The sequence below is a fragment of the Phaeobacter sp. JH20_29 genome (assembly GCF_048056175.1).
GTDB lineage: Bacteria > Pseudomonadota > Alphaproteobacteria > Rhodobacterales > Rhodobacteraceae > Phaeobacter > Phaeobacter bryozoorum.
Map to the genome: position 1 here is coordinate 111,896 of NZ_JAYMWO010000012.1, position 56,396 is coordinate 168,291.

The 56,396-nt window shown below is 60.9% G+C and carries 55 protein-coding genes, 2 tRNA genes, 1 other RNA gene and 1 riboswitch (2 of these 59 running past the window's edge); of the genes, 23 read left to right on the top strand and 35 right to left on the bottom strand.

Features of this window, described 5'->3' with window-relative positions; genetic code table 11:
- Positions 1-78 carry the 3' end of a 3-isopropylmalate dehydratase small subunit gene (leuD, locus tag VWZ85_RS09340; RefSeq protein WP_340546747.1) on the top strand. 528 nt of this gene lie to the left of the window's left edge, so the window shows 78 of its 606 coding nt (coding positions 529-606); its start codon lies beyond the left edge, outside the window; its stop codon occupies positions 76-78.
- A 98-nt stretch (positions 79-176) separates the two neighbouring features.
- On the opposite strand, the gene VWZ85_RS09345 is transcribed toward leuD, so the two are convergent.
- A complete protein-coding gene (locus VWZ85_RS09345) occupies positions 177-1,151 on the bottom strand; it encodes a DUF2332 domain-containing protein (protein ID WP_416588007.1) in 975 nt (324 codons plus the stop codon).
- 381 nt (positions 1,152-1,532) lie between these two features.
- Here VWZ85_RS09345 and VWZ85_RS09350 point away from each other — a divergent pair, with 381 nt between their 5' ends.
- The 5 genes from VWZ85_RS09350 (at position 1,533) to VWZ85_RS09370 (ending at position 5,961) form a co-directional block, all read left to right on the top strand.
- A complete protein-coding gene (locus tag VWZ85_RS09350; RefSeq protein ID WP_340546745.1) occupies positions 1,533-2,366 on the top strand; it encodes a hypothetical protein in 834 nt (277 codons plus the stop codon).
- Positions 2,363-3,430, top strand: coding sequence for an endonuclease/exonuclease/phosphatase family protein (locus VWZ85_RS09355; protein WP_416588009.1), 1,068 nt, complete (start codon positions 2,363-2,365; stop codon positions 3,428-3,430). The genes VWZ85_RS09350 and VWZ85_RS09355 overlap by 4 nt, the downstream gene beginning before the upstream one ends.
- Positions 3,431-3,568: 138 nt before the next feature.
- Positions 3,569-4,672, top strand: a complete 1,104-nt coding sequence (gene leuB, locus VWZ85_RS09360; RefSeq protein WP_340546743.1) for a 3-isopropylmalate dehydrogenase — start codon at positions 3,569-3,571, stop codon at positions 4,670-4,672.
- Between the two features lie 212 nt (positions 4,673-4,884).
- Positions 4,885-5,841 carry a DMT family transporter gene (locus tag VWZ85_RS09365; RefSeq protein ID WP_416538229.1) on the top strand — a complete coding sequence of 319 codons (957 nt, stop codon included), beginning with the start codon at positions 4,885-4,887 and terminating at the stop codon, positions 5,839-5,841.
- A gap of 43 nt (positions 5,842-5,884) precedes the next feature.
- Positions 5,885-5,961 (top strand) — tRNA-Pro (locus tag VWZ85_RS09370).
- Positions 5,962-6,016: 55 nt separating this feature from the next.
- Here VWZ85_RS09370 and VWZ85_RS09375 read toward each other — a convergent pair.
- From VWZ85_RS09375 to hisS, 4 genes are all read right to left on the bottom strand, one after another.
- The gene (locus VWZ85_RS09375; protein ID WP_416534599.1) at positions 6,017-6,679 is read right to left on the bottom strand and encodes a hypothetical protein; all 663 of its coding nucleotides are present in this window, start codon (positions 6,677-6,679) and stop codon (positions 6,017-6,019) included.
- A 334-nt stretch (positions 6,680-7,013) separates the two neighbouring features.
- The gene (gene hisG, locus VWZ85_RS09380) at positions 7,014-7,706 is read right to left on the bottom strand and encodes an ATP phosphoribosyltransferase (protein WP_340546740.1); all 693 of its coding nucleotides are present in this window, start codon (positions 7,704-7,706) and stop codon (positions 7,014-7,016) included.
- Positions 7,703-8,791 carry an ATP phosphoribosyltransferase regulatory subunit gene (locus VWZ85_RS09385; protein ID WP_340546739.1) on the bottom strand — a complete coding sequence of 363 codons (1,089 nt, stop codon included), beginning with the start codon at positions 8,789-8,791 and terminating at the stop codon, positions 7,703-7,705. Before VWZ85_RS09385 ends, hisG begins: the two co-directional genes overlap by 4 nt.
- 3 nt (positions 8,792-8,794) lie before the next feature.
- On the bottom strand, positions 8,795-10,282 hold the full coding sequence (hisS, locus tag VWZ85_RS09390; protein ID WP_416588012.1) for a histidine--tRNA ligase: 1,488 nt from the start codon (positions 10,280-10,282) through the stop codon (positions 8,795-8,797).
- A gap of 215 nt (positions 10,283-10,497) precedes the next feature.
- Between hisS and VWZ85_RS09395 the strand changes: the two genes are divergently transcribed.
- On the top strand, positions 10,498-10,692 hold the full coding sequence (locus VWZ85_RS09395; RefSeq protein WP_340546737.1) for a SlyX family protein: 195 nt from the start codon (positions 10,498-10,500) through the stop codon (positions 10,690-10,692).
- Positions 10,693-10,730: 38 nt separating this feature from the next.
- Here VWZ85_RS09395 and VWZ85_RS09400 read toward each other — a convergent pair whose 3' ends face one another.
- Positions 10,731-12,911, bottom strand: a complete 2,181-nt coding sequence (locus VWZ85_RS09400) for a heavy metal translocating P-type ATPase (RefSeq protein WP_416588014.1) — start codon at positions 12,909-12,911, stop codon at positions 10,731-10,733.
- Positions 12,912-13,124: 213 nt separating this feature from the next.
- Between VWZ85_RS09400 and VWZ85_RS09405 the strand changes: the two genes are divergently transcribed.
- Positions 13,125-14,225, top strand: a complete 1,101-nt coding sequence (locus VWZ85_RS09405) for a CaiB/BaiF CoA transferase family protein (RefSeq protein ID WP_416588016.1) — start codon at positions 13,125-13,127, stop codon at positions 14,223-14,225.
- A 2-nt stretch (positions 14,226-14,227) separates the two neighbouring features.
- Here VWZ85_RS09405 and VWZ85_RS09410 read toward each other — a convergent pair whose 3' ends face one another.
- Together VWZ85_RS09410 and hemE are read right to left on the bottom strand one after the other, a co-directional pair.
- Positions 14,228-14,365: a hypothetical protein gene (locus VWZ85_RS09410; RefSeq protein ID WP_340546850.1), complete on the bottom strand. Its 138-nt coding sequence runs from the start codon at positions 14,363-14,365 to the stop codon at positions 14,228-14,230.
- A 129-nt stretch (positions 14,366-14,494) separates the two neighbouring features.
- Positions 14,495-15,529, bottom strand: coding sequence for a uroporphyrinogen decarboxylase (gene hemE, locus VWZ85_RS09415; RefSeq protein ID WP_416588070.1), 1,035 nt, complete (start codon positions 15,527-15,529; stop codon positions 14,495-14,497).
- A 110-nt stretch (positions 15,530-15,639) separates the two neighbouring features.
- Here hemE and hemC point away from each other — a divergent pair, with 110 nt between their 5' ends.
- Complete coding sequence (hemC, locus tag VWZ85_RS09420; protein ID WP_340546733.1) at positions 15,640-16,614, top strand: hydroxymethylbilane synthase; 975 nt, start codon at positions 15,640-15,642, stop codon at positions 16,612-16,614.
- Between the two features lie 64 nt (positions 16,615-16,678).
- Here the strand turns inward: hemC and VWZ85_RS09425 are convergent, their stop codons facing one another.
- From VWZ85_RS09425 to clpS, 5 genes are all read right to left on the bottom strand, one after another.
- Complete coding sequence (locus tag VWZ85_RS09425; protein WP_416588018.1) at positions 16,679-17,518, bottom strand: GH25 family lysozyme; 840 nt, start codon at positions 17,516-17,518, stop codon at positions 16,679-16,681.
- Between the two features lie 116 nt (positions 17,519-17,634).
- Positions 17,635-18,528, bottom strand: a complete 894-nt coding sequence (gene hemF / locus VWZ85_RS09430; RefSeq protein ID WP_340546731.1) for an oxygen-dependent coproporphyrinogen oxidase — start codon at positions 18,526-18,528, stop codon at positions 17,635-17,637.
- A 33-nt stretch (positions 18,529-18,561) separates the two neighbouring features.
- The gene (locus VWZ85_RS09435) at positions 18,562-19,365 is read right to left on the bottom strand and encodes an SDR family NAD(P)-dependent oxidoreductase (protein ID WP_340546730.1); all 804 of its coding nucleotides are present in this window, start codon (positions 19,363-19,365) and stop codon (positions 18,562-18,564) included.
- Between the two features lie 106 nt (positions 19,366-19,471).
- A complete protein-coding gene (locus VWZ85_RS09440; protein ID WP_416588020.1) occupies positions 19,472-20,464 on the bottom strand; it encodes a class I SAM-dependent methyltransferase in 993 nt (330 codons plus the stop codon).
- A gap of 14 nt (positions 20,465-20,478) precedes the next feature.
- The gene (clpS, locus tag VWZ85_RS09445) at positions 20,479-20,820 is read right to left on the bottom strand and encodes an ATP-dependent Clp protease adapter ClpS (RefSeq protein ID WP_340546728.1); all 342 of its coding nucleotides are present in this window, start codon (positions 20,818-20,820) and stop codon (positions 20,479-20,481) included.
- Between the two features lie 88 nt (positions 20,821-20,908).
- Between clpS and VWZ85_RS09450 the strand changes: the two genes are divergently transcribed.
- The 3 genes from VWZ85_RS09450 (at position 20,909) to VWZ85_RS09460 (ending at position 23,902) form a co-directional block, all read left to right on the top strand.
- The gene (locus tag VWZ85_RS09450; protein WP_416534605.1) at positions 20,909-21,622 is read left to right on the top strand and encodes an HAD family hydrolase; all 714 of its coding nucleotides are present in this window, start codon (positions 20,909-20,911) and stop codon (positions 21,620-21,622) included.
- A 50-nt stretch (positions 21,623-21,672) separates the two neighbouring features.
- Complete coding sequence (locus tag VWZ85_RS09455) at positions 21,673-21,999, top strand: hypothetical protein (RefSeq protein ID WP_416538221.1); 327 nt, start codon at positions 21,673-21,675, stop codon at positions 21,997-21,999.
- A gap of 322 nt (positions 22,000-22,321) precedes the next feature.
- A complete protein-coding gene (locus VWZ85_RS09460) occupies positions 22,322-23,902 on the top strand; it encodes a D-alanyl-D-alanine carboxypeptidase family protein (RefSeq protein ID WP_416588022.1) in 1,581 nt (526 codons plus the stop codon).
- A gap of 81 nt (positions 23,903-23,983) precedes the next feature.
- Here the strand turns inward: VWZ85_RS09460 and ccoS are convergent, their stop codons facing one another.
- The 9 genes from ccoS to ccoN form a co-directional block, all read right to left on the bottom strand.
- The gene (gene ccoS / locus VWZ85_RS09465; protein ID WP_024095921.1) at positions 23,984-24,142 is read right to left on the bottom strand and encodes a cbb3-type cytochrome oxidase assembly protein CcoS; all 159 of its coding nucleotides are present in this window, start codon (positions 24,140-24,142) and stop codon (positions 23,984-23,986) included.
- Positions 24,143-24,185: 43 nt separating this feature from the next.
- On the bottom strand, positions 24,186-26,366 hold the full coding sequence (locus tag VWZ85_RS09470; RefSeq protein ID WP_416588025.1) for a heavy metal translocating P-type ATPase: 2,181 nt from the start codon (positions 26,364-26,366) through the stop codon (positions 24,186-24,188).
- A 6-nt stretch (positions 26,367-26,372) separates the two neighbouring features.
- Positions 26,373-26,843: a FixH family protein gene (locus VWZ85_RS09475; RefSeq protein WP_340546723.1), complete on the bottom strand. Its 471-nt coding sequence runs from the start codon at positions 26,841-26,843 to the stop codon at positions 26,373-26,375.
- Positions 26,840-28,279, bottom strand: a complete 1,440-nt coding sequence (ccoG, locus tag VWZ85_RS09480; RefSeq protein ID WP_416588027.1) for a cytochrome c oxidase accessory protein CcoG — start codon at positions 28,277-28,279, stop codon at positions 26,840-26,842. Before ccoG ends, VWZ85_RS09475 begins: the two co-directional genes overlap by 4 nt.
- A 555-nt stretch (positions 28,280-28,834) precedes the next feature.
- Complete coding sequence (locus VWZ85_RS09485; RefSeq protein WP_416588029.1) at positions 28,835-29,635, bottom strand: transglutaminase-like domain-containing protein; 801 nt, start codon at positions 29,633-29,635, stop codon at positions 28,835-28,837.
- A 153-nt stretch (positions 29,636-29,788) separates the two neighbouring features.
- The gene (gene ccoP / locus VWZ85_RS09490; RefSeq protein ID WP_340546720.1) at positions 29,789-30,658 is read right to left on the bottom strand and encodes a cytochrome-c oxidase, cbb3-type subunit III; all 870 of its coding nucleotides are present in this window, start codon (positions 30,656-30,658) and stop codon (positions 29,789-29,791) included.
- Positions 30,655-30,852, bottom strand: a complete 198-nt coding sequence (locus VWZ85_RS09495) for a cbb3-type cytochrome c oxidase subunit 3 (protein ID WP_340546719.1) — start codon at positions 30,850-30,852, stop codon at positions 30,655-30,657. Before VWZ85_RS09495 ends, ccoP begins: the two co-directional genes overlap by 4 nt.
- A 12-nt stretch (positions 30,853-30,864) precedes the next feature.
- A complete protein-coding gene (gene ccoO, locus VWZ85_RS09500) occupies positions 30,865-31,593 on the bottom strand; it encodes a cytochrome-c oxidase, cbb3-type subunit II (protein WP_340546718.1) in 729 nt (242 codons plus the stop codon).
- 13 nt (positions 31,594-31,606) lie between these two features.
- Entirely contained in the window at positions 31,607-33,217 is a 1,611-nt protein-coding gene (gene ccoN, locus VWZ85_RS09505) for a cytochrome-c oxidase, cbb3-type subunit I (protein WP_340546717.1), read from the bottom strand.
- A 207-nt stretch (positions 33,218-33,424) separates the two neighbouring features.
- Here ccoN and VWZ85_RS09510 point away from each other — a divergent pair, with 207 nt between their 5' ends.
- Positions 33,425-34,264 carry a universal stress protein gene (locus tag VWZ85_RS09510; protein WP_416588032.1) on the top strand — a complete coding sequence of 280 codons (840 nt, stop codon included), beginning with the start codon at positions 33,425-33,427 and terminating at the stop codon, positions 34,262-34,264.
- A gap of 63 nt (positions 34,265-34,327) precedes the next feature.
- On the opposite strand, the gene fnrL is transcribed toward VWZ85_RS09510, so the two are convergent.
- The 6 genes from fnrL to VWZ85_RS09540 all read right to left on the bottom strand — a co-directional run bounded on the left by fnrL (position 34,328) and on the right by VWZ85_RS09540 (position 41,924).
- Positions 34,328-35,068 carry a transcriptional regulator FnrL gene (fnrL, locus tag VWZ85_RS09515; protein ID WP_340546715.1) on the bottom strand — a complete coding sequence of 247 codons (741 nt, stop codon included), beginning with the start codon at positions 35,066-35,068 and terminating at the stop codon, positions 34,328-34,330.
- A 293-nt stretch (positions 35,069-35,361) separates the two neighbouring features.
- Entirely contained in the window at positions 35,362-36,972 is a 1,611-nt protein-coding gene (locus VWZ85_RS09520; protein ID WP_416588071.1) for an ABC transporter ATP-binding protein, read from the bottom strand.
- An 88-nt stretch (positions 36,973-37,060) separates the two neighbouring features.
- Positions 37,061-38,167, bottom strand: coding sequence for an ABC transporter permease (locus VWZ85_RS09525; RefSeq protein WP_340546714.1), 1,107 nt, complete (start codon positions 38,165-38,167; stop codon positions 37,061-37,063).
- A 3-nt stretch (positions 38,168-38,170) separates the two neighbouring features.
- Complete coding sequence (locus tag VWZ85_RS09530) at positions 38,171-39,256, bottom strand: microcin C ABC transporter permease YejB (RefSeq protein ID WP_340546713.1); 1,086 nt, start codon at positions 39,254-39,256, stop codon at positions 38,171-38,173.
- Positions 39,257-39,265: 9 nt separating this feature from the next.
- Positions 39,266-41,188 (bottom strand): extracellular solute-binding protein, encoded by a 1,923-nt coding sequence (locus VWZ85_RS09535; RefSeq protein ID WP_416588035.1) that lies wholly within the window; start codon positions 41,186-41,188, stop codon positions 39,266-39,268.
- 232 nt (positions 41,189-41,420) lie between these two features.
- Positions 41,421-41,924: a c-type cytochrome gene (locus VWZ85_RS09540; protein WP_340546711.1), complete on the bottom strand. Its 504-nt coding sequence runs from the start codon at positions 41,922-41,924 to the stop codon at positions 41,421-41,423.
- A 118-nt stretch (positions 41,925-42,042) separates the two neighbouring features.
- On the opposite strand from VWZ85_RS09540, the gene VWZ85_RS09545 reads away from it, so the two are divergent.
- Complete coding sequence (locus VWZ85_RS09545) at positions 42,043-42,876, top strand: prephenate dehydratase (RefSeq protein WP_340546710.1); 834 nt, start codon at positions 42,043-42,045, stop codon at positions 42,874-42,876.
- Positions 42,877-42,978: 102 nt separating this feature from the next.
- Here the strand turns inward: VWZ85_RS09545 and VWZ85_RS09550 are convergent, their stop codons facing one another.
- A complete protein-coding gene (locus VWZ85_RS09550) occupies positions 42,979-43,446 on the bottom strand; it encodes an SRPBCC family protein (protein ID WP_340546709.1) in 468 nt (155 codons plus the stop codon).
- A gap of 69 nt (positions 43,447-43,515) precedes the next feature.
- Entirely contained in the window at positions 43,516-44,511 is a 996-nt protein-coding gene (gene nudC / locus VWZ85_RS09555) for an NAD(+) diphosphatase (protein WP_416588037.1), read from the bottom strand.
- 314 nt (positions 44,512-44,825) lie between these two features.
- Here nudC and VWZ85_RS09560 point away from each other — a divergent pair, with 314 nt between their 5' ends.
- The 3 genes from VWZ85_RS09560 to VWZ85_RS09570 all read left to right on the top strand — a co-directional run bounded on the left by VWZ85_RS09560 (position 44,826) and on the right by VWZ85_RS09570 (position 47,833).
- Positions 44,826-46,694 (top strand): 5'-nucleotidase C-terminal domain-containing protein, encoded by a 1,869-nt coding sequence (locus VWZ85_RS09560; protein ID WP_416588039.1) that lies wholly within the window; start codon positions 44,826-44,828, stop codon positions 46,692-46,694.
- Positions 46,695-46,780: 86 nt separating this feature from the next.
- Positions 46,781-46,879, top strand: an RNA gene (gene ffs / locus VWZ85_RS09565) — signal recognition particle sRNA small type.
- 207 nt (positions 46,880-47,086) lie between these two features.
- A riboswitch (cobalamin riboswitch) is annotated at positions 47,087-47,328 on the top strand.
- 91 nt (positions 47,329-47,419) lie between these two features.
- The gene (locus VWZ85_RS09570; RefSeq protein ID WP_416543228.1) at positions 47,420-47,833 is read left to right on the top strand and encodes a hypothetical protein; all 414 of its coding nucleotides are present in this window, start codon (positions 47,420-47,422) and stop codon (positions 47,831-47,833) included.
- A 125-nt stretch (positions 47,834-47,958) separates the two neighbouring features.
- On the opposite strand, the gene VWZ85_RS09575 is transcribed toward VWZ85_RS09570, so the two are convergent.
- Positions 47,959-48,510 (bottom strand): protein-tyrosine phosphatase family protein, encoded by a 552-nt coding sequence (locus VWZ85_RS09575; protein WP_340546844.1) that lies wholly within the window; start codon positions 48,508-48,510, stop codon positions 47,959-47,961.
- A gap of 230 nt (positions 48,511-48,740) precedes the next feature.
- Here VWZ85_RS09575 and VWZ85_RS09580 point away from each other — a divergent pair, with 230 nt between their 5' ends.
- The 4 genes from VWZ85_RS09580 (at position 48,741) to recR (ending at position 52,104) form a co-directional block, all read left to right on the top strand.
- Positions 48,741-50,603 carry a DNA polymerase III subunit gamma/tau gene (locus tag VWZ85_RS09580; protein ID WP_416588041.1) on the top strand — a complete coding sequence of 621 codons (1,863 nt, stop codon included), beginning with the start codon at positions 48,741-48,743 and terminating at the stop codon, positions 50,601-50,603.
- Positions 50,604-50,620: 17 nt separating this feature from the next.
- Positions 50,621-50,992: a hypothetical protein gene (locus tag VWZ85_RS09585; RefSeq protein WP_260082097.1), complete on the top strand. Its 372-nt coding sequence runs from the start codon at positions 50,621-50,623 to the stop codon at positions 50,990-50,992.
- Positions 50,993-51,002: 10 nt separating this feature from the next.
- Complete coding sequence (locus tag VWZ85_RS09590) at positions 51,003-51,347, top strand: YbaB/EbfC family nucleoid-associated protein (protein WP_019298230.1); 345 nt, start codon at positions 51,003-51,005, stop codon at positions 51,345-51,347.
- Between the two features lie 157 nt (positions 51,348-51,504).
- Positions 51,505-52,104 (top strand): recombination mediator RecR, encoded by a 600-nt coding sequence (gene recR, locus VWZ85_RS09595; protein ID WP_416534616.1) that lies wholly within the window; start codon positions 51,505-51,507, stop codon positions 52,102-52,104.
- 152 nt (positions 52,105-52,256) lie between these two features.
- Here recR and VWZ85_RS09600 read toward each other — a convergent pair.
- Both VWZ85_RS09600 and VWZ85_RS09605 read right to left on the bottom strand, forming a co-directional pair.
- Positions 52,257-52,333, bottom strand: a tRNA-Met gene (locus VWZ85_RS09600).
- Positions 52,334-52,588: 255 nt separating this feature from the next.
- Positions 52,589-53,359, bottom strand: a complete 771-nt coding sequence (locus VWZ85_RS09605; RefSeq protein ID WP_340546702.1) for a DUF1013 domain-containing protein — start codon at positions 53,357-53,359, stop codon at positions 52,589-52,591.
- 142 nt (positions 53,360-53,501) lie between these two features.
- On the opposite strand from VWZ85_RS09605, the gene VWZ85_RS09610 reads away from it, so the two are divergent.
- Complete coding sequence (locus tag VWZ85_RS09610; RefSeq protein ID WP_416588043.1) at positions 53,502-54,185, top strand: ribonuclease T2 family protein; 684 nt, start codon at positions 53,502-53,504, stop codon at positions 54,183-54,185.
- Between the two features lie 214 nt (positions 54,186-54,399).
- Positions 54,400-55,257: a DUF2189 domain-containing protein gene (locus VWZ85_RS09615; RefSeq protein ID WP_416588045.1), complete on the top strand. Its 858-nt coding sequence runs from the start codon at positions 54,400-54,402 to the stop codon at positions 55,255-55,257.
- Between the two features lie 49 nt (positions 55,258-55,306).
- Here VWZ85_RS09615 and VWZ85_RS09620 read toward each other — a convergent pair whose 3' ends face one another.
- Positions 55,307-56,299 (bottom strand): NAD(P)H-quinone oxidoreductase, encoded by a 993-nt coding sequence (locus VWZ85_RS09620; protein WP_416588048.1) that lies wholly within the window; start codon positions 56,297-56,299, stop codon positions 55,307-55,309.
- Between the two features lie 91 nt (positions 56,300-56,390).
- A protein-coding gene (locus VWZ85_RS09625; protein ID WP_416588051.1) for a COQ9 family protein crosses the window boundary here: on the bottom strand, positions 56,391-56,396 show its 3' portion. The gene runs 717 nt beyond the window's last position; 6 of the gene's 723 nt are visible here — the last part of the coding sequence; its start codon lies off the right edge, out of view — the gene reads right to left on this strand; it ends in the stop codon at positions 56,391-56,393.

A 56,396-nucleotide genomic window follows, 5' to 3' on the forward strand; every position in this document is an offset into this window, starting at 1 on the left:
ATCGGCCTGACCTTGGAAAAATCCGCCTCCATCGCCAGCTTTGAAGACAAGGCCGCGCAGGAGCGCCCCTGGGTCTGACCCGACGGTTCAAACCGACTATGCACAGAAAAGCCGCCCCGTATGGGCGGCTTTTTCCATGAGGCGGATCGCGGCCTAAAATCGGCAAACTCGAGGTTTCAACGATTTTCTGGCAGCCACTCGATCACCTGGCCATGCGGGCCGGTCCAGGCCAGCGGATGGCCATTCTGCGTCAGCAGAAACATATTGTCCCGCACCGGTCCCGCACGGTCCGCAAACTGCGGGAAGACGCGCGTACCCTCGTTGCTGATCCAGATCGCCCCGCTGTTCAACATCATTTCCGCGAAGGCGTCGCGCTGGCCCTGATCGGCAACATAAGTCACCACCGCTGTATGAAAGACGACAACCGTCGCCTCGGAAGGCGCCTTGGCAATTAGAGCAGGCAGATCCTGGGTCAGATCCCCGGCGACAATCGCCGGAGGAGCCTTCCTGGCGACGGCGATAGCGGCGCGCAGCCTGTCGAGGCGCGACTGATGTTCGGGCCATATCAGGTGTTCGAGCCAGCGGACATCCGCCTCGCAATTGACATCAAGCGGGTTCAGATCCAGCCCCGCGCGCCAGATGATTTCGGGATGCGCCCGCGGCAAAGGTGTACCGGGTGACGCATTGCAGATCATCACAGGGGCACGAACCCCGATTTGCTGCGACGGCGGCAGCTGATAACGTTCCCAATCATAGCCATAGTAGTCCGGCAACAGACAAAGCCCTGCGGATGCTCCGACCTCAATCAGGGCAATCGGTCCCGTGATCTGGGCCAATACGGGCAACAGGACCGCACCGCGTCCCGGCTCGTTCGTCTGGGTTGTCCGGCACAGCATCACGGCTGCGATATCATCCCCCTGCTCGTGGATTGCCCTATCCAGCCGGTCATCGCATGGGATATCGCCTGTAACCGAACGCAGTGCCGCGAACAGCAGATTCGGTTGCTGGCGATCCGCAGGGAGCGCTGACAGGAACGCCAGACAGCGCGGAGAGCGGGCCACCTGCAATGCAAGCCGTTCGTAAATCAGCGACCGACCTGCCGCCTCCACCTGCGCGAATCTGGTGTAACGTGCGGCAATCTCGCTGGTCATGGCTCCCCCGGTCAGATCGGTGCGGCGGTTGTCAGTGCGCTGACTGGACTGAGCTGCGTCCCCTCGTCCCGTGAAACGATTCTGCTAGCCCTTTACGGCTGACATTCCACAATATCTTGTGAAGAAGTCGATAAGCCATTGTTTTCATTGCAACTCAAGATATGCAACTGATGCAAACCGGCACCAGTCTGCGACCCAAAGTACACGGAAGGATCCCAAATCACGTCATCAAACTTGAGCAAATTCCCGCTGACAGGCAGAAATAAGGCAGAAATGAGGCAGCGCTCGGCAACAACGTTTCACCAAGAAACGACTCCGAGCATCAAGTTGGAACAACGGCACGGCAATGCACCGGCCAGTCCAGTTTGAAGGGATCGAAGCGTGATTGCACGGATTACAGGCGCGGCCATCCGCGGCATCTTTGTTGCATTGCTGATCGCAATGCCATCGCTGTTGTTGCCGGATACGGCAACCAGATCACCGGAGGTGATTGCCCTTCTTGCGATCCTCGCAGCGGCGCTGACTTTTGCCGAATATTTCTCAAGCTACCCCAGTTTCGTCGAGTTTCGCGAAGCCCCGCCGCTGAACCGAATGCGGTTTATCGCCTTGGCGCTGATTGTCATTCTGGTCAGTCTGCTGGCGCGCCACCCGATCGAGGCAACAGCCCTGACGTCGCTGGTGCATGGGCTGGCGTCCTGGTTAGGAACTACGCTGGATTTTGCCTTTTCCCCCGTCCAGCTTATCGGGTTGATGATGCCAGCGCATGTGGAGCCTGAACTGGTGACCCGGGTGATGGCAGCGGCAGCGCTGACCTATATCGTTGCACTGCTTGCGATCACTGGTTTTGCTTTGGCGATCCGGCTTTATGACTGGCCGCTCGGTAATGGGCCCTTCAACGTCTGGACAAATCTGCCGCTCTTCGACCCGACAACCGGCGGCGATGTGGTCGAACGACTGCAACGGGATGCGCGCATCAATATTGTTGGCGGGGTGCTTTTTCCCTTTGCGCTTCCGGCCGTTGTGAAACTGGCCTCGGGCCTGGTCGATCCCGGTCTTTTGTCCGCCCCGCAGACGCTGGTCTGGGTCGTCGCCGCCTGGGCGTTTGTGCCTGCCTCCATGGTGATGCGCGGTCTTGCCATGCTGCGCGTCTCCGACCTGATCGCACAGAAGCGCCGCGCCGCTTACGCCAGTTCCGAGGCGTTGCAGACCGCATGAGAGCGCTGGCCACCCTGCTGTTGGCCGCCCTCTTTCCGCTGATTTGTCATGCCCAGCCCCAGGTCAAGCCACTGATCCGTATCGCCAGTTTCAACACCGAGCTGTCGCGCAAGGGGCCGGGTTTATTGCTGCGCGATCTACGCCGCGGCGAAGATCCACAAATCACCGCCATTCTGGACAGCCTAAGTGCGGCAGAGGCTGATATCCTGCTGTTGCAGGGCATTGATTGGGATCACGATGGTCACGCCATCGCCGAGCTGCGCGATCAGCTGGACAAACGCCTGCCCCGCTATGATCACATCTATGCCCCACGTCCCAATAGCGGGGTGCACACCGGGCTGGACATGGACGGAGACGGGGAGCCTTCGACCGCCCGGGATGCGCAGGGCTATGGCCGGTTCACCGGACAGGGCGGGCTTGCGTTGCTGTCGCGGTTTCCGATCCTGCATGCCAAGGCGCGCGATCTCTCCGATCTGCTGTGGTGGGATCTTCCCGGAGCCATCCTTCCTGCCCACCCCGATGGTCGTCCGTTTCCCAGCCCACAGGCGCTAGCGATCCAGCGCCTGCCAAGCACCGGCCATTGGATCGTCCCGATCCTGTTGCCCGATGGTTCTGAACTGTCTGTCCTGACCTTTCAGGCGACACCGCCGCTGTTTGACGGCCCTGAGGGTCGTAACGCGTTGCGCAACCGGGATGAGATCCGGCTCTGGCAGGTGTTGCTGGATGGCCGGCTTGGCCCCGTTCCCGCCGAACCCTGGGTTATCGCGGGCGGTGCGAACCTTGATCCCGACCGGGGGGCTGGCTATCGGCAGGCCATTGCAGATCTGCTCCGCGACCCAAGGCTACAGGACCCGCGCCCGGTGGATCAGACCGGAGGCGCGGAAACCGTAAACTGGGGCAGATCCGGCCGTATGCGCGTAGACTACATCCTCCCGTCACAGTCTGCGCAGGTCGTCGCCTCGGGACTGATATGGACCGAAGACATCGCGGATCGGTATAGCGGTTCTGAGCGCCCTGCCAGCCGTCACGCTCTGGTCTGGACAGATTTGCAAATCCAGAACTAAGGTCACGGCAACAAGATGGCGCAGGAACCGCCCTCTCAGCCATAAAAACAAAGCGATGGCGCGCTATATGCGCCCGGAACATTGACCCACGGGCGATGTGCCGTTACCCCCGGCTGCAAGCTTTCAAGGAGTATCCCTATGTCCAACCCATCGATTCTGATTCTGCCCGGCGACGGGATCGGCCCCGAAGTCATGGCCGAGGTCCGCAAGGTCATTACCTGGTATGGCGAAAAGCGCGATCTACAGTTCGATGTGAGCGAGGATCTGGTCGGTGGTGCCGCCTATGACGTGCACGGCAAACCGCTGGCGGATGAGACCATGGCAAAGGCGCAAGAGGTCGACGCTGTCCTGCTGGGCGCCGTGGGTGGCCCGAAATACGACGATCTCGACTTCTCTGTGAAGCCGGAGCGTGGGCTGCTGCGCCTGCGCAAGGAGATGGATCTCTACTCCAACCTGCGCCCGGCGCAGTGCTTTGACGCGCTGGCGGATTTCTCCTCTCTGAAGAAGGATATCGTCGCGGGTCTCGATATCATGATCGTGCGCGAACTGACCTCCGGCGTCTATTTCGGCGAGCCGCGCGGCATCTTCGAAGAGGGCAATGAGCGCGTCGGCATCAATACCCAGCGCTATACGGAGTCGGAGATCGAGCGCGCCGCCCGCTCTGCGTTCGAACTGGCGATGCGCCGGAACAAGAAACTCTGCTCGATGGAAAAAGCCAACGTGATGGAATCCGGCATCCTGTGGCGCGAGGTGGTGACCCGCGTTGCTGCGGACTATCCCGAGGTCGAGCTGTCCCACATGTATGCCGATAATGGCGCCATGCAGCTAGTGCGCGCACCCAAGCAGTTTGACGTGATCCTGACCGACAACCTGTTCGGTGACATCCTGTCCGACTGTGCTGCTATGCTAACCGGCAGCCTGGGCATGTTGCCCTCTGCGTCCCTTGGCGCACCGATGGCCAATGGCCGTCCGAAAGCGCTTTATGAGCCGGTTCATGGCTCCGCCCCGGATATCGCGGGCCAGGGCAAGGCCAACCCGATCGCCTGTATCCTCAGCTTTGCCATGGCGCTGCGCTACAGCTTTGATCAGGGCGCCGAGGCTGATCGTCTTGAAGCGGCGGTCGAAAAAGTTCTCGCTGATGGCCACCGCACCGCCGACCTGCTGGGCGAAGAAGGCGTATCGCCGATCAGCACCTCGGACATGGGCGATGCGATCATCGGCGCCCTCGACGCGAGCCTGTAAGGTTTCGGTCCATTGATCAGCGCGAGGGCCATATCGGGCCCTCGCAGCACCGTAGCCAGCCCTCGCCGGACCTTCATATCCGCGGTGCAGGAGGCCGGCGAACCTAGGGCGTGCGGCTCCATGCGCGCGAACGGGTTTTAGTATTTTCCTGATAATGTTAGCGCTATAGTGCAAAAGCTCCCCCGCCCTGTTGCGCTTAGTCGGATTGTCCCATGAACATAAAAGCCGCCCTGCTTGCTCTTTTGGCCTATGCGATATTTTCAACCCACGACGTGGTGGTAAAGGTGCTTGGCGCAGATGTGTCGCCGATTCAGCTGGTGTTCTTCAGCAGTCTTCTGTCATTTCCGCTGCTGGTACTGATGCTGGTCAAGGATGCAACCCAAGGCCACCTGCGACCGGTCCACCCCTGGTGGATGACGGCACGGTCGGCGACGATGGCGGTGATTCCGGCCAGCGCCTTTTATGCGTTTTCAGAGCTGCCGCTCGCCGAGACCTATGCCCTGCTATTTGCCACGCCGCTTCTGATTACACTGCTGTCGATCCCGATTCTGGGCGAACGTGTCGGCTTGCCACGGCTGGCGGCCGTTGTGGTCGGGTTCATCGGCGTTATGGTGGTTTTGCGCCCTGGTGCGACCAGCTTTGGCCTCGGTCATGCGGCGGCGCTCTTCGCCGCACTCTGTGCGGCCTTCCAATCGGTTGTACTGCGTAAAATCAGCGCCGACGAACGCCGGGTGGTATTGATGATCTACCCGATGCTGATGACCTTTGCGGTTATGGGCCTGGCTCTGCCGCTGGTCTACGTCCCGATGGATGGCGTGACCTTCAGCGGGATCGCGGTCGTCGCTCTGTTCGGGTTTTGCGCGACCCTGCTGACGGTCAGCGCCTATACCATTGGCGAGGCGGCGATTGTCGCCCCCATGCAATATTCACAGATCATCTGGGCAACGATATTCAGCGTGGTTCTGTTCAATGAAAAGGTCGACCTGATGACACTGGTCGGTGCCGCGATAATTATTGCCAGCGGCATTTTCATCGTGTTGCGCGAAGCGTTTGGCGGGCGTTCGCATAACACCCCGGTCCTGCGTACCCGGACCCGTGGGTACACGGCTGGCGGCACCAATGTGTCGCTCATGCTGAAACGGCAAAGCCCGGAGAAACCGGCGGAATAGGGCTTGCATATCCAGCCGCTGCCGTGTAATTCCGCGCCACGGTCGGAGCGTAGCTCAGCCTGGTAGAGCACTGTCTTCGGGAGGCAGGGGCCGGAGGTTCGAATCCTCTCGCTCCGACCAAATATAAAGGCGCCCTGGGGCGCCTTTTATGTTTTTCGGGCTTGGTCTGAACAGGTCAGCCGCCGTTTGTCGCAAAACACATGAAGAGGCCGGCTCCTCCGGTCATCGCAAGCGCCTCCATCGAGCAGCCGCGCGAGTCATGCGCCGCATTCCAAGATGTATTGCCGCCACCATGCCGGTCATGATGCCCAACCGTTGCACTGCCCTCGCCGGAGCTGGTCCAGTTGCTGCAAGTTTTGTCGCCTTCCATCCACGGGAAATAGGCCGTGCCGTCAGCCATGGTCCCTGTCAGCAGGTCATGAACATTTGGCTTGTCACCACGCCCGTTCACCAGATTGCCGTTTTCATCCAGCCCTGTGGATTTGACGATATTCGGATTGAGGTGCAGCTCATCAAGGTTGGCGGCAATCTGCACCCCTTTGGCGTTATGCCAGGGGCCGCTTCCGATCCGGTCACGTGCCGAGATACCACGCTTGCCCTCTTCCTGGGTACTGAGATAGGCGCGCCAAGTTTTGCCAGTGACGCCTGCCGCCTCGGCGAGATTGGTGCAATGGGCGTCGGCACCCTCAAGCCCACCCAGATCGCCGCCTTTTCCCGAACCGACGCTGGTCACGAAGAAGCTCATGCTGGTGTCCTGGGCGAGTGCCGCCGGGCTGGCAGCTAATAGCAGCGGAATAGCGGTGAGTGCCGCTTTGGCAGCGGCTTTGGTTGATATCATATCTATCTCTCCCTGTTGATCGGACAAAGAGAGGCGAGATGCACAATACTGAGATCACGCAAACAGGCCCTCGCCCCCCGTGTCCAAGTTATTCAGGTAGAGGCCGACGGAAGATTTTCAAATGAGCGGTTGGCGGCGCCGCTCGCGGGAGATGCACATCTGCGTGATCCAATGGCGCGCAAGCCGTCGCGCCGCCGGTAAGCGATCCTAACCGAACCCTCACCACAAAAGAACAGAGAGGCCGCCACGGGGTGCGCGGGCGGCCTCTCGGAGGCATGTGCAGACATGTGGCTCTAACCCGCCCGATAGGCCCGCCGACGTTGGCGTGCCGCAATCAACCGTGCAGACGTTTCAGAAGCTCGCTCAGAGACGCTTTTTCACCAGCGCTGTATTTCGCCACGCGGCTGCGCCAAAGTGTTGCCTGCGACCGCAGGATCAGCCCGTCGGACATCAGCTTCAGATGGTTTGCCCGCAGGGTCTCCCCAGTTGATGTGATGTCTGCGACCATTTCGGCGGTCTCGTTCTTGACGGTCCCTTCGGTCGCGCCCTGGCTATCAACCAGCTGATAGTCCGCAACACCGGCATCCATCAGGAATTCCCGTACCAGGCGATGGTATTTCGTGGCGATCCGCAACCGATGGCCGTGTTTGGCCCGAAACGCCGCTGCGACCGCGTCCAGATCGTCGATGGTCTCGACATCCACCCAGATCTGCGGCACAGCAAGGATCAGGTCAGCGTGACCAAAGCCGAGGCCTGCAATCTCTTCGACCTGCTGTTCCCAGAGTGGTAGTTTTTCCTGCACCAGATCAGTACCGGTGACGCCCAGGTGAATCCGCCCCGCTGCGAGTTCGCGCGGCATCTCACCGGCAGACAGCAGCACCAGATCAATGCCGTCGATCCCATCAACCGCACCGGCATATTCACGATCCGACCCGGTACGCGACAGGATGATACCGCGTTTGGCAAACCATTCGAAGGTTTTTTCCATCAGCCGTCCCTTGGACGGCACACCAAGCTTCAGGCTCATGATTGTGCCCCTTCCAAGAGCAGCATCAGATCAGGACGAACGACGCCGCCGACGGCGGGGATCTCTGCTCCCTGCCCCAGCTGCCGTGTCAGCGCGTCATAGCGACCGCCGCTGGCAATCACCGGCAGATCGGGTCGCGCATCGGCGTAAAACCCGAACACGAAACCATCGTAATACTCCATTGATGTCCGCCCGTAGGAGGCTTCGAAATCAAGGCTGTCCACATCGATGCCTCGGGCTTTCATCGCGGCTGTCCGGGCGTCCAGCCGGTCAAGCGCCGGGTTGATCGCTGGCAGATCCACGGCGATATCGCGCAGCTGTTCCGAGGCATAGGGGATAGTCTCCCGCACCGCCATCAGCGCCTCAAGCGCGGCCAGCTCGTTCTCTGCAATCGGCGGGGCGGCTGCATCCGCACGCAATGCATCGACGCGCGCATCCACCTCCGCCGGGCGGCGTTTGCCAATCGCAGGCACTTGCCCGGTCAGAACGCCTTCGGTCGACAACAGCTTGCGACGGCTTTCGGCGACAGGGACGCGGCCAGCAAACTGGTCAAGCATCGCCCGGAACCGGCGCGGCCGCCAGATGTGGCGCATGAGCGCAGCCTTGCGCAGCCTGGTGGTGTTGAGCCCCTCCACCGCAGCCATCAGGATACCGATATCTCCTGTAGCCGCACGCACCGGCAAATCACGAAGCTGGAGCGCAATCAGCGCAAAAACTTCAGCATCAGAACCGGCGGCATCGTTGCGTTCGAATACCTCATAGCCAACCTGAAGATATTCATTGGCGCGATCCTCGTCATGTTCCTGACGGCGGAACACATCGCCCGCATAGGTGTAACGCGCCGGTTCGGCGCCATGGCTCATGTGCATCTGCACCACCGGCACGGTGAAATCGGGGCGCAGCATCTGTTCCCCGCGCAGCGCATCGGAGGTCACATAGGCACGGGCGCGAATGTCCTCGCCATATAGATCCAGCAGCGTTTCGGCAGGCTGTAGAAATGGCGGCTCGACCACCCTTGCCCCGGCGGCCTCGAAACTCATGCGCAGCCGCGCGGCCAGCGACAGAGCGCTCAGACGATCCCCCATCGTTCAGCCCTGCCCTGCAAGGATTTCGCGCACCTTGGCGACCAGATCACCGCGTGGCACCTCAAACTGGCTCGGACGCTCTTTCCACTCTTCGAGGGTGGCGTTCTCGGCAATCTGCGCGCCGAGGATCAAATCCTTGATCTGCACCACACCGCGATCTTTTTCCTCGCCGCCTTCGATCACCGCTATGGGCGAGTTGCGCTTGTCCGCGTATTTCAGCTGGTTGCCGAAGTTCTTGGGATTGCCAAGATAGACCTCAGCCCGGATGCCTGCATTGCGCAGCTCGGCCACCATGGTCTGGTAATCCGCCATACGCGCCTTATCCATCACCGTCACCACAACGGGACCGGTGGTCTTTGCCTCGATCCGGCCTTTCTCGCGCAGCGCGGCCAAGAGCCGATCAACACCGATGGAGACGCCGGTCGCCGGGACTTCCTGACCCGTGAAGCGCTTCACCAGATCGTCGAAACGCCCACCGCCCGAAACCGAGCCGAACTGCCGTTTACGGCCCTTCTCATCCAGAATCTCGAAGGTGAGTTCGGCCTCGTAAACCGGGCCGGTATAATAGCCGAGGCCCCGCACGACCGAAGGGTCGATATCGATGCGGTCGGCGCCATACCCACCAGCGGCCAGCAGATCGCCGATCTGCTCCAGCTCGGCGACCCCCTCCGCGCCAATCGCACTACCCCCAATGGCGGCGCGCAGGTTGGCAAGGGTCTTGGCGGCGTCAGCGCCCTTGGAGGTCAGGAACGCCAGCACGGGTGCTGCCTGGTCATCGCTTAGGCCAACGCCGTCGATGAAGGCACCGGAGGCATCAAGACGCCCCTTGGTCAGCAGCTCACGCACACCAGCCTCGCCCACCTTGTCGAATTTGTCGATGGTGCGCAGCACGTCGTCGCGTTTGCTGTCGCCCGCCTCAAGGCCCATCGCCTCAAGCACGCCATTCAACACCTTGCGGTTATTCACCCGCACCAGATAGTCACCGCGCGGAATGCCGACGGTTTCCAGCGTGTCGGACAACATCGCGCAGATCTCGGCATCGGCGGCCATGGAGGCGGTTCCAACGGTATCTGCGTCGCACTGGTAGAACTGGCGATAGCGGCCCGGACCCGGTTTCTCGTTGCGCCAGACCGGCCCCATCGCATAGCGGCGGTAAGGCGTCGGCAGATCATTGCGGTGCTGGGCATAGACCCGTGCCAGCGGAGCGGTCAGGTCGTAGCGCAGCGCCATCCAGTCGCCGTTGCCGCTTTCGTCATATTCCTGCCAGGCAAAGACACCCTCGTTCGGGCGATCGACATCGGGCAGAAACTTGCCCAGTGCCTCGACTGTTTCCACCGCCGAAGACTCCAGCGCATCAAACCCGTAATGATGATAGACACCCGCAATGGCCCGCAACATCTCGCTGCGCTGGCTCACCTCTTCGCCGAAATAGTCACGGAAGCCCTTCGGCGTGATCGCCTTGGGGCGGGGCTGTTTCTTGACTTTGGCCATCTTGGCCTCCTCGGGGTGTCAAATGGGTCAGATACTCGCCCGGCGGTCTAGCCCAAGGGCGGCCCAACAGCAAGGCGGCAGAGCGCGCAGGCCCTATGGCCGTGCCGTTGTTGCCTGATCTCCATGCAACCCAAAGCGGCGGCGTTGGCACAACCGAGCATGGACCCTGCACGCAACTGCCCCTATGACAGCGGCAGACCCGAAGGGAGAAACCGATGCAACATCTCGAAGAACAGATCGCCCACCTGACGCGCACCGTCGATGAGCTAAGCGATGTGGTCAACCGGCAGCAATCCGAGATTGACCGGCTGACCCATCGTGTCGCCATGCTGTTTCAGCGGGAAGCTTCACGCGAGCAGGACGGTGGCGGCGGGGTTGTCATTGGCGACGAACGTCCTCCGCATTATTGATCTCTCCCTCAGTCGGCGCCTGTCGCCCACGCCTGTGCTTAGCTCTCCTTCGACGTTGGCGAGGGTCTGAAAGACAGCAGCCGCAGCGCATTAAGCGTCACCAGGACCGTGGCGCCAGTGTCGGCCAGAATCGCGATCCACAGGCCCGTGATCCCCAGAACCGATGTCACGAGAAACACGCCTTTCAGCCCCAGTGCCACGGCAACGTTCTGGCGAATATTCGTCAAAGTGGCGCGCGACAGGCGAATAATGCCGATCACATCGCTGACCCGGTTGCGCAGGATCGCGGCATCTGCGGTCTCAAGGGCCACATCCGTGCCAGACCCCATCGCGACACCAACCTGCGCTGTCGCAAGCGCGGGCGCATCATTGATCCCATCGCCGACCATCATGACCTGACCGCGCTGTGTCAGCTCTTGCAGGGCCGCTACCTTGTCCTGCGGCATCAGCTCTGCACGGTGATCAATCCCCAGCTGGCCGGCGATAGCGGCTGCCGTGCGGGCATTGTCCCCTGTCAGCATCGTTGCGGTGATCCCCATCTGTCGGAGCGCGCGCATCGCTTCCACCGCATCTTCGCGCGGCTCGTCCCTGAGCGCGATCAATCCATATAGAACCTCGTCGCTGAACAGGGCGACAACGGTCTTCCCCTCGGCTTCAAGCTCGGCAGCCTTCACCATGGAAGCCTGCGCCATCACACCTGTTTCTGCGGCAAAGCGCGGCGATCCGACGGTGATGACAACCGACCCGAGCTTGGCAGAGGCCCCCTTCCCCGGCACCGCGTGGGCTTCCTGCACCGGCGGAATATCTACCCCGGCTTCGACAGCTCGAGCATAGATCGCCTCGGCCAGAGGGTGGCTCGACTCCCGCTCGACCGCTGCGGCGAGTTGCAGAACGCTGCCCTCACTGCCCTGAACCACAACGATATCGGTGACCTGAGGTCGCCCACAGGTCAGCGTGCCTGTCTTGTCGAATGCAACATCTGTGGTGCGGGCGGCGGCCTCGATCACTGCGCCCCCTTTCAGAAGCAGACCATGGCGCGCACCGGACGACAGCGCCGAAGCGATGGCAGCGGGTACGCTGATCACCAGGGCACAGGGACACCCGATCAACAACAGGGCAAGGGCGCGGTAGATCCATGTGTCCCAATCCATCGCGAAGACCATCGGCGGCACCAATGCGACCAGCAGCGCGATACCCACGATGATCGGCATATAGATCCGGCTGAAGCGGTCGATGAAACGCTCTGTCGGCGCACGGGCGCTTTCTGCCTCTTCCACCAGCCGGATAATCCGCGAAATGGTGTTGTTGGCTGCGGCGCGGGTCACCCGCACCCGCAGCACCGCCTGGGTGTTGATGGATCCGGCAAAGACTTCGGATCCCGGTTCCTTGAGGCTGGGCACGCTCTCGCCCGTCACCGGACTTTCGTCGACGCCCGAGATACCGTCGATCACTTCGCCATCCGCAGGCACGCGGTCACCTGGGCGCACCACGACAATCTGCCCCTCCCGCAGGCGATCTGCGGCGATCTCCTCCAGGGTGTCACCACCTTCAAGCAGCGCCGTCTTTGGCACCAAATCCGCAAGCGCCCGGATACCATCCCGCGCCTTGTTGGCAGCAAGGCCTTCGAGCATCTCACCCACGGAAAAGAGAAACACCACCAGTGCCGCCTCTTCGGCAGCACCGATAAACAGGGCGCCAATCGCTGCGATCGACATCAGCATTTCAATGGTAAAGGGCATCCCCGCCCGCAGCATCGCAAAGGCACGCCGCGCCACAGGAGCCACTCCGATCAGGGTCGCCAGCATGAACGCCCAGAGACCAACCGTAGGCGATGCCAGCAGCTTAATGCTCCAGGCCAGCGCCAGCAGCAGCCCCGTCACCAGCAGTAATTGCCCCTTGGCACTGTGATACCAAGGCGGGGCCACTGCATCGGCGGCATCGGCGTGCTGTACGCCGCCACGGCAGGGCGCAGAGGTGCCAGCTGGTGCAGTGCTGCTTGCCGTGACACCAAACCCCAGCCCGCGCACCGCCTTCTCGACAGCCATCACCGAGCCTTGGCGTGGATCAAGCTCCAGGCGCAGCCGCTCCGACATCATGGCGACCTCGACGCCGCTGACACCCGGCAGTCGCTCAACCGCGCCACGCACCTTGGTCGCGCAGGACCCACAGTCCATTCCGGTTACCCGCCACTCCAGCTGCTCAATCGCATCCCTAGCCATTCCAATGTCACCTTTTTTGTCATCACATCGTGTCGGCTGCTTATGTAATTGCTACAGCAGCTGGAGCTTCAAGCGCTTTCTTCAGAAAAATCTGATCCGAAAACAGCAGTATTCGGGATGTGCCGCAACGGTCTTCTTGGGGCCGGGCAGAAAGCCGCTAGGCTGACAGCAAGGTCGCGACATCATCCGACATTACCCGACAGGAGGCCCGCCATGCTGACAGGAATTCGTGTAATCGAGATCGAAGGGCTGGGCCCTGCGCCCTTCGCCGCGATGATGCTGGCGGATCTTGGTGCGGATGTCATATGCGTTCACCGCAAAGGCGAGGGCGCGGGTTTGATGCCTGCACATCCGATCATTGATCGCGGCAAACGCTCCATCACGCTGGATCTGAAATCGCCGGCTGACGTCGATACGCTGCTGCATCTCGTCGAGACTGCCGATGCGCTGGTCGAGGGCTTTCGACCCGGTGTTATGGAGCGGCTGGGGCTGGGGCCGATCACATGTCACGCCCGCAACCCCGACCTAATTTATGGGCGTATGACCGGATGGGGGCAGGATAGCCCCTTGGCCGAAACCGCCGGTCACGACCTGAACTATATCGCGCTGTCCGGGGCGCTTTGGTATGATGCAACGCCCGGCACCCCTCCCCAGCCACCGGCAACTTTGGTGGGCGATATCGGCGGTGGCGCGCTTTATCTGGTCGCGGGTATTCTGGCAGCGCTGGTAAGGCGCGAAACCCGTCACGGCGACACGCCAGCCGGATGCGTCGTCGATGCCGCGATTTACGATGGCTCGGCCCATATGATGAACCTGTTGATGACATTGCAGCAGGCCGGACAGTTCAGCAGCCTGCGTGGGAAGAGCCTGCTGGATGGGCCGCATTGGAGCCGCTGCTATGTCTGCGCCGATGGCGGGTACATCAGCGTGCAATGTCTGGAACCACAGTTTTACGCCGAGTTTCTGTCGCGCCTCGATCTGAGCGAGGATGCCCAATTCGCCCGGCAGCACGACAAAAGCCTCTGGCCGGTGCTGGGCGCAAGGCTGGCCGGTATCTTTGCCGCGCAGCCGCGCGACCACTGGGACAGGCTATTCAAGGGCAGCGACGCCTGCGTGGCACCGGTATTGTCACCCATCGAGGCAGAGGCACATCCGATGAACCAGCGCAGGACCTGGGTAACAGCTGAGAATGGCCTTCAGGCCGCTGCGGCGCCAAGGTTCTCTGGTCAGGACAGCTGGGAGGTCCCACCGGCCCCGGCACGTGGCCAGCACACTTCCGAGATACTGGCGGAGCTGAGGCAACGGCAGCGCTAGGATCAGCTGTCTTTCTTGGCCTTCTCCGCCGCTGCTTTCATCCGCGCCAGGAGTTCGGCTTTGGTTTCGCGCGCACCATAGGGGTTCTTGGCGCTGCCCTTGGCATTATGCTCCTGATGACGCGGGCTGTTTTTGCCCATTCTGGGGGCTCCAGATTTCTTGTAATCCATCGACTTGCCCTTTCGGCGTGAGTGGAAAACGCGCTGATGCCGCAATTGGCCTCAGCGCGCAAGACGAACATGATCGCCGGACAGCTCTGTTCAGCCCGGTCAGCTGCCGCGCACCGCGTCGATCATCCGTTGCACATTGTCCGGATCGGCGTCCGGGGTGATCCCGTGGCCGAGGTTAAAGATATGCGGCCCCTTGCCGAAAGCTTTGACGATACGGTGGGTGTCATCAATCAGCTCCTGCCCCCCCGTCACCATATGGCGCGAGGCAAGATTGCCCTGAACACAGCCGTCAACCTGCACATTGGCCGCCGCCCATTCGGGGTCAACGGAGTTATCAAGCGCCACACAATCGACACCCGTCGCCTTGGCAAAACCGACATATTTTTCCCCCGCCTCACGCGGGAAACCGATCACAGGAATTTCGGGATGGCGCTGTTTCAGCGCGGCAGTGATCTGGCGGCAGGGAGCCAATGCGTATTTCTCAAACGCCTCGCCACTCAGCGATCCTGCCCAGCTGTCAAAGATCTTGACCACTTCGGCACCGGCTTTGATCTGCATCGAGAGATATTCGATCGTCGCCTCAGTGATACGGTCCAGCAGCGCCTCAAACAGCGGATTGTTTTCCTGACGCAGCAGATGCGCAGGCCCCTGATCCGGCGTGCCGCGTCCCGCGATCATATAGGTCGCGACGGTCCAGGGCGCTCCGGCAAAGCCGATCAGCGTGGTTTCGCGGGGCAAGGCAGCCGAGAGCAGCCGCACGGTTTCATAGATCGGGTTCAGCGTCTCATGGATGTCGCTGACCGGTCCCAACTTGGCAAAATCGCTCTCCGTTGTGACCGTCGACAGGCGCGGCCCCTCGCCGGTCACGAACCAAAGATCAGCCCCGAGTGCCTGCGGCACCAAGAGGATATCGGCAAACAGAATCGCTGCATCGAAACCGTAGCGACGGATCGGCTGCAGCGTCACCTCAGTCGCCAGTTCCGGATTATAGCAGAGCGACAGAAAGTCGCCGGCCTCAGCCCTGGTGGCGCGGTACTCGGGCAAATAGCGGCCCGCCTGGCGCATCATCCAGATCGGCGGCACATCCTGTGTCTCGCCCGCCAATGCGCGCAGCAGCTTCTTCTGTTCGGCCATGATCACCCTCATATCTGTGTTGCATCTGAGGTCTAGCCTTGGCGGCAAATTGTCAAGGGCAGCAGGACCGGTGCTTGTCATGGCATTATGTCGCGATTAAGGGTCGATATATGACACAGATCGATCTGCCCTCCCCCGCTTCGCCCCTGAAAATCGGCACCCGCGGTTCGCCTTTGGCGCTGGCCCAGGCCCATGAAACCCGCGCCCGGCTCATGGCCGCCTTCGATCTGCCACAGGACGCATTCGACATTGTCGTGATCAAGACCAGCGGTGACAATCAGGCGCTGATCGCGGCAGATAAACCGCTGAAGACATTGGGTGGCAAGGGGCTGTTCACGAAGGAGATCGAAGAGGACCTGCTGTCCGGTGCCATCGACATTGCAGTGCATTCCATGAAGGACATGCCCGTAGCGCAGCCTGCGGGGTTGCTGCTGGACACCTATCTGCCGCGTGAAGACGTGCGTGATGCTTTCATCTGCGCCAATGTCTCATCCATCGCGGAGCTGCGCGAAGGCGCCGTTGTCGGCACCTCCTCACTGCGGCGGCGCGCACAGCTTCTGCATCGGCGTCCCGATCTCAAGGTTGTGGAATTTCGTGGCAATGTGCAGACACGGCTGACCAAACTGCGCGATGGTGTGGCCGAATGCACCTTTCTGGCGATGGCCGGGCTCAACCGTCTTGGCGCCGATCAGGTTCCGGCAACCGCCATCCCCCCAGAAGACATGCTACCCGCCGTCGCCCAGGGTGCCATTGGCATTGAGCGCCGACAGGGCGATAGCCGTATCGGTGATATGCTGGCGGCTCTGCATGACCGCGAGACCGGGCTGCGCCTGACCGCCGAGCGCGCATTTCTTGCCGCGCTGGATGGCTCTTGCGAGACCCCGATCGCTGGTCTTGCGACGTTGGAGGGCAACAGCCTGAGGCTGCGCGGCGAAGTCCTGCGCCCTGACGGATCGGAAGCGATCAATGACGATCAGACCTGTGCGCTCGAAGACGGTGCGGAGCTGGGCCGCGAGATGGCCGCGAAACTTCTGGCGCAAGCCGGAGCGGGCTTTTTCGACTGGAAGCACCAGGATCGGCAGTAGAATGCGAGGCGCTGCCTCGCGCTCCGGGATATTTTGAGCCAGAAGATGGCCCGACCGGTGCAGCTCAGATCTGCCCCGACCACCGCAGCCAACGCTCTGGCCCGCCGCCAAAGACGTTGAGGTCGACGTTGCCAGCGATCCCGGGCACGCGTCCGGTGCCGGTATATTGCCAGAACCGCCAGAGCGCACCGGGATAGGTGACATGCGGGTGATCCGCGACCGAGCGCAACCAGAACTCAGTATCCCGCAGGCGGCCGATGCTGGTCTCACGGTAGAAATCCACCGTCGTGTAGAGCACAGGCCGCTGGCCATAATGCGCTTCCAGAAGGTCCAGAAACCGCTTTGCCTCCGCCCGCACCCTGGCGCCGGAGGGACGTTTGGTGCAGGTGCGAGAATGTGGCGTCCACTCCATGTCCAGCACATGCGGCAGGGCCGCGCTGTCGCGGGGGACATGACGGATGAACCAGCGCGCCTGTTCCGCGGCCGGGCGGCAGAAGTAGAAGTAATGATAGGCGCCGCGTTTGACGCCCGCCTGTCGTGCGGCACGCCAGTGATCGCGGAATTTCGGATCGGTGAGATCACCGCCTTCAGTTGCCTTCAGATAGGCAAAGCTGATGCCTGCAGCCCGAACCCGGCGCCAGTCGATGTCCCCCTGCCAGCGTGAGACGTCGATGCCATGGATGGGGTACGACCATGGCGTGCGCCCGTCCCAGGGGTGCGGATCGCTGTCGGCGAATTTAGGGTGGGTGATCAGCCGCGCCCGCGCCGCGGCAAGGCTAGCGGTGGTTTCTCCGGGCTGAACCGGCTGGCCTATTGGCGGTGTCGGTGGCGCAACCGGTGTTGTTCGGCCGCTACAAGCGGCAAGGACCATCATCCCTGCAAGCACCCACCAAAATCTGCTCATCCCGACCTGCCCGATCTCTGCGATTTTCGCTTTGGTTCAGTAAAGCCCGCCAGCCCGTTCAGAGCAATGATCAAGACAGCGCGCCCGCGCCATCAGCAGGAGATCGCGCGCCTTGATCAGACCCATTTCGCCATCGGCGGCAGGCTCATCAGGACGGCATTGGCGTCATGGCCGGTCTCCAGGCCGAATTTGGTGCCGCGGTCATAGACCAGATTATACTCGGCATAGAGGCCGCGATGGACCAGCTGGACGTCTTTCTCCGCTGCGCCGAATGCCATCGGCCTGCGTTTTTCGACCAACGGCAGATAGGCAGGAAGGAAGGCGCGGCCAATATCCTGCGTCAGGGCGAAATCCGCCTCCCAGTCGCCGCTGTTGCGGTCATCCATGAAGATGCCGCCAACCCCGCGCGCCCTCTGCCGGTGAGGGATGTAGAAATACTCATCCGCCCAGGCCTTGAGCTGGGGATACAGCCCGGCGCCATGGGCCGCCAGATGCTGTTCCTGCATGCGGTGGAAATGGGCGGTGTCCTCATCGTATTCGATACATGGATTCAGGTCGGACCCCCCGCCAAACCACCAGGCATGCGGGGTCCAGAACATCCGCGTGTTCATATGGACCGCGGGGGCATGAGGGTTCTGCATATGTGCCACAAGAGAGATGCCAGAGGCCCAGAAGCGCGGATCGTCCTTCATCCCCGGAATGCCCTTGCGCGCCGCCATGGCATTCTGCGCGCGCTCACCCAATGTGCCGTAGACCTCAGAGATATTCACGCCGACCTTTTCAAAGACGCGACCGCCGCGCATCACGCTCATCAGGCCACCACCGGCATCACTGCCATCCTCGGCAGAGCGCGTGGTTTCGCTGACCTCGAAACGGCCGGCAGGCTGATCACTGAAAGGGCCGCTGGCATGGCTGTCTTCCAGCGCCTCGAAGGCGGCCACAATCGTATCACGCAAGGATCTGAACCAAGCTGCCGCTCGGGCTTTTTCGTCGATCATTTCAATGCTCATCTGGTCGCCTATATGCGCAAAGGTGAAAGCCGCTTAATGGACCGGCACCGCGACAGTGTCCAGCAGCGTGCGGCCACCGTCCAGGGTAACGATCTGGCCGGTCATAAAAGCCGCCGCGTCAGAGGCCAGGAACTGCGCCGCCTCGGTCAGTTCACTGGGAGAGGCAATACGCCCCAAGGGGGTATGGCGTTCGATATCCTGCCGATAGGCGCGATTATCCTTGAGCGTCGCCTGCATCGACGCGCTCATTACAGAGCCGAACGCAATGGAGTTGACCCGGATCCTATGAGGGGCCAGCGAAACCGACAGCGACCGGGTCAACTGATCAAGCGCAGCCGAGGCCACACAATAGGCCAGCAGTTCCGGGTGCGAGCGGCGCGCGGCGATGGATGACAGATTGATGATGGCGCCATTGGGCCCGCCATTGTCGCGTTGCTCACCCTGTTTGATCATCCGCCGTGCCACCTGTTGCGACAGGCGCATGGTCGGCAACAGCGTCTCGTTGAGCAGCAGCTCCATCGACTTGTCTTCCGGGTCCAGCGGATCGGTCGGCACCACCTGCCGTGCGCCATTGACCAGGATGTCGATATCGTCGAAGGCATCAATGGTTGCCGACAAAAGATTGGCAATGGTCAGCCGTTCCCGAAGGTCCCCGGCAAAGTACCGGATATTGCTTTCATCCGCTTGCGTGCCAAGCTCGCTCAGCAGCGCCGCCTCATCGGTATCGGCAAACATGACATTGGCACCGGCTGCTGCGAATTGTTTGCCAATGGCAAGACCGATGCCACTGGCCGAACCGGTGACGATGGCCGTTTTGCCGGAAATGGAAAAAGACATGAATGATCTCCGTCAGGATCCGGGGGGCGCCACGGCACCAGCCCGTTTTTCAGCAACCTAGACTGCCGACAGAAACAAGGGAACCACCCTTTGTGTTTGGTCGTTGTCAGCGACGGTGACGACGCGGTCGGCTGGCCCGCAGAACCTTGAACCGATTGTCCCCGGCGACCTCATCGACTGTTACGAACTGCTCGGTAAGCGTCGCCTCATAGGGCAGATGCCGGTTTGCAACAATCCAGAGCGACCCTGACGGTGCCAGCATACCGGACGCCGCAGTGATAAACGCCTGTCCGAGCGACGGTTCTGCCGTGCGCCCGGTGTGGAACGGCGGATTGGAGATGACGCAATCGACCCGTTCTGGCGCAGACCAGCTGCGGGCATCGGCCCAGTGGAAGTGGGCGCGGGGATCGCTGACGTTCTTTCGTGCGCAGCTGAGGGCATTATGATCGGCCTCAACCAGATGCAGCGCCGCCACGCCCTCGCGTTGCAGGATCGCAGCGGCGAGATAGCCCCACCCAGCCCCAAGATCGACCACATTGCGGCCCAGCTTCTCCGGCAGTGCGGCGACCAGCAGAGCCGAAGCCGGATCAATGCCATCGGCGGAGAACACACCGGGAGCCGTCTGAAAACCACCCTCGACCTGGGCAGCTGCGCCCTGCCAGTCCGCCAGATCGGAGTGCGTCGCGTCGAACCAGAACGCCTTGCCGTGTGCCTTTGATATCGGGGCCGACACTTCGGTGCGGGCACGCAGCGCCTTCAGCACCGAATCGACCCCATCGGTCTTGCCACCATCGACAAGCACGGGGCCGTCGCAGACCCCGGCGGCCTTGGCCAACAGCGCGCGCGCCAGAGCCTTCGCCCGTGGCAAGAGAACAACCGCTGCCGCGAACCGCTCGTCCGCAGGCAGTTCGGGCACGCAATCGTAGCCTTGGCCCGCCAGCGCAATATGATCGGGCGCAAAGGGTTGTACGATCAGCAGCCGCTCTTTTGGCAGCGCCGACAGGTCAAGGTCGGACAGCGGGTGAAACACAACGATGCGGCCGGAGTCGGGCATGGAAAATCCGCCCGTCTCGACGGCCAGGGACAGGCGAACAGACATCTAAAAGCCTCTTTTTATTCTTCTTTTTCCATCGTGCATTGCAACGGATGCTGATGGCGGTGGGCAAAATCCATCACTTGCCCCACTTTTGTCTCGGCGATCTCATGGCTGAAAACGCCGACCACCGCGACGCCTTTCTTGTGAACGGTGAGCATCACTTCGAAGGCCTCGGCATGGGTCATGCTGAAGAACCGTTCCAGCACCATGACCACGAACTCCATCGGAGTGTAATCGTCATTCAGCAACAGCACCTTGTAGCGCGGCGGACGCTGCGTTTTGGGTCGGGTCTTGGTCAGGACACCGAGATCGGTATCGTCATCTGAATGATCCGACATCATAACTGGCGTAGGCAGCATTGGCACAGACTTCCGATCGTGGATGGATTTTGATGTCCCGCTTATATAGCCTTTCTGATGGATAGGAAAAGGGATTGAGAGTGTCGGATTGACTCGAAAATTGACAACAATTGGCTTCGATGCCGATGATACCCTTTGGCATAATGAACGATTTTTCCGCATCACCCAGGACCGCTTTGCCGAACTGCTGATGGATCACGTTCCCGATGATCTCGATTCGCAGGCTTTGGGGGAGCGGCTGCTGGCAGCGGAAAAACAGAACCTCGGGCGTTATGGATACGGCGTTAAGGGGTTCACCCTGTCGATGATTGAAACCGCCATTGACGTGACAGAGGCCCAGGTGCCTGCCTGCGTCATACAGGAGCTGATCACCGCCGGGCAGATGATGCTATCCTACCCTATCGAGCTGTTAGAGAACGCGCGGACAGCGGTTGAAGCTCTGGCCGACAGCCACCGCGTAGTGCTGGTCACAAAAGGCGACCTGCTGGATCAGGAGCGCAAGCTGGCGCAATCCGGGCTGGGTGATCTGTTCGACGGGGTCGAAATCGTCTCGGAGAAGACGCCGCAGATCTATGCCGATATTTTCCTGCGCCACGGCGATGGCGCGGAGCGGGCGATGATGGTTGGCAATTCCATGCGCTCGGACGTGGTCCCGGCAATCGAGGCAGGCGGCTGGGGCACATATGTGCCGCATGGATTGATCTGGGAGGTCGAGTTTGCTCCGGCGCCGACCCATAGCCCTCGATACACCGAAATCGCGGATCTGGGCGCACTGCCCGCGCTGGTGGCCGAGATCGGCTGATCCGCGCTGTCGCGACTCTCGCCTTCATCACCTAACAAACGGACACACCAATGCCTCACGCCGAAATCAAATACAGCAGCGATCTGGATCTCGACATCCCCGCGATCCTGGCAGAAATCGAACAGGTCATCCTATCCCACGACGATGGGGCCGGTGATTGCAAGGGACGCGGCTATCCGACCGACGCCTATCATCACAGCCATGTTGTGGTGAAGGTCTCCGTTCTGGTGAAACCCCATCGCGATGCCGCGTTTTCCAACAGGCTGCTTGCGGCGTTGAAAACCGCAATCACAGCACGAATCTCCACCCCCTGCGCCTTTTCTCTGGAGCTGGCCTACATGGGCCCTTTCTACACGACAGGACCGCATCACCCCTGACAGACTCGCGGATTCAGCCCGTCATGCCCTGCTGGAATCGCTCAATGGGCGGCGTGTCGGCCGTGCCTTGTTGCAGCAGGGCACCAGACGCAGGCGTGCAACCGCCAATAGCACGCGCCGCGGCAATTTTTTTCGCTAACACTTCTTTAACCAACCGCCGATCTAGTGGTCATCATCGCTGCGCACCACTAGATGTCGAAGAGCAAACTCTGAACTCGATTTTTCCTTAAAAACCGGGCTGTTTATTCCAAAGTGACCCTGTGCTACGCTTTTTTAATACAGGCAAAAACGTCAGTCGGAAAACCGGCGACAAGAGGCAAAAATGGCAGATATCGTGCAGGTCAGGCGGACTCCGCTGATCCGCGCTTTGCGGGTGTATTCCCGTTTGGGGCGTTGGGTCTTGGGACTGGTTATTTTCCTATCGATGGTCGCAACTGCGCCGCCCAGTGCGATGGCAGCCCCCTATGCCGCGATGGTCATCGACGCCCGGACGGGCGAAGTCCTGCACTCCCGAAATGCAGACACCCGGCTGCACCCGGCCTCGCTGACCAAGATGATGACGCTCTATATTGCGTTTGAAGCCATTCGCAACGGCGAGATTAGCCTCGATACAGAGGTGAAGATCAGCCGTAACGCCGCATCCGAGCAACCGTCGAAACTGGGTTTGAAGGCCGGACAGCGCATCGCCTTTCGCTACCTAATTCGGGCCGCTGCCGTAAAATCCGCCAATGATGCCGCCACTGCCATTGGCGAGACACTCGCCGGATCCGAAGCCGCCTTCGCCCGCCGCATGACCCGCACGGCCAAGGCGCTTGGGATGTCTCGCACCACCTTCAAGAACGCCCATGGCCTCACCCAGAACGGGCATCTGTCCACCGCGCGTGACATGACCACGCTCGGGCGGCATCTGCTCTATGATTATCCCGAGTATTACAATCTGTTCTCGCGCCGTTCGGCGGATGCCGGTGTGCGCAACGTGCCCAACACCAACCGTCGTCTTCTTGCGGCCTATCGCGGTGCCGACGGGATCAAGACCGGCTACACCCGGGCCGCAGGTTTCAATCTCGTCGCCTCCGCAGAACGTGGCAACGAACGGATCATTGCCACTGTTTTTGGCGGCAAATCATCAACCTCTCGTAATGCCAAAGTCGCCGAACTCCTCGATCTTGGGTTTCGCCGCGCGCCAAGCAGCGCCAAATTGCGGCGGCCGGCGCGCCCGCCCTATCAGGGCAATCATGGTCTTGGCACCCAGCTGGCCAGCGCTGACGAACCGGCTGCCGTCGGGGCGGCGGGCAAGACCATTCGCGTCTCGGGTCTGGTGAAAACCAGCCTGCGCCCCAGACGCCGTCCAGGCGCCGCTGAACCTGAGGCCGCAACAGTGCTGGCCGAGGCTCAGACCGAGGCTGAGACCGAGACGACCACCAGCGAAATCCCTGCAGCAGAGGCACCGCCGAAGCTGGATCGCGATGTTCTACAGGCCAGCATCACGGCTGCCATCGCCGAGGCAGAAATCGTGGCGGCCGTAGCCGAACAAACGGCTGCTCCGATTGCCAGGCCACGCCCCTTTGTAGGTCTGCGCCCCATGGCCCGTCCCGCACGGCTGGCCACGAACCAGACCGCAGCCGAGCCGGAACCGGTGGTTGTCACCCGGCTCTCGACCTCGGGCGGGCGCTACTGGGGTATCAACGTGGGCCGCTACGGCAGCCGCTATCAGGCCGAAAAAGTGCTGCTGCGCACGGCACTTGCCGAAATGGCAACCCTCGATGGCAGCCTGCGCAAAGTTGTTAAGACACCTCGTGGCTTTGATGCCAATTTTCTTGGCATGACCAAGGAGAGTGCGGCCCTCGCCTGCCGCCGCCTCTCTGCCCGCAACATCACCTGCGAAACGGTCGGCCCCTCCTGAAGCGGGCGACAAAGCCAATAGGAAAAGGCGCCTTCTGGCGCCTTTTCTTTTGCAGGTCCATGCCGTCACTCGAGCGTTCAATCACGGCTTGGGGTGATCATCCCATTCGTCGCTGAGAATCCTGCGCGCATCACCTTCTGGATCGTCATATTGGTTCGAGCGCACCGTATAGAGAAAACCGACAAGTCCCACGCCCCCCAGGAAAAGGGAGATCGGTATCAGATAGGTAAGTACGCTCATCTTGGCTCTCTTGAATTGGCCTGCCGGTCGCCTGCGGTCATCATCAGCGCAGGCGCAACGCGTTTAGGGATACTGTAATCGACGATGTCGACATCGCCAAGGCAGCCACAAGAGGGGTCGCAAGCCCTGCCACCGCCAAGGGAACCGCGATCACATTGTAGAGTGTCGCAATGCGAAAGTTCTCGCGAATGCGTCGTGTTGCCTTCTGCGCGACATTACAGGCCTCGGCTATGGGGGCCAGATCCTGTCCCAGCAGAACGATATCCGACGCAACCCGCGCTGCATCCAGCGCCGAAGCGGGCGAAATGGACACATGTGCTGTCGCCAACGCGGCAGTGTCATTCAAACCATCACCGACCATCAGCACCCGGTGGCCCGCGCTGGAGAGGGCCGAGACCTGATCGCATTTATCCTGCGGCAAGGCGGAGGCCATCCAGTTCTGGATCCCGAGGCGGCCTGCAAGTTCGCTCACCGCTCCTTCAGTGTCACCCGAAATCAGCCAGACGTCCTTTCCCGCCGCCTGCAACGCTTCTACTGCCGCAGCGGCGCCGGGACGCAGACTATCCGAAAACGTCAAAGCCTGTGGCGCACCATCACCGCGATCAAGATAGGCGGCGGTCTTCTGCCCCGGCGCCGCGCCAACCCATGCCGCGCGCCCCAGACGCACCCGCTGCCCCCCGTGCTGCCCCTCGGTGCCAAATCCCGGCATCTCTTCCTGCCTTGTCAGCCACGCAGGCTCAATCCCGGCCTGTTCCGCAGCACGGCAGATTGCAACCGACAGCGGATGATCAGACCCCTGTGCCAGCGCATAGGCCAACCGCTGATCTGGCAGAGACAGCTGGTCGAAGTCATCGCATTGAGGGTTGCCATTGGTCAGCGTGCCGGTCTTATCGAAAACTACGATATCGACCTCAGCGAGACGTTCCAGCGCAGTTGCGTGTTTGATCAACATGCCTTTCTTGAACAGCCGCCCCGAGGCCGCAGTTGTCACCGCAGGGACCGCCAGCCCCAGCGCGCAGGGACAGGTGATGATAAGCACCGCAGCGGCAATATTCAGCGCCACTCGCATGTCGAAGGTAAAGAGATACCAGCCAAGGAAGGCCAGCGCGGACAGGATATGAACCCCGGGCGCATATAGCTTCGCCGCGCGATCCGCCAGCGAGGTATAGCGTGACCGCCCGGACTCTGCGATGGCGACCAGATCGGCAAGCTGATGCAGGGAACTCTCGGCCCCGACGGCGGTCGCGCGCACAATCAAGGGTCCGGTCAGATTGACCTCACCCGCCGAAACAAGGCTCCCAACTTCGGCAAAAACCGGCAGCGTTTCACCGGTGAGCAAAGAGCGATCCAGTTCCGACTGCCCGTCCAGGACGACACCATCCACAGGCATCCGACCGCCCGGGCGTACCAGAATACGATCGTCAATGGCCAGATCGGCAACGGCAACCTCCGCCGGTTGCCCGGCCTCATCCAGCCGCAGGGCGCGCGGGACCTCCAGTGCCGCCAGTTCCTCGGCCGCAGAACGCGCCACAGCGCGGGTACGATGGTCCAGATAGCGACCCGCCAGCAGGAAGAACGTCAATGTCAGCGCCGCGTCGAAATAGGCGTGTTCACCAGAGAGCGAGGTCTCCCACAGAGAGGTCACCAGCGCCAGGACGATTGCCAGAACAATCGGCACATCCATATTGAGCCGCCCCACCCGCAAGGCCTGCCAGGCGTTGCGAAAAAAGGGCTGCCCGGCGAAGAGGATCGCCGGGAAGGTGATCGCCGCAGAGATCCAGTGGAACATGTCACGGGTTGCATCGCTTGCCCCTGACCAGACCGAGACCGACAGCAGCATCACATTCATCGACGCGAAGAAGGCCACCGCCAGACGCATCAGCAGCTCACGTCCCGCCTGATCGGTCTCGGTCGCGCCCAACGCCGACAGGTCAAGCTCGTGCGCCTCGAACCCAAGCTGTTCCAATACTGGCACCAGATCAAGCGCACGCACCTCGGGATCGGCCTCAATCAGCGCGCGTTTCAGAGTGAGATTGACCCGAGCGCTCCGCACGCCCGGCACCGCATTCAGACCCCGCTCCACCGTGGAGATGCAGGCCTGACAATGAATACTGGGCAGCGACAGGGCCAGACGTGCCTCGGTCGGCGCCTGCTCAACCGCGCCGTTTGGCGCTGCGACGCAGCCGGGGCATGCGGCCAGTTGGGGGCCAAAGGCGGTGCTCATGGCCAGTTACCGCGCCACATGCAGGATGACCCGCTGCGTGAATTCGGTGCCATCCTCGGCCCGGGCCACCATTCGGATGTTCCAATTGCCCGCGCTCAGCTGCGCAGCTGCGACATAGGCCGTACCGTCAAAGCGAAAATCAGGTGTCTGATCATCCTTCACATGGGTGGCACGGCCGAGTGTCGCTGCCAAATGTGCCACCTCAACCGGTGCGCCATTGGCATCGGTGATCTCCAGTTTCACCTGATCCCCGGCGGCCGAGGCATAGACTGACCAGCCCAAAGCCTGCTGCGCATCGCGACGGGCATCGAAGCTCTGGCTCGCGACATAGCTGTTCTTGACCTCCAGCCCGGGAAACGTCCGCACCGCATTGACCGCCAGTGCGATATTGACAGCGATGATCACGGTGAAGGCGCCGCCGAAGATCATAAGCGCGTGCCAGCCGGTGAACTGTCGTGTCGGTTTGCCCTCGGTCATTGGCTGCTCCCGTTCCCGTTAAAGCTGGTATCCTTATACGCACGTTCTCCATTGTCGATATCTGCAACCCAGATCCGCACCGGCGTGCTGCGCGCTGCGGCGGCATCGGCGGATTTCGGTGCCACGATATAAACGCGCTGAAGCAGGCTGGTATCGGCAGGCACCGTAACGATCGAGCCATCAATGCCTTCCAGCGTCAGCTGCATGCCAGGCGCTCCCTTGATCGAAAGTTCAAACGGGCGTGGCTCTCCAGTCTTGTTCCGCAACCGCACATCATAAGTGTTACGGATCGAGCCGTCCGAGAGCGTCACAAAGGTCGGGTTGCGCACCGGGGCCACCGTCAACTCGATGTCCGAACGGATGAACAGGGCAAACAGGAGCACCAGACCAACGCCCCCCCAGAGTGCCGTATACATCAGCGTACGCGGGCGCAGGATATGCTTCCAGATGTTCTTGGGTGGATGGCCTGCGCGCTCATTCGCCTCGTCACTGAGCGCCATATAATCGATCAGCCCGCGCGGCTTACCGATCCGTTCCATCACATCATCGCAGGCGTCTATGCAAAGCGCACAGGTGATACATTCCATCTGCTGACCATCGCGGATGTCGATCCCCATCGGGCAGACGTTGACGCAGGCCATACAGTCGATGCAATCGCCGTGGACCAGCCCCGGCTCATCGGTCTTGCGCGGTTTGCCGCGCGGCTCTCCCCGCCATTCGCGGTAGCCGACGGTCAGCGTATCCTCGTCCATCATCGCCGCCTGAATGCGTGGCCAGGGGCAGGCGTAGATACAGATCTGCTCACGCGCAAAACCACCGAACAGGAAAGTGGTCCCGGTCAGGATGGCAATAGTGGTATAAGCGACCGGGTGGGCATTCCCGGTGACAAGATCATGCAGCAGCGTCGGTGCATCTGCAAAATAGAAGACCCAGGCCCCCCCGGTTGCGAGACCAATCAACAGCCAGAGCACCCACTTGGTGATCCGCAGACGCGCCTTGCGAAAATCCAGCTTCTGTTGGCGGTGCAGGCGAAGGCGCGCGTTCCGATCCCCCTCGACCCAGCGCTCGACCAGGATGAACAGATCCGTCCAGACCGTCTGCGGGCAGGCATAGCCGCACCAGACACGCCCCAGCGCCGAGGTGAACAGAAACAACCCCAGCCCTGCCATGATCAGCAAGCCTGCAACGAAATAGAACTCATGCGGCCAGATTTCGATCCAGAAGAAGTAAAACCGCCGATTGGCCAGGTCCAGCAACACCGCCTGATCAGGCAGCGCCGGACCACGGTCCCAGCGGATCCATGGCGTTAGGTAGTAGATCCCCAGCGTTACCGCCATGATATACCACTTCAGGTTACGAAAGGCGCCGGACACGCGGCGGGGGAAAATCGGCTCTCTGGCGGCATATAGGCTGGGGGCGGGATCGGAATCGCTCACGGACTCACTCCAAATCTTGCATTGTTGCAGCGGTTGTCCCAGATGCGCCCCGGACGAACCTTGACGTGGATCAAACGCGTATGCGGAACACATCTTTGCCGTCGTGACGACATCGTCAACCGGGCGCGGCATTCCGTCCGAAACCACGGCGCGCCCAATAAATCCATAAAGTAGAGGCCTTTGCGCTCCTCTCCCCGCGGTCGGCCGCGTCGCCACGTCGCAGATGTGACACCAGGGCGCAGCCGCGAGATGTCACCGGTCCCGCGCTCCGGGAACAAGCCTAGCGTGATTGTGGCCAGCGGGATAGAACCCAATCGGCTGAGCAACCGGCACCGCATATGGAGATGAACGCTTGGGAAAGCGAGAGCGTCGGCTTTTCAGGAAACGCGCGAACAGATCGAAAAGCCGACGCTGGGTCCGTTTACCTGCAAGACAGGTAGCGGACTGGACGGCCACCGGCGCTGGAAAGGGCACATCGGTGGCACTGTCTGATGAGGCAAGACTATCCGGCATCCCGTCCATTGTATTTGACCGGGATCAAAGACCGGCCAAAATCTACTCTCCCTCTGTTGAATACGGGCCGGTGTCCGCGGTAAGAAGCGGACTGGAGAACTGCGGTTCCAATGTACTGCTCCCACCTGGCAGTACCGGCACCTGCCCGCGACGGATCCCGGCGACCCGATGGTTCATCCAATGACGAATGGCATTCCGATAGAGCCAACCGCGTATGCCGCGCAGGTCCTGCCGGTGGCGGGCGTAGAAGGCATCCGGGCTATCGAACACACCAAGATCTGCATTGATCCCGGTTTTCTGAATATAGGTGTCGCGCCCTTGCCATACGACCATCGGCGCTTGCAGGCAATCGGTGCCAGCGCCATAGCCACATAGCGTGTCGCGCCCCGGAAATGCCGCCTGCAAAGCCCCGAGCACGCCCTGATCCAGGATGAAACCCTCCAGGTTGATCCATTGGCCGTCCAGCTGAACCTCAACCCAAGAATGCAGGATATTGCGCGGAGCCATCCAATACACCAGTTCGGGTACAACACCGCGCTGGAGGCTCTTATCAATGGTGAAGCCATGCAGACGGCACGGAATGCCAAGCGCCCGCAGCAGCGCCATCAGCAGGGTTGCCTTGGTATTGCATTGGCCGTAGCCGTCCGCCAGAACCTGCGATGCCGTCCGCGTATCAGCGATGTTATAGCCAAACAGAATATCATTGCGGACGTAGGTATAGGCGGCGCCGATCCGGTCAGCGGGTGCGAGCTGCTGCCAGCCACGCGCTGAAATCAAAGCAGAAATTGCTGGCGCGGTGATATCCAGCATAGAGGTTGCGGTAAGGAAGCGGGTATCTGACATGAGGTCACCTATCTGGTTGCCCCACCCTGCTAAACCCTACAGCAACTGTAGCTTCAAGAAAAAAATGCGTCACAATTCGCCTTATCAAAACGCAGATGGGGCCGCCCGAAGGCAGCCCCAGAGATCATATCCAGCGACACGAAACAGGCAGAGCTATTCGCCGCCACCCAACTGGTGCACATAAGCCGAAACCGCGCGGATCTGCGCCTCGGTCAGACGCGTGTTCCAGTTTGGCATGACCCCGTAACGTGAATTGTGGACGGTCTCTGTCAGGGTTGCGTAATCCCCGCCATAGAGCCAGATGGCATCGGCCAGGTTCGGAGCGCCCTGTGAACGGTCACCGGTACCGTCGTCCATGTGGCAGGAGGCGCAATTGTCGGCAAAGACCACCGCACCCGCCTCCACCTTCGTCGCATCCTGAGGATCGCCCGAAAGCGACATCACGAAGTTCACGACCTGATCAATCTCTTCCTTCTCCAGCAACTCATCGCGACCAAAGGCCGGCATCTCCGAATAACGCGCCTCGTCGCTTTCTTCGTTGCGGATCCCATGGGCGATCGTCGCGTGGATATCCTCGATCGATCCGCCCCAAAGCCAATCGTCATCCAACAGGTTCGGATACCCTTTGGCCCCGGCGGCACCGGCACCGTGACACTGGGCGCACCAGGTCTTGAACACCGCAGAACCAGCCGAGACCGCGTAGCCGTTCAGCTCGGGATCGGTGGAAATCGACGCAAGCTCAATCTCCTCAAGGCGGCTGTTGATCGGGGCATTCGCCTCGTTCACAGCGGCGATTTCTTCTGCCACCAGCGCCCGCGAGTTCCAGCCCAACACACCGGCAGTCGCAGACTGGATGCCCGGCCAGGCCGGATAGGCGATGGTATAGCCAATGCCCCAGATAATGGTCGCGTAAAAGGTCCAGAGCCACCAACGTGGCATCGGGTTGTCGAACTCCTCGATCCCGTCCCAGCTGTGGCCGGTGGTATTCGGATCGTCCTCGAACTTCTTCACTTTCTTGCTCATGACCGCGCCTCCTTGGCTTTACCCATTTCTGGGGCGGGTTTGTCTTCATGCCGGAAGGGGATGTTGGCGGTGTCCTTGTAGACCTTGCTGCTGCCGGGGCGGAACGCCCAGATCACAACAGCCAGGAAAAACACGAACAGAAAGAGCAACATCCAGCTGTCCGCAAATTCCCGAAGCAGAGTGTAGATATCCATGCCTGCCTCCAATCAGCGGTTGGCTGCGGGGGTGAAGGTCGAGAAATCAACCAAAGTCCCCAGCATTTGCAGATAAGCGATCAGCGCGTCGGCCTCGGAGATCCCAGGCTGACCGTCGAAATTGCGTACGCTGACCTTCTCGCCATAGCGCTCCAGAAGCCCGTCATAATCGGCGTCGGGATTGCTCTGGGCGCGGAAGTCGGCCTCTGCATTTTCCAGCATCTCGTCGGAATAGGGCACACCGACAAAAGCGTTCGCCGCCATCACATCGCCGATGTATTCGCCGTCAATCCGGTTGTTCTCAAGGAAGCCATATTTGGGCATCACCGATTCCGGGACAACCGACTGCGGGTCGCGCAGGTGATCCACGTGCCATTCGTCAGAATAGCGGCCACCCACACGGGCCAGATCCGGGCCGGTCCGTTTGGACCCCCACTGGAAGGGATGGTCATACATCGACTCCGCTGCCAGCGAATAAGGACCGTAACGTTCCACTTCGTCCCGCATGGGGCGGATCATCTGGCTGTGGCAGACATAGCAGCCTTCGCGGATGTAGATGTCACGCCCGGCCAGCTCCAGCGGGGTGTAGGGGCGCATGCCTTCCACCTCTTCGATGGTGTTTTCCAGCCAGAACAGCGGTGCGATCTGGACCAGCCCACCGATGGTGACAACCAGAAAGCTGCACACCAGAAGGAGGGTCGCATTGGTCTCGAGGATTTTATGTTTGTCGAGAATTGCCATTGTCCGGCCCTCCTTATTCAGCCGGAACCGCAACGGTCAGGCTGGCCTCTTTGGCCGGCGCCCGTCGTACGGTCATCCAGAGATTGTAGCACATGATCAGAGCACCAGCGAGGAACAGGACCCCGCCGAGGGCGCGCACCACATACATCGGGAACTTTGCAGCCACGGTGTCGGCAAAGGAGTTCACAAGGAACCCGTTGGCATCCACTTCACGCCACATCAGGCCTTCCATAATGCCGGTCACCCACATCGACGCCGCGTAGAGAATGATGCCGATTGTCGCCAGCCAGAAGTGCCAGGACACCAGGCTGAGCGAATAGAGGCGCTCACGTTTCCACAGAACCGGCACTAGGAAGTAGAGGGCACCAAAGGTAATCATGCCGTTCCAGCCAAGCGCACCGGAGTGAACGTGACCAATGGTCCAGTCGGTGTAATGCGACAGCGAGTTCACCGCGCGGATCGACATCATCGGACCTTCAAAGGTGGACATGCCATAAAAGCCGATCGAGATCACCATCATACGGATCACCGGGTCGGTGCGCAGCTTGTCCCAGGCACCCGACAGTGTCATCAGGCCGTTGATCATGCCGCCCCAGCTGGGCATCCACAGCACGATGGAGAACACCATGCCAAGGGTCGAGGCCCAATCCGGCAGCGCGGTGTAATGCAGATGGTGGGGCCCCGCCCAGATATAAAGGAAGATCAACGCCCAGAAGTGGATGATCGACAGCTTGTATGAAAACACCGGTCGTTCCGCCTGCTTGGGCACAAAATAATACATCATGCCAAGGAACCCCGCAGTCAGGAAAAATCCGACGGCATTGTGGCCATACCACCACTGCACCATCGCATCCTGCACACCGGACCAAAGGATCACGGATTTGGATCCCCAGATGCTGACCGGAATGGTCATGTTGTTGACCAGATGCAGCATCGCCACGGTGACGATAAAGGCGAGGTAGAACCAGTTGGCCACATAGATATGCGGCTCCTTGCGCTTGATAACGGTGCCCAGGAACACCGCGAGATAGGCAACCCAGACGATGGTCAGCCACAGGTCAACGTGCCACTCCGGCTCGGCATATTCCTTCGACTGGGTCGAGCCGAAGAGATATCCGGTCGCCGCCAGCACGATGAAGAGCTGATAGCCCCAGAACACAAACCACGCCAGATTGCCCCCCCAGAGACGGGCGGCCGAGGTGCGCTGCACCACATAAAAAGATGTCGCAATCAGCGCGTTACCGCCAAAGGCGAAAATCACCGCCGAGGTATGCAATGGACGGAGCCGCCCAAAGTTCGCCAGCCCCTGTGCCCATTCGAAGTTCAGGACCGGAAAGGCCAGCTGGAAGGCGATGAACACCCCGACCAGAAACCCGACCACACCCCAGAACGCGGTTGCGACCACACCGGCGCGTACAACACTGTCAAAGTACTCGCCCTGTAACGATCCCGTTGCAGTCACAGGCTCATCGGTGTGTTGTAGGGTGTATAGAAACAGCCCACCAGCCACGATCATGATGATGATCGCATGAACCTGATAGGCCAAATCCCGCGCGTAATTGGTCGCGATCATCGCAAAGAGCGTGACCAAACCAAGCGCGATCAGCTTGATATAATTAGACATCTTGCGTCCCTTTTCCTTGCCCGACACGATTCTCTGGGTCGCGTCAGACAGATTTTTTCTGAGCCTTAAATGCAAAACTGCGCCGGACAACGCCTTGATCTGTATCAAGACGGTTTGCCGCAGAATGTGAGAAGCACCTTCACAATGGCGCAACACGCGGCACAACCACAAGTTTGTTGCGGTCGCTCATACTCATGTGAGGTTAATATGTCCTACAAAACACTACTGACTGTGCTGACCACACCCGCAAACACCGGAGCCCAGCTGGAGCAATCCATCTCGCTGACCCGCCTGAGCGACGGCCATCTGGATGCCCTGTGCCTGGGGGTGGATCGCACCCAGACCGGGTACTACTACGCCGGTGCCAACGCGATGGTACTGCAGGAGACCCTTGCCCGCGCCAAAGAGGAGGTCGCCGAGATCGAAACCGCCGCCACCGAGCGGCTGACGCGATCCGCCGTGACTTTCAACGTCGAGACCGGTGTCGCGCAAATGGCCGATATCGGCCGTCATGTTGCACGAATGGCGCGGTTCTCTGATCTTGTCGTTTTGGACCAGCCCTATGGCAAGGATCGCCCCGCCGAAGCGGAGGCCATCGTCGAGGCCGCCCTATTCGAAGGCCGCGCGCCGGTGCTGGTGGTTCCCGATGACTGCCCACTGCCCGACCAACCCAAAACCGTTCTGGTTGCCTGGAACGAAAGCATCGAAGCGATGACCGCCATTCGCAAGGCGCTGCCGATGCTTCAGGCAGCGGATGTGGTGCGTGTGGTGGTGATTGATCCGCCGCAGCACGGTCCAGAACGTTCCGATCCAGGTGGAATGCTCTGCCAGATGCTGTCACGCCACGGGGTCAAATGTGAGATCGACGTACTGAGCAAAACAATGACCCGGGTCTCCGATGTGCTGAACCGCCACGCCGTGGATACGGCTGCCGATCTGATCGTAATGGGCGCCTACGGCCATTCCCGGTTCCGCGAGGCAATCCTGGGCGGTGCGACCCGCAACATGCTTGAGAAGGCCAAAGTCCCGGTTCTGATGGCGCATTAGCCGCGGTCCAAAAAAAAAGGGGCCGCGGTTGCTGGCCCCTTGCTCATGCGCTCTATCGGAAAGTCAGATCAGACAGCCCCCGTCGCTGTCGTCGCCGGCTTCTTCCATCAGGCGGCCCATGTCAGGCACGGTCACATGCCGTTTGCCTTCCAGTTCAATGACACCATCCCTACGCAGGGCTGAGACCTGTCGGCTGACTGTCTCCAGCGTCAGCCCCAGATAGTCAGCCATTGCTTCCCGGGTGAGCGGCAGATCGAATACCCGCCGATTGCTGTCCTTGTGGCGCTGTAGGGACGCATCGCGCCGGGCCAGAATGGACAGAAGGCTGGCGATTTTTTCGCGCGCTGTCTTGCGTCCCAGAACCAGCATCCATTCCCGCGCCGCGTCCAGTTCGTCCAGCGTCATCTCAAGCAACCGATGCGCCACATGCGGCGTCTGGGACATCATGTCCTCAAACGGTTTCTTGCGAAAACAGCACATGACCACCGTGGATGTCGCCACGACATTATAGGCAGCCGTATCGCGCCCCGGTCGCCCGACAAAATCGCTGGGCAAGAGCAGGCCGACCATCTGGGTGCGGCCATCTTCCATCGTCTGCGTCAGGGTCGCGATGCCGGACACAACCGACCCTACGAAATCCATCCGGTCGCCGGACCAGGTGATCGGCTGACCGGCCTCATATGTGCGGTAGTATTTGATCGAATCCAGGACTTCCAATTCATCCGCATCACAGCGCGCACAAACAGCGCGGTGACGAATGGGGCAATCGCCGCAGTTCACATTGTGAATGGTAGGAGCGTTCATGATTGATCCGATTTGATCTGCGCCAAGGCCAAAGCCAACCTGCAACCACCAACTTAAACATGTGCCGCGCAAATCACAATTGGCGACGCCGCGTTTGTTGGCATGATGGGCCAACCCACCGGACGGCCGCCCCACCAAATAACGCATGCAGGGCACTCTTGTTAGCTATCTCAGCAGGTTAGGCGCCGGCGACAGCCTCAGCCGTTTCAGCAAGCCGGATCTGCCAAACTGTCGCGACCCCCATACCATCGGAACCAAAGCTCAGGATCCGGCCTATCCGCGGAAACAAGCCCTCATCCAGCCGCAGCGAGCAACTGCCGCGTATAAGGATCCGACGGGTTGGCAAAGAGCTCCGCAGCGGATCCCGCCTCCACCACATCGCCCTGCTTCATCACGATCATCTTGTGCGACATCGCGCGCACGACGTTCAGGTCATGGGAGATGAACAGATAGGCCAGCCCGTAGCGCTTTTGCAGGTCGCGCAGCAGGTTGACGATCTGAACCTGTACCGTCATGTCCAGCGCCGATGTGGGTTCGTCCAGCACGACCAGTTTCGGCCGCAGCACCATGGCTCGCGCAATGGCGATCCGCTGCCGCTGGCCGCCGGAAAACTCATGCGGATAACGATCCATAAAGGCCGGATCGAGACCAACCTCCGTCATGACCTCAGCCACCAGATCCCGAGGATCCCGATCCTGATCGACATTGTGGATGGCCAGACCTTCGGCAATGATCTGCGCGCAGGTCATACGCGGGCTGAGCGAGCCAAAAGGATCCTGAAACACGATCTGCATATCGGCACGCAGCCGCCGCAGATCCCTCGTAGACCATTGGCGCAGATCCTGTCCCTGGAATTCCACACGCCCGTCCGACGCAATCAGCCGCATGATGGCAAGAGCCAGCGTTGTCTTGCCGCTGCCGCTTTCGCCGACGATGCCCAGCGTTTCGCCCGCCCGCACCGAAAGCGATGTCGGGTTCACAGCCTTCACATGGCCGACGGTACGTTTCAGCAAGCCTTTCTGGATGGGGAACCAGACCTTCAGATCCTCGGTCCGAACCAACTCTTCAGCAGCCCGAGGCACCGGTTCCGGCTGGCCTGTGGGTTCGGCATCCAGCAGTTTGCGGGTATAGGGATGCTGCGGATTGGCGAAAATCTCAGCTGTCGGTCCGGTCTCGACAATTACTCCGGCCTGCATGACACAGACACGATCCGCGATCCGGCGCACAATGCTCAGGTCGTGGGTAATGAACAGCAGCCCCATGCCCTCGCTGGCCTTCAGGTCCGCGAGCAGTTCAAGGATCTGGGCTTGGATCGTGACATCCAGTGCGGTGGTGGGTTCATCCGCGATCAGGATATCGGGCTGGTTGGCCAGGGCCATCGCGATCATCACCCGCTGGCGCTGACCACCCGACAATTGATGCGGATAGGCATCGAGACGGGTTTCAGCGTCGCGGATACCAACCCGGTTCAGCAGGTCCAAAATCCGGTTCCGCGCCGCAGCGCCCGCCAGCCCCTGATGCAGTGCCAGCGACTCGGCCAGCTGTTTCTCGATCGTGTGCAGCGGGTTGAGCGAGGTCATCGGCTCCTGAAAGATGAAGCTGATATCGTTGCCGCGCACCTGCCGAAGGCGGCGGTCACTGGCGCCGACCATTTCCTTTCCGTCGTAGGTGACAGACCCGCTGACAGTGGCGCTGTCCCCCAGCAATGACACGGTGGACAGCGCAGTCACCGACTTCCCGGACCCGCTCTCACCCACCAGCGCGACTGTTTCGCCGCGACCAACAGAGAAGGACACACCGCGCACGGCCTCGGTCACCTTGCCGTCCTGGCGGAAAGACACGCGCAGGTTCTCGACGTTCAATAGCGGCGAAGTTTGATCGCGTGTTGTCATCGGATTGCCCATGGGTTGGAGCATTTGCGGGTCGCACCATCGCACGGCGGCGAACAGGAGGCCGCGACGCCTCTATTCTGCGGATTAGAGCCTGAACCGGTCATGAGAAGGTCTTTCTCGGGTCAAAGGCATCGCGCACCCCTTCAAAGATGAAGACCAGCAGCGACAGCATGATGGCAAAGGTGAAAAACGCGGTGAAAGCAAGCCAGGGCGCCTCCAGGTTCTGTTTTGCCTGCAAGGTCAGCTCGCCCAGCGAGGGCGCCGAGGACGGCAGGCCAAAGCCGAGGAAGTCCAGCCCTGCAAGCGTGCCAATTGTGCCCGTCACGATGAAAGGCAGAAACGTCAGCGTCGCCACCATCGCATTGGGCAGCATATGGCGGAACATGATGGTCATGTTCCCGACCCCGAGCGCCTTGGCAGCGCGGACGTATTCCAGATTTCGCGCGCGCAGGAACTCGGCCCGCACCACGCTCACAAGGGCGGTCCAGCTGAACAGGATCATCAACACCACCAACAGCCAGAAGCTGCGCCCAAGGATCGCAAACATGATGATGATGACATAGAGTTGCGGGATGGATCCCCAGATCTCGATCACGCGCTGAAAGATCAGGTCCAGCCATCCGCCAAAGAACCCCTGAACCGCACCCGCAGCAATACCGACCAATGTTGCTGCACCGGTGACCATCAGGGTAAACAGGATCGACAGACGGAAACCATGAATGACCCGCGCCAGCACATCCCGTTTGGTGTCATCGGTGCCCAGCAGGTTCTCTCCATTCGGTGGCAGCGGTGCCGCACCGGGCCGGTCGACCGTGGTGTTAAACGAATAGGGAATCAACGGCCAGATGGCCCATCCTTCTACGAACCCGTCTGCTGAAAATGTACCGGCCTCGATCTCTTCCAGAATAGTTTCGGGGTCGTCAAAGCAGTCTTCGATCCCGCCGGAGGCAATCAGACACCGAACCTCAGGGTCGCGGTACGCCGCCTCGGTCTGGAAATCGCCACCAAAGACTGTCTCCGGGTAGAAATTGAACACCGGGGTGAAATACGAACCGCGGTAGTTGACCAGCATCGGTTTGTCGTTGGCGATGAACTCGGCAAAGAGCGAAATGCCAAACAGGACCGAGAAGATCCACAGCGACCAGAAAGCCCGGCGATTGCGGCAGAAATTGTTCCAGCGGCGCTGGTTGAGCGGAGACAAAGCCATCTGTCAGCCCTCTCTCTTTTCAAAGTCGATACGCGGATCGACGATCACATACATGAGGTCGGAGATAATGCCGACAACAAGGCTCATCAAACCAAAGATGAACAGCGTGCCAAAGATCACCGGATAGTCGCGCGCCACGGCCGCCTCGAACCCCAGCCGCCCCAGACCATCGAGCGAGAAGATCGTTTCGATGATCAGGCTGCCGGAGAAGAACACACCGATGAAGACTGCCGGAAAACCCGCGATCACGATCAGCATCGCATTGCGGAAGACATGGCCGTAGAGCACGCGCCGCTCGCTCAGCCCCTTGGCCCGTGCCGTCATGACATATTGCTTCTTGATCTCATCCAGAAAGGAGTTCTTCGTCAGCAGCGTCAGCGTGGCGAAGGCGGATATGGTCGAGGCGACTACCGGCAGCGTGATGTGCCAGAAATAATCCGCCACCTTGCCAAACAGGCTGAGACTCTCCCAATTGTCGGAGGTCAGCCCCCGCAGTGGAAAGATCTGCCAGTAAGAGCCGCCGGCAAACAGCACCAGCAGCAGAATCGCAAACAGAAAGCCGGGGATCGCATAGGCTGCGATGATCAGACCGCTGGTCCAGGTGTCAAACCGGCTGCCATCGCGCAACGCCTTGCGGATGCCCAGCGGGATCGAAATCAGATAGGCGATCAGCGTCGACCAGAGCCCCAGGGAGATCGACACCGGCATTTTCTCCAGCACCAGATCCATCACATCAATCTTGCGAAAGTAGCTCTCCCCAAAGTCAAAGCGCATGTAGTTGCCGACCATCAGGAGGAACCGCTCCAACGGCGGCTTGTCCAGCCCATACTGCCGTTCCAGCTCTGCGATCAGCTCCGGCGGCAGCCCCTGTCGGCCAGCGTAGTTGTCATTGGCGGCAACGGCCTCACTGCCCGCATCCCCGCCGCCCCCGGCGAAGCCTTCAAAGACGTCACCGCCGCCTTCCAGCTGTGCGATCATCTGCTCAACCGGCCCCCCCGGCACAAATTGCACCAGAGCAAAATTGATAACGAGGATCCCGAACAGGGTCGGGATCACCAGAAGAAAACGTCTAAGGATATAGGCTGCCATGTCAGGCGCTTACCTCAACGCGCCGGAGGATTTCAATGCCGCTTCTTTCTCGGCGTTGACCCACCAGACATCACTCAACCCCAGATCGAACAGCGGCAGGGTCTCTGGCTGCTCATAGAAATTCCAATAGGCCACCCAGTTCACATCCAGATACCAGGTCGGCACCATGAACCGCTTGGCGCGCAGGACGCGATCTAGGGCACGCACATTGGCATATAGTTCTTCCTGTTCTTCCGCCTTCACGATCGCGCCGATCAGCGTATCAACTGCTGGGTCCGCCATTCCAGCCGGGTTGAACACCGAAAACTCGTGCGCGTCAGACCCAAACTGCTGATAGAGCCCGGTCGAAGGTTGCAGATATTTCGGGTAGGCGTAGGTAATCATGTCGAAGTCTTTTTCACGACGGCGGCTGGTATATTGCGCAAAATCGACCCGGTTGGAAATCGCGTCGATCCCTATCTGGCGTAGATTGGCGATATAGGGCTGCACGATCCGTTCAATCGTCGGCGAATCGATCAGGAACTCCAGCTTCAGCAGCTCTCCTTCGGCGTTGCGACGCAGACCGTCGTTGCCAACAGTCCATCCCGCCTCATCCAGCAGCTTCATGGCCCGACGCAGGTTACGCCGATCCGCCGGACGATCCGGGTTGGAGCTATGAGCCATCACCGGCTCGCTGGTCAGCAGCGCTGGATCAATGAGATCGCCCAGATCCTTCAGCACCTCCAGTTCGCGCCCCTCGGGCAGGCCCTTGGCTTCCAGCGCTGTGTCTTGCCAGAAGGAATGGCGCTGCGCGAACAGCCCATATTGCAGGCTGTCATTGGTCCATTCGAAATTATAGCCAAGCTGAACCGCCTCACGCACGCGCGGATCTTGGAATTTAGGGCGCAGGAGGTTCATCACAAACCCACTGGCGGCCGGGACATTGCCATCCGGGAATTCCCCCTTCACCACATCCCCCTCCTTGACCGCATCGAACTCATACGACGTTGCCCAGCTCTTGGAGCTGTTTTCTGGCCGCATGGTGTAAATGCCTGCCTTGAACCCTTCCATCGCGGCAACGCTGTCGCCAAAGTACTCGATGCGGATGCGGTCATAGTTGTGACGCCCGACGTTCACGTTGACGTCGTTACCCCAATAGTCGGGGTTGCGTTTGTAGATGATGCGCTGGTTCACATCGACCGTTTCCACCACATAGGGACCTGATCCGATGCCAGGATCCAGGCGCGGCTCATCCAGGCGGCGGTTCTCCGGGTCTGCCTCGAACCATGCCTTGGAGAACACCGAGGTGCCGCCGACCTGCGTGATCATCGCCCGGCGCGGGAAATCCGGCGAAAAGTAGAATTTTACCCGATGCGGGCCAAGAACCTCGGCCTTGGGGATGCGTTTCTTCACCGCCTCCGCATAGGACTGCAATCCCTGCTCCAGCAGCAGGTTGTGGGAAAACACCACATCCTCAGCTGTGACAGGGGTTCCATCCGAAAACCGCGCTTCGGGGCGCATGTTGAAAATCACCCAATCCTGGCTTTCGGGATACTCAAGGCTTTCGGCCAGCAGCCCATAGTAGGATCCCGGCTCGTCATAGGATCCAATCATCAGCGATTCAAAATGGTCCGCCGACATCGCGCCGCCCCGACCCTTGCGGGTATAGGGGTTCATGCTGTCAAAGGTGCCCACCGCCGACAGAGACAGTTCGCCCCCTTTGGGCGCCTTTGGATTGACGTAGTCGAAATGTTCAAAGCCTTCAGGATATTTCAACTCTCCAAATTCGGTGAACCCGTGGCTTTTGATTACCTTGTCTTCGGCATGTCCCAGGGTGACGGCCAGTGCCAGCATCGCAAATGCGGCAAACCCTGTCATCACGGCCCGAAAAAGCGGTTGCGGATCAATCGCTCGGGCCAAAACGGCACGACGCGGTGTGGTGGGCGTCTTCATCTGCCAATACCTCCATTGTCCGGCCTTCGCTGCCAGGATCATTCGCTGTCCCAAAGCTAAGCGGGCCGACCCCCTACATTCAAGTTCAGATTGGCTGAATTTCCCGTGTGTCAACCGATGTCAGGGCATGAACCCGCCTGCCTAGACATCAAATCCGCGCCAGCACACCCCGAAAGCAAAAAGACCGCACCAACTGGCGCGGTCTTTTGATCATGGGCAAAGGCAACTGAAATCAGTTGTCGAGGCTGTCCAGATAGGCAATCAGGTTCACCCGATCGCTCTGTTTTTTCAGGCCACTGAAGCTCATGGTAGTGCCCGGCGCATATTGCGATGGCTTGGTCAGGAAGGCATCGAGCTCTTCAGCTGTCCATTCGCCGCCCATCCCGGCCAGCGACGCGGAATAGCCAAAGCCATCTGCGGCAGCAATCGGGCGACCAACGACTCCGTAGAGGTAAGGACCGGTGCTATTGGCACCAGCTTCGAGTTTGTGGCAGGCGGAGCATTTCTTGAAGACATTGGCACCTTTGCCAACATCTGCTGCGGCCATCAGTTCGCCGAAGTCGACGACTTCAACTACTTCTTCCGCACCTGCCTCTTCCACTTCGATCACATAGGAAGCCTCGCCATGAGCTTCGGTGTGATAGAGCCCCTCTGCGGCCCATTTGCCTAGCAGGAGCACGAGGAAAGCGCCGCAAAAGCCTGCGGTCGCTTTGGTAAGGGTCATCGTGTCAAACATGATCGCGAGTCCATTTCAGCTGTCTGGGAGGGTGTCTAAGGCTTCCCCTCTCAAGTGGCAAGGTATAGACAGCGCGACGAAACGCCCGTTTTTGAAGTTTTGCACGGATGTCGCAGTTATGACCCATAGAATTGCCATTCAGGGGGAGCTTGGCTCCTACAGCCACGAAGCCTGCCGCAAGGAGCGCCCCGACATGGACGTGCTGCCTTGTCGCAACTTCGAGGATGCCATTGACGCTGTCCGCAACGGCGAAGCCGAATTGGCGATGCTGCCGGTGGAGAACTCCACCTACGGGCGCGTTGCGGATATCCACCGCCTGCTGCCCCACAGCGGTTTGCACATCATTGATGAGGCCTTTGTGCGGGTGCATATCAATCTTCTTGGCGTTCCTGGTGCGCGGCTTGAGGATATCAAGGACGCTCATTCGCATCTGGTGCTGCTCCCGCAATGCGCGCGTTTCCTCAGCGAAAACAACATTCGCGGCCGCGTCAGCCCGGACAACGCCCGCGCCGCGCGCGATGTCGCTGAACAAGGCGACAAGAGCCATGCGGCGCTGGCCAGCGAATTGGCCGGAGAGATCTACGGCCTTGAGGTGCTGGCACGCCATATCGAGGATCATGGCAACAATACCACGCGCTTCCTGACCATGTCGCGTGAGCCGAATCTGGAGCGCCGTGGCAACCACGGCATGATCACCAGCTTTGTCTTTCAGGTCCGCAACATCCCGGCAGCTCTCTACAAGGCGATGGGCGGATTCGCGACCAACGGTATCAACATGACCAAGCTGGAGAGCTACATGGTCGACGGGTCCTTCACAGCGACCCAGTTCTATGCAGATATCGACGGTCATCCCGACGATCCAAATGTGCAGCTCGCCATGGACGAGCTGGCCTATTTCACCACCAACATTGAAATACTGGGTGTCTACCCGGCCAATGACGACCGATTCTGACCGGTGTCGTCGCGGCTAACGCGTCGATGGCGGCCTCAGCTACCGGCCCCGGATCGGTCATCCCGAATCCAACCCAGCAGCCGGTTGGCCCGCGGGCCATGCTCAGGCTGAACGATTGACGCGCTCTTCCGTCTGCTTGGCGAACTCGGACACCCGCTTCTTGAAACCACGCTTGAGTTTGGTTTTGGCCAGTTTCAGCGACTGAACCATCAAACGCCCTGACAGTGTCTTCGGTGTCAGCGTCAGGGTCACGGAAAGCCGGGTGCGCTGGGGCGACAGGGCCAGCAGCTCAATATCCATCGTGCCATCCATCCCGCTACCCGTGCCGCTCAGAATCATCTGAGTTACCGGCTCGTAGGTGCTAAGCGACAGATGCAGATTGCGCTTCTTTCCGCGGAACTGAAATTCGATGTCCCAGGCCAGCCCGTTCTCCGGATGCTGTGCATCTCCCAGGCGCTGCACATCGACACCCCGACGCAACGCCATCCGCTCCATGCTCTCGAAATCAGAAATCGACCGAAAGACTTCGGCGATAGGTGCGTCGATGTCTTCTTTGCTGGAGAAATCCATGGGCATCCTGTCGTTACGGCGGATCTGCAAGATCCAATGGCAGTCTTGAGCTGAATTCTACTATTCGTCTCAATCCAGTGTATCTGCAAGCCAGTTCTGCAAAAGGAAATGTGCAATTGCGCCGTTGCGCGGTCTGCGAATTTCAGGATGGCCCCCTTCAAAAACCGTCATCATCTCCTGCCGCGAAACCCAGCGCGCCGCTTCGATTTCTTTCGGGTCGATGGTGATCTCCCGCCCAAGAGCCTCGCCCGCACAGCCAAACATCAACGACATAGGAAACGGCCAGGGCTGGCTGGACAGGTAGCTGACGGCGCCGACCTTCACCCCTGTTTCCTCTTCCGTCTCGCGTCTCACGGCTGCTTCCAGCGTTTCTCCCGGCTCCACGAAACCGGCCAGCAGCGAATACATCCGCTCCGGCCACCCCGGCGAGCGACCAACCAGAACGGCATCACCATGGGTGATCAGCATGATGACCACCGGGTCGGTACGCGGAAAATGGGCCGCACCGCAACTGGGACAAAGCCGCTGCCAGCCAGCCTGCGCCATATTGCTCTTCGCGCCACAACAGGCGCAGAACCCATGGCTGTGATGCCAGCCGAACACCGCCCGTGCCATCGCTGCCAGTTCGGCATCCTCGCGACTGAGTTGTGCCATGATGCGGCGCAGCTCCACAAACCCCGTGTCAGTGGGCAAATCCGGGTGCCGCTGTTCACTGTTGTCGACAAAGCTGCGCAGCGCGCTCTCGTCATGATTGTCTGGCTGCCACCCACTGATATCAAGCGAGAACCGTGCCAAACCAGCAGCACAGCATCCCAGGAAGACCGCCTGCCCCACACCTGCCGTCGCCAGGGGATGATCCGACCCGATCCAAGCCAGAGCATCCGGCACAGCGCCGCTCTCCACTCCCGCCTCGGGTAGCGTACATAGCGGTTTCCCTCTCCAAATCAAAAGGATACGGCAATTTTCGCTCTGCCAGCGTGTTGTCAGGGCCGCCGGATCATCCCGGAGCTGTGCGGCCCGGTCCAGACCGCTGCCACCAAATGTCACTTGTTCCGCCTGTCGCATCGCGCTGCCCCGCTGCTACGTCTGCGCACTGATGTGTCGCAGCACCTGAATCTGGCAGAGAAATACATCTATGAGATGATAAGCTGTTTCCTCTGCGCCACAGTGATCTAGAAATATCCTGACCCCTCGCAACAGGTGAAAACCGTAATTCCGCAGCATCTCAAGTGGAAAGCAACGCGATTGATTAGAATTTTCGGCAACAAGCGACTTTCGGGCGTCACATTTGATTGCTTCAAACAGGCAAACAGGCTTGTTAATAAATTGGCAATCAATGCCACCCCGGGGTTCGCCGTGAGACCGCTAAGAAACGCAATATGACAGGATCGGATCAAACCGAAGACGAAAAGGTCGGATCCCTGCGCATTCTGGCGACCACGGATCTGCATGCTAATCTTTTGAGTCACGACTATTATTCTGATCGCCCCGACCCAAGCCTGGGGCTCTCTCGTGTTGCCACACTGATCGCTGAGGCGCGCGAGGAAGCCGCTGCCAAAGGCGCCGCGACACTGCTTGTCGACAATGGCGACAGCATCTTCGGCACCCCGATAGCAGAGCGCCCGATGCAGCTCAGCGAGACCCGCCCGGCCCCGGTTGCCCGCGCGTTCGACCTACTCGGCTACGATGCGATCGGGCTCGGCAACCATGATTTCGATTTCGGCCTGGATCAGCTCAGGCAGGCCTTGCTGCAGATCTCCTGCCCCGTCATCTGCTCAAATATGCAGCTGGTGGATCCGCAGGTTTCCTTGCCTTTTTGCCAGTCCGCAGTGCTCGAACGCGTTTTCCCCGGTTCGGAGGATCTGCCGCTTCGGATCGGCGTGCTCTCGGTTCTGCCGATGCAAACCCTGAAATGGGCCGCGCATCAACTGCAGGGTCGCGTCACCATCGACGACATGGTGCAATGTGCCGCCCGGCAGGCCGACGCGTTGCGCGCCAGGGGCTGCGATATCGTCATCGCGCTGGCCCATACCGGTATCGGAGAGCAAACTACCGGATACGGCATTGAGAACGCACTCCACCCGCTTGCAGATCTTGGCGTTCTGGACGCCATCATCGGAGGTCACACTCATCTGACCCTGCCGGATCCGCGCCACCCCGTATCCGCACCTGTGGTGATGCCGGGTGCCCATGGCTCACACCTCGGCGTGATCGACCTGCACGTCCAGCTGCAATCGGGCCGCTGGACCGTGACCAAAACCACCTGCAGATTGCGCCCTATCGCCCGGCGCAAGACCATCGCCGGCGCGGGTGGCATGCTCGTTCCCCTGGTGGCCGAAGACCCCGTCATGGTCGACGCCCTCGCAGAAGACCACGCAGAGACACGCAGGCGGATGGCCCAGCCTGTCGGCAGCACCAGCAGACCGCTGCACTCTTATTTCACCTTCCTTGGTCGCGATCAGGCCCTCGCGCTGGTGGCCTGGGCCCAGGCGGCTGCGGTGCGCCCCGCCCTGCGAGATACTGTTGCCGGAAACCTGCCACTGCTCTCAGCGACCGCTCCCGGCAAATTCGGCGCCCGGTCAGGTCCGTCCAACTACACAGATGTACCGGCCGGCCAGATGTACATGCGCCATGTCGTCGACATCCAGCCCTTCCCGAACGAGCTGCGCACGGTGGTTCTGAATGGTGCCCAGCTGCGCGATTGGCTGGAGATGTCGGCGGGTCTCTTCAATCAGATCGCGCCGGGCACCTCTGGAGACCCGCTGTTGGACACGGACCGGGCCGGTCACAACTTTGATGTCATCTTTGGGCTGCAATACGACATCGATGTCTCCGTACCTGCCAGATTTGCCAGCGATGGTGAGCTGATTGACCCCAGCAATCACCGAATCCGCAATCTGCGCTGGAAAGGGGCTCCAATACCAGAGAACCAACATTTCGCCGTAGCAGTAAGCAGTTACCGCATTGGCGGCGGCGGCAACTTCACGATGGCCCAGGCCGCGACCCGCCTGCCGACGCCCCCCCTGCGGGTCAGGGACGTGATTTGCGATTATGTCGCCGGGCGCCTGATGCGCGATCCATTGGAACAAGCGCCGCCCCCCTGGCGGCTGTCCAGTCACCCCTCGACCGAGGTCGAGATCTTTACCGGACCCGGCGCCCGCACATATCTCACCGATCTCGACCCGGCCCGCCACAATTTGTACGGCACAACCGCCGACGGATTTTTGCGGATCGGTGTCAAGCTCTGATCCCCGCCTGAATGCGCCCGCTGCCATGCGCCTTATTGCGGTCAGACGGGCTTGCCATTCCTGATCTGCCCTCCTATATCGACCAGTGAGAGGTTGGCGCGGGCAAGCGCCTCGCCAACCTGGTCAGATCCGGAAGGAAGCAGCCACAACGAGCCCCGCTTGGGTCGATGTCCAACCTCTCACCTCCCACCATCCCCGTCATTCAGTCGCCGCCCCCGGCAGAGTTAGCTGCCTCTTGCCAGTTTGGCCGCTGATCCGCCGCACCAAACGGCGCTGGCATTGCCGCTATATATAGTGGCACGGGGCGCCACTCCGCCCCGATATGGTAGACAATACGCCGAAGAAATACCCCATCCCCTGACGTAGCGCTTGACGACTCGCCCCGCCAGCCGCTAGCCCTAGTGGCAGATGGTTCCTGCATCGCTGCCACGCGATCAGGATGAAAAGGGAACACGGTGCGAGATGGTAGACATACCGGATCAATGCCGCGACTGCCCCCGCAACTGTAAGCGGTGAGCAACCTCGGACCATGCCACTGATGCCACGGATCCCGTTGGATCCCACGGTGTTGGGAAGGCCCCGAAGTTGCCGCGACCCGCGAGTCAGGAGACCTGCCATCTGATGAGAAACTCGAAACCGGGCGGGGTGTCCTGGCAGGGTCTGCATGTCCGCCGATTGGCCTGCCAGCTCTGACCGTTCATCCCCTCCTTCGCGCGGAGGGCGCAATGAACTGGACTGATACGACACATGGCTATTCCCTGAGCACCTGCCAGCATCTGGGGCAACCCTGCCCGGCGGCAGAGCGCATGATTGCGCGCCTCGCCGCCGCCATGGGACAGGCAAAAGCCGTCACAACCGAGGATTTCGAAGTTGCCGGGACATGCGAGCTGACCGCCTGCGACCGGCCCTGCGAGGCGAGATTTGCCGCCAGACATGACCGCATCCGCATTTATTGTGGTGTCTCGCAAGAGGCGGATCTGGCCGGTCTTGACCGTTTCGCGGATGCCCTCTTTCTGCCCTCGGCTGACAGCCTCCCCCTTGCCAAGCTGCCGGATTACCCCTGCGGCTTGGCACAGGCTGTGCCGCTGGCACCTCAGATGGCCCGAATCACCCCTCCGCAGCTCGCAGCTTTCAGCTGAACGCCGCTTTGAAAGGACCGCACGCCGCGCTTGCGCGGCGCCACGCCCAACGGGATATGACCTTGCCGAAGGTCATATCCGGGCGGGAGCATCTCCCTGCGCCGGCCCCTTTCACACAGCCGCTGTCAGGAGCCTTTGCCGGGAATACGCCTCGGGCCATACGCCCAGATCATCTGAGCGTCGGTCTCGATTGCGCAGGGGCGAATGGCCCGTAGCCGTGCCAACGCCAGATCCGGCCGCTCGCCGCATTCCGTCATCAGCCGCAGCACCACCATGCCAGACCGGCCACAGCCACCCCGGCAATGCACCAGCACCCGACCACCGCCAACAAGCGCCTTGCGCGCCAGATGGCTGACCTCCGGCCAACGGCTCAGGATCTCCGGCGGCGGCGCACTGAAATCAGGGACGGGCAAATGTATCCATCGGCTGCCGATACTCTGCAGATCCGTCCCGATCGTCTCGGCACCAACTGCGGCATGTTCCTCCTCCGTGGTCATCGAAATGACCAAACCGGGCTGCCACTCTCGAATGTGGTCCATATCGCCACGATAATCGCCCCCTGCACCAGGCAGCGGGCATAGCGCCAGAATACCATCCGCCACCGAAAGCGCGTGCAAGATCAGCGTGCCCCCGGCCCGCTCCTCTTCGATGTCACCGTGTTGAGATCCATCCTCCATGGTCAGCCCCCACTGCCAATTCACCGCCTGATCCTACGCCAGCAATCCCCCCGGACGATCACATCCTCCAATGTAGCGATCTGTCGGCCCTGCACCTAATGGTTTCTGAAAGCCCGATGGCACACACGGCTTATCCTGCCGCGACCACCATCAGCGGTGGACGCCACGCGCGGGCTTGCCTACTTTACCCGGACATCAACGACCGACCCCCGAATCTGGCACGAGACATCATGAGCGACACAGCAGGCGACACAGCAGACCAAACCTCGGGTCAATACCAGGTTCTGGCCCGCAAATACCGGCCCGAGACCTTTGCCGATCTGGTGGGTCAGGACGCCATGGTGCGGACGCTGAAGAACGCCTTTGCCGCCGATCGCATCGCCCAGGCCTTCATCATGACAGGCATCCGCGGCACCGGCAAAACCACAACCGCCCGGATCATCGCCAAGGGCATGAACTGCATCGGCGAGGATGGCCAGGGCGGCCCCACCACCGATCCTTGCGGCAAATGCGAGCATTGCACGGCGATCATGGAAGGCCGCCATGTCGATGTGATGGAGATGGACGCGGCCTCGCGCACAGGTGTCGGAGACATCCGCGAGATCATTGACTCGGTGCAGTACCGCGCCGCCTCGGCCCGCTACAAGATCTACATCATCGACGAAGTTCACATGCTATCGACCAGCGCGTTCAACGCGCTCTTGAAGACGCTGGAGGAGCCGCCCGCGCATGTGAAGTTCATCTTCGCCACCACCGAAATCCGCAAGGTGCCGGTGACGGTGCTGTCGCGCTGCCAGCGGTTTGACCTGCGCCGGATCGAGCCGGAGGTGATGATTGCCCTCCTGCGCAAGATCGCAACGGCTGAGGGCGCCCAGATTGCCGACGACGCGCTGGCGCTCATCACTCGCGCCGCCGAAGGATCTGCCCGGGATGCGACCTCGCTTCTGGATCAGGCGATTTCCCATGGCGCGGGCGAGACCACCGCCGATCAGGTCCGCGCCATGCTGGGCCTTGCCGACCGCGGCCGGGTCTTGGACCTGATGGACATGATCCTGCGCGGCGATGCGGCGGCGGCACTGACGGAACTCAGTGCGCAATATGCCGAGGGCGCAGACCCGTTGGCGGTGCTGCGCGATCTGGCGGAGATCACCCATTGGGTTTCTGTGGTGAAGATCACGCCTGATGCGGCTGAAGACCCCACCGTCAGCCCCGATGAGCGCGCCCGTGGCGGCCAGATGGCCGAAGCCCTGCCGATGCGGGTGCTGACGCGGATGTGGCAGATGCTTCTGAAGGCTCTGGAGGAGGTTGCCGCCGCCCCCAACGCGATGATGGCGGCCGAAATGGCCGTGATCCGTCTGACTCATGTGGCTGATTTGCCAACCCCCGAACAGCTGATGCGCACGCTTCAGGACACCCCGCCGCCACCAGCTGGCCCCGGCAATGGCGCCCCCCTGCCGCAGGCGGGCGCGCAGGGGCACCATGCCGGGCAATATGCGGGCCAAAACACCGGCCAGAATCAAAACTCCGGCCACAACATGGGTCAGACAGCCTCCGGCTATCAGCCCGGCCCTGGCAGCGGGCCGACGATGTCGCAGACCATCTCCGCCACGGGCGGCGGACCGGCCACTGCCCTTGCGCCGCAGATGGATCAGGCGCTGGCCCGATACCCCAGCTTTGAACATATCGTTGAACTGATTCGCGTCCGCCGGGATGGCCTGCTGCTGGAATATGTCAAAACCTACCTGAGGCTGGTCTCCTACCAGCCGGGGCGGATCACCATCCAGCCCACCGATGACGCGCCCAAGGATCTGGCACAACGCCTTGGCCAGCAGCTGCAGACCTGGACGCAGGCACGCTGGGTCATTTCCATCGCAAACGAAGGCGGCGGTGAGACGATCACCGAACGCGACAACGCAGTGGAAAACGCCCTGCGCGACAAGGCCAGTCAACATCCGATCGTGCAGGCCGTTCTGGACAGCTTCCCCAAGGCCAGGATCATCAAGATCCGCACCGCCGAAGACCTCGCCGCCGAGGTCGAAGCAGACGCCCTGCCAGAGGTCGAGGACGAATGGGATCCCTTCGAAGAAGAGTAACTTGCTTTGCAGGCTTAATGACGCTGTTTCCCGCTGCAGCAATTGCAGAAGTCTGTGATAAGGAACGACTATCTTGGAAACCGGGTGATGGTCCGGCCACCGCCTGGGATGAGTTGATAGGCCTCTCCACCCTGCCCGTGTCCCTTGCGTTGCTTGCCCTTGCGGGCATCGCTCTGACCACACGAAACCGCCCGACCTTCGCAATCGCTGCCGTGCTCTGGGCCGGTCTTGCCTTTGTCGTTGCGATTGACCGGTACGAAAACGCGCTGAATTATGCGGTAGCCTACGACCTTGCAGAAGATTGCTTGGCGCCACCCCACTTGTTCATCGGCCTTGCAGTTGCGATATGTGCCGGGATGACTTACGGCGCGCTGCGCCCTCGCACTTAGGAGAAAACAGATGCTCAAAGGCCTCGGCGGTCTTGGCGACATGGCCAAGATGATGAAATCGGCACAGGAACTGCAAACCAAAATGGCGCAGATGCAGGAAGACCTGCACAATGTCATGGTCACCGGCGAAGCAGGCGCAGGTCTGGTGAAGGCAACCGCCTCGGCCAAGGGCGATCTGAAGGCGCTGGATATCGACCCGTCGATCTTCAACGGCGACGACAAGGAAGTGGTCGAAGACCTGATCCTCGCCGCGATCAAGGATGCCCAGGCGAAGGCAGCCGAGAAGGCGCAGGACGAAATGGCCAAGCTGACCGAAAGCATGGGCCTGCCCAAGGATATCAAGCTGCCGTTCTAAGCTGCGGCATCATGCAGACCCGATCAGGCGGCCCTGTGGCCGCCTTTTCTTTTGCCCCGCAGGCAATGTAAAACAAAACCTGAACAGACTGCCTGCGCCCCCTTGTGCTTTCCAAGGGCAATCAGCCTATATAGCAGGGCAGACAGGGGCGTTAGGCATGATCAAGAACTCCACCACCGATATCGAAGACCTGATTGCCCTGATGGCCAAACTGCCAGGGCTGGGGCCGCGCTCTGCCCGCCGGGCGGTCTTGCACCTGATCCGCAAACGCGCCCTGCTGCTGACACCACTGGCTGAAACGATGAGTGACGTTGCAGCCACGGCCCGTGAATGCCTCAACTGCGGCAATGTCGGCACCAGCGATCTCTGTACCATCTGCGAGGATATGACCCGCGCCAATGGCGAACTCTGCGTGGTGGAGGATGTCGCGGATCTCTGGGCGATGGAGCGGGCGGCGGTCTTCAAAGGGCGTTATCACGTGCTTGGCGGCACCCTGTCGGCGCTGGATGCCGTTGGCCCCGACGAGCTGCGCATTCCCCGTCTGGTGGACCGGGTTCAGGCCGAGAACGTCACGGAGGTGATTCTGGCGCTCAACGCCACGATCGACGGCCAGACCACGGCGCATTACATTGCCGATCAGCTCAACGGCCGGGTTCGGCTCACCTCTCTTGCGCAGGGCGTGCCCATCGGCGGAGAACTGGATTACCTCGACGAAGGCACCATCACGGCGGCCCTGCGCGCCCGCAAGGACATCTGACACGCCCGTGCCACCCTTGGCCCGCGACCACGCCCCATGCCCAGGCGATATCTGATCAGACACAGCGGTTGGACGCTGATGTTCACAGGCGGAAACGCCGCGCAGTCACTCGGCACTATGCCAGTGGTCGAGTCTTTGTTTTCAAGGAGAAATGGTGGCGTGGGGGAGACTCGAACTCCCGACCTAACGATTATGAGTCGTTCGCTCTAACCAACTGAGCTACCGCGCCGTCGGGGTGCGAGGTACGCCAGCCACGGCCGCGCGTCAAGGCAGAAATGTCAGAAAAATGCAGCGATCCGCACCGAAAGGCGAATTTTTTGTGACGGTCGAATAATTGGCCTGCCCGCAGCTCAGCGGCCTGCCAGCATCCACGCCACAGCCACCCCGAAGGCAAGGCGCCTGAAACGCAAAAAAGCCACGGAACGCTGTGCATCCCGTGGCTTTTTTCTATCTTGCGTCACCCCTGTGCAGGGGCGCGTGTGGCTTAGAAACGGGGATCCGTATCGTCCTCGTCATCCTCGTCATCGCCACCGGCAGGCAGATTGAAGAAGCTGTCAGCGTCAACCACATCCTCTTCTTCGGCGCGGCTCGGCTTGTCGCTGCCACCGAGGGTAAAGGTCTCCAGACCCTCGATCGCCGACGGCATACGGGGCTCTGCGTCCATCTCCAGCGACTGTTCAGTCGACACCAACTTGCGACGTTCGTCATCGCTCATCACACCACCTTCGGCAGCCTTCTTGGCGGCGGCTTTCTGTACGGCGGCATCCAGTTCGGACTGTTTACACAGGCCCAGCGCGACCGGGTCGATCGGCTGGATATTGGCAATGTTCCAATGGGTCCGCTCGCGGATCGCCTGAATGGTCGGCTTGGTGGTGCCCACCAGCTTGGAAATCTGGCCATCGGACAGCTCAGGGTGGAACTTCACCAGCCAGTAGATCGACGCCGGACGGTCCTGACGCTTGGACAGCGGCGTGTAGCGCGGTCCACGGCGTTTCTCTTCACCGGCAGCAGCCGGATTGAACTTTAACTTCAGCTTATGCAGCGGGTTGTTTTCGGCCTTATCCACCTCTTCCTGCGTCAGCTGGTTGTTGGCAACCGGGTCGAACCCTTTGACGCCAGCAGCCACATCGCCATCAGCGATGCCCTGGATTTCCAGCTCGTGCATACCGACAAAATCGGCAATCTGTTTGAAGCTGATCGTGGTATTGTCCACCAGCCACACGGCGGTCGCCTTGGCCATCAACGGTTTTGCCATGCGCTCATCTCCTTAGTAACACGGTTGTCCCAGATACATCTTTCCCGTCGCCTGAAAGAGGCTTCCCCGATTTGGGGCGGTTTCCGTTGTCGGGGAACTTCAATTCTATATAGTCGCGATGTTTCTATAAGGAAAGAGGCGAATGCGCGGCATCAAACGGACCCTGAAGGCAGCCCTTATTGCGGTAGCAACTGTCGGACTGGGCATCGCCTTTTCCGCGACATCGCCGAGACAGGCAACAGCCGAAGGCGAGATTACCGGGCAGTTCGACTACTATGTCCTCAGTCTCAGCTGGTCGCCGAACTGGTGTGCGCTGGAAGGCGATGCCAAACGGTCCGAGCAATGCGACCCCCGCCACGATCATGGCTGGACCCTGCATGGGCTCTGGCCGCAGTTCCATCGTGGCTGGCCGAGCTACTGCCGCACCGCAGAGGCACCGCCGACCCGCCAGCAGACGCAGCAGATGGCCGACATCATGGGGACCTCCGGCCTCGCCTGGCATCAGTGGAAGAAACACGGAACCTGTAGTGGCCTGTCCGCTCGCGAATATTTCGCCCTCTCCCGGCAGGCCTATGCAGAGATCAACCGACCGCGTGCCTTTCGCAGGCTGACCCAAGCCGTGACGCTACCCGCCAGTCTGGTGGAGCAGGCCTTTCTGCAGGACAACCCCGATCTGAAGCCCGACACGCTGACCATCACCTGCCGCGATGGCCACATCCAGGAAGCCCGCATCTGTCTGTCCCGCGACCTGAAACCCGTGCCCTGCGGCCGCGACGTGATCCGGGACTGCACGCAGAAAAACGCGGTGTTCGAGCCGATCCGCTAGCGCTGCGATCGGCACGGCCAGACGTCTCCTGCGCCGAAGCACAGGGAGAGGCACCGGGAAATGGCATCCCTCGCGCCATAGTGACCCAATTTGCGCTGCCTTTATGGTAGACTGAGCATATGCACCACTCTGAGAGCACCTCAGATCCGGACCTGTCGTGCTCACCTCCCTTGACCGGACTGCCGCGCACTGCGCGAACCCGAGAGGAATAATCATGGCACGAACCATCGGAAACCCCATCAGCTGGCTGGCAAAATCCGTTGGCCTGACCAGTTCCCATCTATCCGCTTCGGTGGACCATCTGGGCAGTGACAAGGCAGGCGAGATGCCCCGCGTGCTCCAGCTGGACATGGCAGACCTCGGTGCTGCGCTGCGGGCCGGGTGGCAGGATTTCGCGGCCTGCCGATCTGATGCCATGGCGCTTGTCTTTCTCTACCCGCTGATTGGCGTGGCCTTGGTTGTCCTCAGCCTGTCGATGAACCTCCTGCCGTTGATCCTCCCGCTGGTCCTCGGATTTGCGCTGGTTGGCCCGGTCGCCGCCGTTGGGCTCTATGAGATGTCATCACGCCGCGAGGCCGGTTTCACACCGCGCTGGATGGACGCCTTTGCCGTGCTGCGCTCCCCGGCGTTCCTGTCGATCCTGATGCTGGGCCTATATCTGGCCGCGCTCTGCATCCTCTGGCTGACGGTGGCTACGGCGATCTACAACCGCACGCTCGGGCCCGAGGCCCCGACATCTCTGGCGGCCTTTACCCAGGATATCTTCACCACCGGTGCCGGCTGGGCAATGCTGGTGATCGGCGGCACCGTAGGCGGGATCTTCGCCTTTGCAGCGCTCGCGGTCAGCCTTGTGTCTTTTCCGCTGTTGCTGGACCGGCATGTCGGCCTGCCCATCGCTGTCGCCACATCCCTGCGCGTGGTGCGCCGGAATCTCTGGGTCTCGCTGGTCTGGGGCCTCATTGTCGCGCTTGCGCTGCTGGTCGCTGCGATCCCGATGTTTGCGGGCATGATCGTGGTGGTCCCGGTATTGGGACACGCCACCTGGCATCTCTATCGCCGAGCCGTTGCCTAACACGTGTCGGCGACAACCGCGCCAGCACGATCAGCCCGCGCGGCGGGGCCTACCCCTCGCCGCCGACCTCCAGAACAATCTTGCCGATATGCGCAGAGCTTTCCATCCGTGCATGGGCCGCCGACGCATCTTCCAGGGCAAAGGTCTGGTCCATCACCGGCGCGAATTTCCCTGCCTCGATAAGTGGCCAGACCACCTCGCGCAGATCCCGCGCAATCTGCGCCTTTGCCAGATCGCTCTGTGGTCGCAGTGTTGATCCGGTCAGCGTCAGACGCCGCGCCATGACCTGGGCAAAGTTCAACTCCACCTTCGGACCTGACAGAAACGCGATGTGGACCATGCGGCCATCATCCGCGAGCGCACGCACGTTGCGCGGAATATAGTCTCCGCCCACCATGTCCAGAATCAGATTGGCCCCGCCTTCGCTTTTCATTACCTCGACGAAATCCTCATCACGGTAATTGATCGCCCGTTCGGCCCCAAGCGTCAGGCACGCCGCACATTTCTCATCTGATCCGGCGGTCGTGAAGACCCGCGCGCCCAGCTGCGAAGCAAGCTGAATCGCGGTTGTTCCGATACCGGATGACCCTCCGTGAACAAGAAACCGCTCCCCGGCCAGCAGGCCCCCGCGGGTAAAGACGTTGGACCAGGCGGTGAAACAGGTCTCCGGCAGGCAGGCCGCCTGCTTCATTGACAGCCCCTCAGGCACCGGCAGGCAATGCGCCGCTGGCGTCGCGACATATTCGGCATAGCCGCCGCCGGGTAGCAGCGCACAGACCCGGTCGCCCACAGTCAGCTCGCTGACCCCGGCGCCAATGGCGACCACCTCGCCTGAGGCTTCCAGGCCCGGCAGGTCGCTGGCGGTCGGGGGAGGTGCGTATTTGCCCGCGCGTTGCAGCGCATCCGGGCGATTGACGCCTGCATAGGCCACTTTCAGAACCACCTGCCCATGCGCCGGGCTCGGCATCGGGCGCGCACAGCCCTGCAAAACCTCAGGCCCACCCGGCTCGCGAATCTCAATCGCCTGCATCATCTCGGTCATTGGCATTCCTCCGCTGTTGTCACTGCCTAGCAAAGGACGGCTGCCCGTCAAAGACGTTGCATTGGCACAGGCAACCAGAACGTTGCGCCCATCAGCG

Coding starts and splice junctions, on each gene's coding strand:
- VWZ85_RS09345 (WP_416588007.1), bottom strand. CDS start 1,151: ATGACCAGCGAGATTGCCGCACGTTACACCAGATTCGCGCAGGTGGAG.
- VWZ85_RS09355 (WP_416588009.1), top strand. CDS start 2,363: ATGAGAGCGCTGGCCACCCTGCTGTTGGCCGCCCTCTTTCCGCTGATT.
- leuB (WP_340546743.1), top strand. CDS start 3,569: ATGTCCAACCCATCGATTCTGATTCTGCCCGGCGACGGGATCGGCCCC.
- VWZ85_RS09365 (WP_416538229.1), top strand. CDS start 4,885: ATGAACATAAAAGCCGCCCTGCTTGCTCTTTTGGCCTATGCGATATTT.
- VWZ85_RS09375 (WP_416534599.1), bottom strand. CDS start 6,679: ATGATATCAACCAAAGCCGCTGCCAAAGCGGCACTCACCGCTATTCCG.
- hisG (WP_340546740.1), bottom strand. CDS start 7,706: ATGAGCCTGAAGCTTGGTGTGCCGTCCAAGGGACGGCTGATGGAAAAA.
- VWZ85_RS09385 (WP_340546739.1), bottom strand. CDS start 8,791: ATGGGGGATCGTCTGAGCGCTCTGTCGCTGGCCGCGCGGCTGCGCATG.
- hisS (WP_416588012.1), bottom strand. CDS start 10,282: ATGGCCAAAGTCAAGAAACAGCCCCGCCCCAAGGCGATCACGCCGAAG.
- VWZ85_RS09395 (WP_340546737.1), top strand. CDS start 10,498: ATGCAACATCTCGAAGAACAGATCGCCCACCTGACGCGCACCGTCGAT.
- VWZ85_RS09400 (WP_416588014.1), bottom strand. CDS start 12,911: ATGGCTAGGGATGCGATTGAGCAGCTGGAGTGGCGGGTAACCGGAATG.
- VWZ85_RS09405 (WP_416588016.1), top strand. CDS start 13,125: ATGCTGACAGGAATTCGTGTAATCGAGATCGAAGGGCTGGGCCCTGCG.
- VWZ85_RS09410 (WP_340546850.1), bottom strand. CDS start 14,365: ATGGGCAAAAACAGCCCGCGTCATCAGGAGCATAATGCCAAGGGCAGC.
- hemE (WP_416588070.1), bottom strand. CDS start 15,529: ATGGCCGAACAGAAGAAGCTGCTGCGCGCATTGGCGGGCGAGACACAG.
- hemC (WP_340546733.1), top strand. CDS start 15,640: ATGACACAGATCGATCTGCCCTCCCCCGCTTCGCCCCTGAAAATCGGC.
- VWZ85_RS09425 (WP_416588018.1), bottom strand. CDS start 17,518: ATGAGCAGATTTTGGTGGGTGCTTGCAGGGATGATGGTCCTTGCCGCT.
- hemF (WP_340546731.1), bottom strand. CDS start 18,528: ATGAGCATTGAAATGATCGACGAAAAAGCCCGAGCGGCAGCTTGGTTC.
- VWZ85_RS09435 (WP_340546730.1), bottom strand. CDS start 19,365: ATGTCTTTTTCCATTTCCGGCAAAACGGCCATCGTCACCGGTTCGGCC.
- VWZ85_RS09440 (WP_416588020.1), bottom strand. CDS start 20,464: ATGTCTGTTCGCCTGTCCCTGGCCGTCGAGACGGGCGGATTTTCCATG.
- clpS (WP_340546728.1), bottom strand. CDS start 20,820: ATGCTGCCTACGCCAGTTATGATGTCGGATCATTCAGATGACGATACC.
- VWZ85_RS09455 (WP_416538221.1), top strand. CDS start 21,673: ATGCCTCACGCCGAAATCAAATACAGCAGCGATCTGGATCTCGACATC.
- VWZ85_RS09460 (WP_416588022.1), top strand. CDS start 22,322: ATGGCAGATATCGTGCAGGTCAGGCGGACTCCGCTGATCCGCGCTTTG.
- ccoS (WP_024095921.1), bottom strand. CDS start 24,142: ATGAGCGTACTTACCTATCTGATACCGATCTCCCTTTTCCTGGGGGGC.
- VWZ85_RS09470 (WP_416588025.1), bottom strand. CDS start 26,366: ATGAGCACCGCCTTTGGCCCCCAACTGGCCGCATGCCCCGGCTGCGTC.
- VWZ85_RS09475 (WP_340546723.1), bottom strand. CDS start 26,843: ATGACCGAGGGCAAACCGACACGACAGTTCACCGGCTGGCACGCGCTT.
- VWZ85_RS09485 (WP_416588029.1), bottom strand. CDS start 29,635: ATGTCAGATACCCGCTTCCTTACCGCAACCTCTATGCTGGATATCACC.
- ccoP (WP_340546720.1), bottom strand. CDS start 30,658: ATGAGCAAGAAAGTGAAGAAGTTCGAGGACGATCCGAATACCACCGGC.
- VWZ85_RS09495 (WP_340546719.1), bottom strand. CDS start 30,852: ATGGATATCTACACTCTGCTTCGGGAATTTGCGGACAGCTGGATGTTG.
- ccoO (WP_340546718.1), bottom strand. CDS start 31,593: ATGGCAATTCTCGACAAACATAAAATCCTCGAGACCAATGCGACCCTC.
- ccoN (WP_340546717.1), bottom strand. CDS start 33,217: ATGTCTAATTATATCAAGCTGATCGCGCTTGGTTTGGTCACGCTCTTT.
- VWZ85_RS09510 (WP_416588032.1), top strand. CDS start 33,425: ATGTCCTACAAAACACTACTGACTGTGCTGACCACACCCGCAAACACC.
- fnrL (WP_340546715.1), bottom strand. CDS start 35,068: ATGAACGCTCCTACCATTCACAATGTGAACTGCGGCGATTGCCCCATT.
- VWZ85_RS09520 (WP_416588071.1), bottom strand. CDS start 36,972: ATGGGCAATCCGATGACAACACGCGATCAAACTTCGCCGCTATTGAAC.
- VWZ85_RS09525 (WP_340546714.1), bottom strand. CDS start 38,167: ATGGCTTTGTCTCCGCTCAACCAGCGCCGCTGGAACAATTTCTGCCGC.
- VWZ85_RS09530 (WP_340546713.1), bottom strand. CDS start 39,256: ATGGCAGCCTATATCCTTAGACGTTTTCTTCTGGTGATCCCGACCCTG.
- VWZ85_RS09535 (WP_416588035.1), bottom strand. CDS start 41,188: ATGAAGACGCCCACCACACCGCGTCGTGCCGTTTTGGCCCGAGCGATT.
- VWZ85_RS09540 (WP_340546711.1), bottom strand. CDS start 41,924: ATGTTTGACACGATGACCCTTACCAAAGCGACCGCAGGCTTTTGCGGC.
- VWZ85_RS09545 (WP_340546710.1), top strand. CDS start 42,043: ATGACCCATAGAATTGCCATTCAGGGGGAGCTTGGCTCCTACAGCCAC.
- VWZ85_RS09550 (WP_340546709.1), bottom strand. CDS start 43,446: ATGGATTTCTCCAGCAAAGAAGACATCGACGCACCTATCGCCGAAGTC.
- nudC (WP_416588037.1), bottom strand. CDS start 44,511: ATGCGACAGGCGGAACAAGTGACATTTGGTGGCAGCGGTCTGGACCGG.
- VWZ85_RS09560 (WP_416588039.1), top strand. CDS start 44,826: ATGACAGGATCGGATCAAACCGAAGACGAAAAGGTCGGATCCCTGCGC.
- VWZ85_RS09570 (WP_416543228.1), top strand. CDS start 47,420: ATGAACTGGACTGATACGACACATGGCTATTCCCTGAGCACCTGCCAG.
- VWZ85_RS09575 (WP_340546844.1), bottom strand. CDS start 48,510: ATGGAGGATGGATCTCAACACGGTGACATCGAAGAGGAGCGGGCCGGG.
- VWZ85_RS09580 (WP_416588041.1), top strand. CDS start 48,741: ATGAGCGACACAGCAGGCGACACAGCAGACCAAACCTCGGGTCAATAC.
- VWZ85_RS09585 (WP_260082097.1), top strand. CDS start 50,621: ATGACGCTGTTTCCCGCTGCAGCAATTGCAGAAGTCTGTGATAAGGAA.
- VWZ85_RS09590 (WP_019298230.1), top strand. CDS start 51,003: ATGCTCAAAGGCCTCGGCGGTCTTGGCGACATGGCCAAGATGATGAAA.
- recR (WP_416534616.1), top strand. CDS start 51,505: ATGATCAAGAACTCCACCACCGATATCGAAGACCTGATTGCCCTGATG.
- VWZ85_RS09605 (WP_340546702.1), bottom strand. CDS start 53,359: ATGGCAAAACCGTTGATGGCCAAGGCGACCGCCGTGTGGCTGGTGGAC.
- VWZ85_RS09610 (WP_416588043.1), top strand. CDS start 53,502: ATGCGCGGCATCAAACGGACCCTGAAGGCAGCCCTTATTGCGGTAGCA.
- VWZ85_RS09615 (WP_416588045.1), top strand. CDS start 54,400: ATGGCACGAACCATCGGAAACCCCATCAGCTGGCTGGCAAAATCCGTT.
- VWZ85_RS09620 (WP_416588048.1), bottom strand. CDS start 56,299: ATGACCGAGATGATGCAGGCGATTGAGATTCGCGAGCCGGGTGGGCCT.